51 protein-coding genes and 1 riboswitch (1 of these 52 only partly in view) are annotated in these 47,648 nt (G+C 60.0%); of the genes, 23 read left to right on the forward strand and 28 right to left on the reverse strand.

Going from position 1 to position 47,648, the window contains the following annotated elements:
* Positions 1 to 709: the 3' portion of an NYN domain-containing protein gene (locus tag AEAC466_RS36250; RefSeq protein ID WP_023458788.1), read on the forward strand. 23 nt of this gene lie to the left of the window's left edge; only the last 709 of its 732 coding nucleotides appear in the window; the start codon falls outside the window, past its left edge; the stop codon is at positions 707 to 709.
* A complete protein-coding gene (locus tag AEAC466_RS36255) occupies positions 702 to 1,136 on the forward strand; it encodes a hypothetical protein (protein ID WP_023458789.1) in 435 nt (144 codons plus the stop codon). The genes AEAC466_RS36250 and AEAC466_RS36255 overlap by 8 nt, the downstream gene beginning before the upstream one ends.
* Here the strand turns inward: AEAC466_RS36255 and AEAC466_RS43815 are convergent.
* Entirely contained in the window at positions 1,128 to 1,757 is a 630-nt protein-coding gene (locus AEAC466_RS43815; protein WP_023458790.1) for a hypothetical protein, read from the reverse strand. The two genes, AEAC466_RS36255 and AEAC466_RS43815, sit on opposite strands and share 9 nt — an antisense overlap.
* Before the next feature lie 57 nt (positions 1,758 to 1,814).
* Positions 1,815 to 1,903: riboswitch (glycine riboswitch) on the forward strand.
* 106 nt (positions 1,904 to 2,009) lie between these two features.
* Here AEAC466_RS43815 and gcvT point away from each other — a divergent pair.
* The 8 genes from gcvT to AEAC466_RS36290 all read left to right on the forward strand — a co-directional run bounded on the left by gcvT (position 2,010) and on the right by AEAC466_RS36290 (position 9,205).
* Positions 2,010 to 3,143: a glycine cleavage system aminomethyltransferase GcvT gene (gene gcvT / locus AEAC466_RS36260; protein WP_023458791.1), complete on the forward strand. Its 1,134-nt coding sequence runs from the start codon at positions 2,010 to 2,012 to the stop codon at positions 3,141 to 3,143.
* 4 nt (positions 3,144 to 3,147) lie between these two features.
* Positions 3,148 to 3,513: a glycine cleavage system protein GcvH gene (gene gcvH, locus AEAC466_RS36265; protein WP_023458792.1), complete on the forward strand. Its 366-nt coding sequence runs from the start codon at positions 3,148 to 3,150 to the stop codon at positions 3,511 to 3,513.
* A 69-nt stretch (positions 3,514 to 3,582) separates the two neighbouring features.
* Positions 3,583 to 4,923 carry an aminomethyl-transferring glycine dehydrogenase subunit GcvPA gene (gene gcvPA, locus AEAC466_RS36270; protein ID WP_031239017.1) on the forward strand — a complete coding sequence of 447 codons (1,341 nt, stop codon included), beginning with the start codon at positions 3,583 to 3,585 and terminating at the stop codon, positions 4,921 to 4,923.
* 17 nt (positions 4,924 to 4,940) lie between these two features.
* Positions 4,941 to 6,473 carry an aminomethyl-transferring glycine dehydrogenase subunit GcvPB gene (gcvPB, locus tag AEAC466_RS36275; RefSeq protein ID WP_031239018.1) on the forward strand — a complete coding sequence of 511 codons (1,533 nt, stop codon included), beginning with the start codon at positions 4,941 to 4,943 and terminating at the stop codon, positions 6,471 to 6,473.
* A 58-nt stretch (positions 6,474 to 6,531) separates the two neighbouring features.
* Positions 6,532 to 6,963, forward strand: coding sequence for a hypothetical protein (locus tag AEAC466_RS36280; protein WP_023458795.1), 432 nt, complete (start codon positions 6,532 to 6,534; stop codon positions 6,961 to 6,963).
* A 273-nt stretch (positions 6,964 to 7,236) separates the two neighbouring features.
* Positions 7,237 to 7,689: a hypothetical protein gene (locus tag AEAC466_RS43820; RefSeq protein WP_023458796.1), complete on the forward strand. Its 453-nt coding sequence runs from the start codon at positions 7,237 to 7,239 to the stop codon at positions 7,687 to 7,689.
* Between the two features lie 99 nt (positions 7,690 to 7,788).
* Entirely contained in the window at positions 7,789 to 8,190 is a 402-nt protein-coding gene (locus AEAC466_RS36285; protein ID WP_023458797.1) for a hypothetical protein, read from the forward strand.
* A 49-nt stretch (positions 8,191 to 8,239) separates the two neighbouring features.
* Entirely contained in the window at positions 8,240 to 9,205 is a 966-nt protein-coding gene (locus AEAC466_RS36290) for a cation diffusion facilitator family transporter (protein ID WP_023458798.1), read from the forward strand.
* 51 nt (positions 9,206 to 9,256) lie between these two features.
* Here the strand turns inward: AEAC466_RS36290 and AEAC466_RS36295 are convergent, their stop codons facing one another.
* From AEAC466_RS36295 to AEAC466_RS36335, 10 genes are all read right to left on the reverse strand, one after another.
* Positions 9,257 to 9,748 (reverse strand): F0F1 ATP synthase subunit B family protein, encoded by a 492-nt coding sequence (locus AEAC466_RS36295; RefSeq protein WP_023458799.1) that lies wholly within the window; start codon positions 9,746 to 9,748, stop codon positions 9,257 to 9,259.
* Between the two features lie 4 nt (positions 9,749 to 9,752).
* Positions 9,753 to 10,427: a F0F1 ATP synthase subunit B family protein gene (locus tag AEAC466_RS36300; RefSeq protein ID WP_023458800.1), complete on the reverse strand. Its 675-nt coding sequence runs from the start codon at positions 10,425 to 10,427 to the stop codon at positions 9,753 to 9,755.
* Positions 10,428 to 10,490: 63 nt separating this feature from the next.
* Positions 10,491 to 10,748 carry a F0F1 ATP synthase subunit C gene (locus AEAC466_RS36305; protein WP_023458801.1) on the reverse strand — a complete coding sequence of 86 codons (258 nt, stop codon included), beginning with the start codon at positions 10,746 to 10,748 and terminating at the stop codon, positions 10,491 to 10,493.
* 47 nt (positions 10,749 to 10,795) lie between these two features.
* A complete protein-coding gene (locus tag AEAC466_RS36310; protein WP_023458802.1) occupies positions 10,796 to 11,557 on the reverse strand; it encodes a F0F1 ATP synthase subunit A in 762 nt (253 codons plus the stop codon).
* 61 nt (positions 11,558 to 11,618) lie between these two features.
* Entirely contained in the window at positions 11,619 to 11,915 is a 297-nt protein-coding gene (locus AEAC466_RS36315) for an AtpZ/AtpI family protein (RefSeq protein ID WP_035430013.1), read from the reverse strand.
* 289 nt (positions 11,916 to 12,204) lie between these two features.
* On the reverse strand, positions 12,205 to 15,678 hold the full coding sequence (gene smc / locus AEAC466_RS36320) for a chromosome segregation protein SMC (protein WP_023458804.1): 3,474 nt from the start codon (positions 15,676 to 15,678) through the stop codon (positions 12,205 to 12,207).
* A 137-nt stretch (positions 15,679 to 15,815) separates the two neighbouring features.
* On the reverse strand, positions 15,816 to 16,532 hold the full coding sequence (locus AEAC466_RS0122555; protein WP_052025140.1) for a thioredoxin domain-containing protein: 717 nt from the start codon (positions 16,530 to 16,532) through the stop codon (positions 15,816 to 15,818).
* A 1-nt stretch (position 16,533) separates the two neighbouring features.
* A complete protein-coding gene (locus AEAC466_RS36325; RefSeq protein WP_023458806.1) occupies positions 16,534 to 17,154 on the reverse strand; it encodes a DsbA family protein in 621 nt (206 codons plus the stop codon).
* A gap of 9 nt (positions 17,155 to 17,163) precedes the next feature.
* Positions 17,164 to 17,811, reverse strand: coding sequence for a DsbA family protein (locus tag AEAC466_RS36330; RefSeq protein ID WP_023458807.1), 648 nt, complete (start codon positions 17,809 to 17,811; stop codon positions 17,164 to 17,166).
* Between the two features lie 112 nt (positions 17,812 to 17,923).
* Entirely contained in the window at positions 17,924 to 18,475 is a 552-nt protein-coding gene (locus tag AEAC466_RS36335) for a DciA family protein (RefSeq protein ID WP_023458808.1), read from the reverse strand.
* Between AEAC466_RS36335 and AEAC466_RS36340 the strand changes: the two genes are divergently transcribed.
* On the forward strand, positions 18,474 to 19,541 hold the full coding sequence (locus AEAC466_RS36340) for an A/G-specific adenine glycosylase (RefSeq protein ID WP_023458809.1): 1,068 nt from the start codon (positions 18,474 to 18,476) through the stop codon (positions 19,539 to 19,541). The genes AEAC466_RS36335 and AEAC466_RS36340 overlap by 2 nt on opposite strands.
* Before the next feature lie 79 nt (positions 19,542 to 19,620).
* Entirely contained in the window at positions 19,621 to 19,992 is a 372-nt protein-coding gene (locus AEAC466_RS36345; protein WP_155913696.1) for a hypothetical protein, read from the forward strand.
* Between the two features lie 79 nt (positions 19,993 to 20,071).
* On the opposite strand, the gene AEAC466_RS36350 is transcribed toward AEAC466_RS36345, so the two are convergent.
* The 8 genes from AEAC466_RS36350 to ygfZ all read right to left on the reverse strand — a co-directional run bounded on the left by AEAC466_RS36350 (position 20,072) and on the right by ygfZ (position 26,181).
* The gene (locus tag AEAC466_RS36350) at positions 20,072 to 21,151 is read right to left on the reverse strand and encodes a site-specific DNA-methyltransferase (protein ID WP_023458811.1); all 1,080 of its coding nucleotides are present in this window, start codon (positions 21,149 to 21,151) and stop codon (positions 20,072 to 20,074) included.
* 230 nt (positions 21,152 to 21,381) lie between these two features.
* Complete coding sequence (locus AEAC466_RS36355; RefSeq protein ID WP_023458812.1) at positions 21,382 to 21,996, reverse strand: ribonuclease HII; 615 nt, start codon at positions 21,994 to 21,996, stop codon at positions 21,382 to 21,384.
* An 81-nt stretch (positions 21,997 to 22,077) separates the two neighbouring features.
* Positions 22,078 to 22,809, reverse strand: coding sequence for a DUF805 domain-containing protein (locus tag AEAC466_RS43825; protein WP_023458813.1), 732 nt, complete (start codon positions 22,807 to 22,809; stop codon positions 22,078 to 22,080).
* Positions 22,810 to 22,895: 86 nt separating this feature from the next.
* Positions 22,896 to 23,489, reverse strand: coding sequence for a DUF805 domain-containing protein (locus AEAC466_RS43830; protein WP_052025141.1), 594 nt, complete (start codon positions 23,487 to 23,489; stop codon positions 22,896 to 22,898).
* A 26-nt stretch (positions 23,490 to 23,515) separates the two neighbouring features.
* A complete protein-coding gene (locus AEAC466_RS36360) occupies positions 23,516 to 24,091 on the reverse strand; it encodes a DUF805 domain-containing protein (protein ID WP_081714654.1) in 576 nt (191 codons plus the stop codon).
* A gap of 19 nt (positions 24,092 to 24,110) precedes the next feature.
* Positions 24,111 to 24,635 carry a DUF805 domain-containing protein gene (locus tag AEAC466_RS43835; protein WP_023458816.1) on the reverse strand — a complete coding sequence of 175 codons (525 nt, stop codon included), beginning with the start codon at positions 24,633 to 24,635 and terminating at the stop codon, positions 24,111 to 24,113.
* A gap of 30 nt (positions 24,636 to 24,665) precedes the next feature.
* On the reverse strand, positions 24,666 to 25,250 hold the full coding sequence (locus AEAC466_RS36365; protein ID WP_023458817.1) for a DNA-3-methyladenine glycosylase I: 585 nt from the start codon (positions 25,248 to 25,250) through the stop codon (positions 24,666 to 24,668).
* A gap of 73 nt (positions 25,251 to 25,323) precedes the next feature.
* Positions 25,324 to 26,181, reverse strand: a complete 858-nt coding sequence (gene ygfZ / locus AEAC466_RS36370; protein WP_023458818.1) for a CAF17-like 4Fe-4S cluster assembly/insertion protein YgfZ — start codon at positions 26,179 to 26,181, stop codon at positions 25,324 to 25,326.
* A 94-nt stretch (positions 26,182 to 26,275) separates the two neighbouring features.
* Between ygfZ and AEAC466_RS36375 the strand changes: the two genes are divergently transcribed.
* Positions 26,276 to 27,262, forward strand: coding sequence for a glycosyltransferase family 9 protein (locus AEAC466_RS36375; RefSeq protein ID WP_023458819.1), 987 nt, complete (start codon positions 26,276 to 26,278; stop codon positions 27,260 to 27,262).
* A gap of 180 nt (positions 27,263 to 27,442) precedes the next feature.
* Positions 27,443 to 28,771, forward strand: coding sequence for a dihydroorotase (locus AEAC466_RS36380; RefSeq protein ID WP_023458820.1), 1,329 nt, complete (start codon positions 27,443 to 27,445; stop codon positions 28,769 to 28,771).
* A gap of 7 nt (positions 28,772 to 28,778) precedes the next feature.
* Here the strand turns inward: AEAC466_RS36380 and AEAC466_RS36385 are convergent, their stop codons facing one another.
* On the reverse strand, positions 28,779 to 29,570 hold the full coding sequence (locus AEAC466_RS36385) for a hypothetical protein (protein WP_155913698.1): 792 nt from the start codon (positions 29,568 to 29,570) through the stop codon (positions 28,779 to 28,781).
* A 103-nt stretch (positions 29,571 to 29,673) separates the two neighbouring features.
* Entirely contained in the window at positions 29,674 to 31,122 is a 1,449-nt protein-coding gene (locus AEAC466_RS36390) for a hypothetical protein (protein WP_023458822.1), read from the reverse strand.
* A 202-nt stretch (positions 31,123 to 31,324) separates the two neighbouring features.
* Between AEAC466_RS36390 and AEAC466_RS36395 the strand changes: the two genes are divergently transcribed.
* The 6 genes from AEAC466_RS36395 to AEAC466_RS36420 all read left to right on the forward strand — a co-directional run bounded on the left by AEAC466_RS36395 (position 31,325) and on the right by AEAC466_RS36420 (position 37,504).
* A complete protein-coding gene (locus tag AEAC466_RS36395; RefSeq protein WP_023458823.1) occupies positions 31,325 to 32,080 on the forward strand; it encodes an enoyl-CoA hydratase-related protein in 756 nt (251 codons plus the stop codon).
* A 208-nt stretch (positions 32,081 to 32,288) separates the two neighbouring features.
* Positions 32,289 to 32,807, forward strand: a complete 519-nt coding sequence (locus AEAC466_RS36400; RefSeq protein ID WP_023458824.1) for a GNAT family N-acetyltransferase — start codon at positions 32,289 to 32,291, stop codon at positions 32,805 to 32,807.
* Positions 32,808 to 32,839: 32 nt separating this feature from the next.
* Entirely contained in the window at positions 32,840 to 34,057 is a 1,218-nt protein-coding gene (locus tag AEAC466_RS36405) for a CCA tRNA nucleotidyltransferase (protein ID WP_023458825.1), read from the forward strand.
* A 33-nt stretch (positions 34,058 to 34,090) separates the two neighbouring features.
* Positions 34,091 to 34,813: a type 1 glutamine amidotransferase gene (locus AEAC466_RS36410; protein ID WP_023458826.1), complete on the forward strand. Its 723-nt coding sequence runs from the start codon at positions 34,091 to 34,093 to the stop codon at positions 34,811 to 34,813.
* A gap of 56 nt (positions 34,814 to 34,869) precedes the next feature.
* Positions 34,870 to 35,112, forward strand: coding sequence for a YdeI/OmpD-associated family protein (locus AEAC466_RS36415; protein ID WP_023458827.1), 243 nt, complete (start codon positions 34,870 to 34,872; stop codon positions 35,110 to 35,112).
* Positions 35,113 to 35,524: 412 nt separating this feature from the next.
* A complete protein-coding gene (locus AEAC466_RS36420; RefSeq protein ID WP_081714655.1) occupies positions 35,525 to 37,504 on the forward strand; it encodes a potassium transporter Kup in 1,980 nt (659 codons plus the stop codon).
* A 98-nt stretch (positions 37,505 to 37,602) separates the two neighbouring features.
* On the opposite strand, the gene hemF is transcribed toward AEAC466_RS36420, so the two are convergent.
* Positions 37,603 to 38,514, reverse strand: a complete 912-nt coding sequence (gene hemF, locus AEAC466_RS36425) for an oxygen-dependent coproporphyrinogen oxidase (RefSeq protein WP_023458829.1) — start codon at positions 38,512 to 38,514, stop codon at positions 37,603 to 37,605.
* Between the two features lie 95 nt (positions 38,515 to 38,609).
* Positions 38,610 to 39,077 (reverse strand): tRNA (cytidine(34)-2'-O)-methyltransferase, encoded by a 468-nt coding sequence (locus AEAC466_RS36430; protein WP_023458830.1) that lies wholly within the window; start codon positions 39,075 to 39,077, stop codon positions 38,610 to 38,612.
* Positions 39,078 to 39,419: 342 nt separating this feature from the next.
* Here AEAC466_RS36430 and petA point away from each other — a divergent pair, with 342 nt between their 5' ends.
* From petA to AEAC466_RS36445, 3 genes are read left to right on the forward strand one after another with little or no spacing between them, the layout of a single operon-like run.
* The gene (gene petA / locus AEAC466_RS36435) at positions 39,420 to 39,959 is read left to right on the forward strand and encodes a ubiquinol-cytochrome c reductase iron-sulfur subunit (RefSeq protein ID WP_023458831.1); all 540 of its coding nucleotides are present in this window, start codon (positions 39,420 to 39,422) and stop codon (positions 39,957 to 39,959) included.
* Positions 39,960 to 39,961: 2 nt separating this feature from the next.
* On the forward strand, positions 39,962 to 41,254 hold the full coding sequence (locus tag AEAC466_RS36440) for a cytochrome b (protein ID WP_023458832.1): 1,293 nt from the start codon (positions 39,962 to 39,964) through the stop codon (positions 41,252 to 41,254).
* Positions 41,255 to 41,259: 5 nt separating this feature from the next.
* A complete protein-coding gene (locus AEAC466_RS36445; RefSeq protein WP_023458833.1) occupies positions 41,260 to 42,123 on the forward strand; it encodes a cytochrome c1 in 864 nt (287 codons plus the stop codon).
* A 216-nt stretch (positions 42,124 to 42,339) separates the two neighbouring features.
* Here AEAC466_RS36445 and ychF read toward each other — a convergent pair whose 3' ends face one another.
* From ychF to AEAC466_RS44770, 5 genes are all read right to left on the reverse strand, one after another.
* Positions 42,340 to 43,452: a redox-regulated ATPase YchF gene (ychF, locus tag AEAC466_RS36450; RefSeq protein ID WP_023458834.1), complete on the reverse strand. Its 1,113-nt coding sequence runs from the start codon at positions 43,450 to 43,452 to the stop codon at positions 42,340 to 42,342.
* A gap of 57 nt (positions 43,453 to 43,509) precedes the next feature.
* Entirely contained in the window at positions 43,510 to 44,817 is a 1,308-nt protein-coding gene (locus AEAC466_RS36455) for a glycosyltransferase (RefSeq protein WP_155913700.1), read from the reverse strand.
* Positions 44,818 to 44,897: 80 nt separating this feature from the next.
* Positions 44,898 to 45,530, reverse strand: coding sequence for an aminoacyl-tRNA hydrolase (gene pth, locus AEAC466_RS36460; protein WP_023458836.1), 633 nt, complete (start codon positions 45,528 to 45,530; stop codon positions 44,898 to 44,900).
* A 76-nt stretch (positions 45,531 to 45,606) separates the two neighbouring features.
* Positions 45,607 to 46,209 carry a 50S ribosomal protein L25/general stress protein Ctc gene (locus tag AEAC466_RS36465; protein ID WP_023458837.1) on the reverse strand — a complete coding sequence of 201 codons (603 nt, stop codon included), beginning with the start codon at positions 46,207 to 46,209 and terminating at the stop codon, positions 45,607 to 45,609.
* 241 nt (positions 46,210 to 46,450) lie between these two features.
* Positions 46,451 to 47,648 (reverse strand): hypothetical protein (locus AEAC466_RS44770; protein WP_023458838.1); only part of this gene is annotated, 1,198 nt, incomplete at its 5' end.

Genomic DNA, 47,648 nt, shown 5'->3' on the forward strand with positions numbered 1-47,648 from the left:
TTCGGAAGGCGGCTTTGTCTGGCCGTTTTTCCGCAAGCGCGCCGCCTTCTATTATGACGGCTTCAATCTCTATCACGCCGTCGATGCCTATAAACGTCCCTATCTGAAATGGCTGAACCTGAAAGCGCTCGGCCGCGCCATCGCGCCCCCGTCCGAAGTGGTCAAACGGGTCGTCTGGTGTTCCGCCTTTTCCCCGACCCACAGATCCAAGCTCAAGCGCCACGAAGACTATATGAAGGCTTTGAAAGGGCAGGGGGTCATCTGCCGGATGGGCCACTTTGTCCACGCCATGGACGGCTGCAATGCGTGCGGCCATAAATGGCAGGTCGCGGTCGAAAAACAGGGCGATGTCAATCTGGCCCTGTCCATCGCCGCCGACGCTGAGGATGACCTGTTCGACGTCTGCTACCTGGTCACGGCGGATGGTGACCACGCGGCGACGGCGCGATACCTCAAGGAGCGCTTCCCGAAGAAGACGCTGGTTCTGGTGACACCGCCCGGCCGCTATCATAACCGTCAGATTGAGCGCATCGCCGACCGTTGCATCGACATAACCCCGGCGCATCTCGAAGCGTCTCTGCTGCCCCAAATGGCGAAGTACAAGACGCGTTTCCTGGGCAAGGGTGAGATGGTGCCGCGTCCGGAGCTTTACGATCCGCCGCAAATGCGCGAAAAGGGGCATTTGAAGCTGATCGTCAACAATGGCTAAATCGTTCGATACCCGTCTGCATGACCTCCTGGCCACCCGCCTGACACCCGAAGGCCTGGCCGCTTTCGAAGCGCGCGGCGATGACGCGTGGCTGATCGGCGACCTCGACGACGATGCTGTCACCGACTTCTATATCGACGACATGATGACCTTGCTGGCTTTGTACGGCGTCAAACCGCCCGCGGAACAAAAGGTCAGCCCATTCTGGTGGCTGTGGCCCGACAAATGTCTGGTCTATCGCGATTTCACCGTGGGCGAACTGAAAGCGCTGGTCGAAACCAAGACCTGGCCGGCCGATAGCTTCACCTACGAAGACGTGCCGGTCATACAGAAGATCACCAGCCTGACCGTCATGCTGGTCTTCGCGGCGCTGGTCATAGGCATCGTGGCGCTGCTCATCTTCTGGGTGGTGCGTTGGTTATCGTGAATCTTCACGGATAGGCGATTGGTCTTTTAACTCAAGGCGAACAATGAGGGGATCACTGCAATCCTGTTCGCTTGGAGCGCAAACATAGCCAATTCTGACGGGGATTCCTGAGTGAATATAGCCGCCTTTTACCTCGGACTGTCTGTATCCCGCCGTCATGGTATAGTCGGAGTAGCTGAAATGAACTCCCTTTACTCTAAATGTTTCGTCGGCATGGCCTTCTGCCGGCATTGGCACGAAATCATCAACCTGCCCTTCAACGACGTGATAGTCGTTGTCTCGTAGCGCATTACTGACCCGAAGCCAATCAAGGCCCAACCCTGTGCCCGCCATCAGAGTCCAAAGGACCGCAAATATAAAGAAGAGCCACGAAAATATCCTGTGACGTGGCGGTGTGCTGTCTACCCTCTTATTTGACCGTCGGGTCACCAAGATCATCACGAGACCGAGCGCCATAAAAAAAACGCCTGTGCCGAGAAAGCCCAATCGCCCGGCATCGAACTCCGAAGCAATATAGACAAGCTTGTAATCTGACATGCCATTCCCCCAGATGAGCCCCAGCCACTTATAGCAAATTTTCGGAGATAGCGACATCGGATCGCCCGAAACGGAAGCAAACATATTCAGCCTTCCAAACTCAGATCGCCTTGACTCTTAACGCCGCCTGCCGCACAAGCGAAAAGACTCGCGGGAGAGAGTGCAGACTCGCACCGCCGAAGGCGCAACCGCCCCGGAAACGCTCAGGCAAAATGGACCGCTCGTCACATTAAACGCTGGAAAGTAGGGCCTGACAGGCCCTCGCCGAAGGAGCAAATCTCTCAGGCCAAAAGGGACAGCGGGGGCAGAACGTATTCAAACCGTCTGCGAGCCCCCATGTCCGATTCCGAGCTACTCAAGAATACCCCGCTTTATGCCCAGCACACGGCGCTTGGCGGCCAGATGGTGCCGTTCGCCGGCTACAACATGCCCGTCAAATACGACGGCGTGCTGGCCGAACACAAATGGACCCGCGCCGAGGCAGGCCTCTTCGACGTGTCCCATATGGGTCAGGCGCGCCTGCATGGCGAAGGCGCCACCGCCGTGCTGGAGGCCCTGACACCCGGCGATTTCGGCACCCTGGCGCAAGGCCGTCAGAAATATTCGCTGTTGCTCGCTGAAGACGGCGGCATCCTTGACGACTGGATGGTATCGCGCCCGGAAGCCGAAGGCTATTTCCTGGTCGTCAATGCCGCCTGCAAGGATCAGGATTTCGATATCATCGCCGACTTCATCGCCAATGACGAAGCGGGCGCCGATGTCGAATTCGAAGTCCTGACCGACCGCGCCCTTCTGGCCCTGCAAGGCCCCAAGGCGAAGGATGTCATGAAAGACCTGTGTCCCGCGGCCTGCGAGATGTATTTCATGGACTGCGGCACGTTCCAACTTCTGGGCGAAGTCGCCTATATTTCCCGCTCCGGCTATACCGGCGAGGACGGCTTCGAGATCAGCTTCCCCGCCGACCGCGTCGGCGATCTGTGGGCCGAACTCCTGTCCAACCCCATCGTCAAGCCGATCGGCCTGGGCGCGCGTGACAGCCTGCGCCTCGAAGCCGGTATGCCGCTGTATGGCCATGAGATGGACGCCGGATACACCCTGGCCGAGGCCAATCTCGGGTTCGCCATGAATAAGTCGCGCCTGACGCGCGGCGACATCCGGGGCATCGACCGCCTCAAGGCCCAGCTTGACGGCGGCCTGGCGCGCGTTCGCGTGGCCTTGCGCGTGCTGGAAGGCCCGCCCGCCCGTGAAGGCGCCAAGATCCTGTCTGCCGATGGCGCCGAAATCGGTGTCGTGACGTCGGGCGTGCCGTCGCCGTCGCTCGGCTATTCCATCGCCATGGGCTTTGTGCCGCCGTCGTCTTCGGCCGTCGGCACCGCCCTCAAACTCGAAACGCGCGGCAAGTCATACGCCGCCGAAGTCGTCGCCCTGCCGTTCGTTGCGAACGGCTACCACCGCAAGCCTAAGGGTTAAGAAAATGAAGTTCACCAAGGATCACGAATGGGTCGAAATCACCGGTAACGAAGCCTTTGTCGGCATTACCGCCTACGCCGCCGAAGCGCTTGGCGATGTTGTCTTTGTCGAAATCCCCGATGTCGGCAAGACCCTGAAAAAGGGTGACAGCTTCGCCGTGGTCGAAAGCGTCAAGGCCGCGTCCGACGTCTACGCCCCCGTGTCGGGGGAAGTCATCGAGGCCAATACCGACCTGTCGGGTGCGCCTGAAACCATCAATGCCGTTCCCGAAGCCGGTGGCTGGATCGCCAAGATCAAGCTCAGCGACGTCTCCGAACTGGACGCCCTGATGGATCGCGCCGCCTACGAAGATTACCTCTCGACCCTGTAAACCGGCGCCCGACGCCTCCGGCCCTCGCTCCGTGTCCGGGGCGAGGGGACCAAGAGTAGGATTAAGCCTATGAGATATCTCCCCTTGAGCAGCGGCGACCGCGCCGCCATGCTGGAAAAGATCGGCGTGGACAGCGTCGATGCCCTGTTCGTCGATGTGCCCCCGTCGGCGCGCCGCACCGGAACGGTTGACCTGCCCAAGGTCGCGGGCGAACTGGAAGTCGAGGCGCAACTGACCGCCTTCGCCGACCAAAACCTGTCGCCGGCCAAGGTGCCGTTTTTCGTCGGGGCCGGCGCCTATCGCCACCACATTCCCGCGACCGTGGACCACATCATCCAGCGCTCGGAGTTTCTCACCAGCTATACGCCGTACCAGCCGGAAATCGCGCAGGGCACGCTTCAGGTTCTGTTCGAGTTCCAGAGCCAGGTCGCGCGCCTCACCGGTATGCCGGTCGCCAACGCCTCGCTGTACGACGGCTCGACCGCCGCGGCCGAAAGCGTGCTGATGGCGACGCGCGTCACCAAGCGCAACAAGGCGGTCCTGTCGGGCGGTCTGCATCCCCATTACCGCGAAACCGTGGAAACCCTGGCGCATGCCGTCGGCATCGAAACCGAAGCCTGCGCCGTTGCCGTCGATGACGAAGCCGACGTGCTGAAACATATCGACGCCAATACGGCCTGCGTCGTCGTCCAGACACCGAACGTCTTCGGCACCGCCACCGATGTCAGCGAAATTGCCAAGGCCGCCCAGGCCGCCGGCGCGCTGCTGATCGTGGTCGTCACCGAAGTCATGTCGCTCGGCCTGTTGAAATCGCCGGGCGAAATGGGCGCCGATGTCGTGGCCGTCGAAGGCCAGTCGATAGGTGTGCCTTTGTCCTACGGCGGCCCCTATGTCGGCCTGTTCGCCGCCAAGGAAAAGTATCTGCGCCAACTGCCCGGCCGTCTGTGCGGTGAAACGGTGGATGCCGATGGCGAACGTGGCTTCGTCCTGACCCTGTCCACTCGCGAACAGCATATCCGCCGTGACAAGGCGACCTCGAATATCTGCACCAATTCCGGCCTGTGCGCATTGGCCTTCTCGATCCACATGAGCCTGTTGGGCCAGGAAGGTCTCAAGCGCGTCGCCAAGATCAACTACGCCAAGGCGCACAAGGCGAAGGATGAACTGGCGGCTGCCGGATTCGACGTCGTCACGCCGCGCTTCTTCAACGAATTTACCGTCAAGCTGCCTGTTGCCGCCCTCCCGGTGGTGGAGGCCCTGGCGGCGAAGAACGTGTTGGGTGGCGTGCCGTTCGCCCGTCTTCAGGACGCGCCGGGTTTTGAAAATCACCTGATCGTCGCCGTCACCGAAACCGTATCCGATAGCGATATCGCCACCCTTGTCTCCGCTTTGAAGGAGGTCGCCCGATGAACGCCGAATCGCCCAAGATGAACACTGTGGGGCGGCCTTCCGCGCCGGAACTCGCCGTCGAAACCACCTCGTTCAAGAGCCTGCTTGGCGGCCGTGGCCTGCTTCAATCGGAAAAGCTGATCTTCGAAAAAGACGACTATAGCCGCACGGGGGTCGATTTCGCCGATATCGAGATTGATGCCGCCGATCTGGACGGCCTGCTGCGGGACGACCTGTCCCTGCCGGGCCTGACTGAGCCGGAAGCCATGCGCCATTACGTGCGCCTGTCGCAAAAGAACCACGCCATCGACCTGGCCCTCTATCCGCTCGGGTCGTGCACCATGAAGCACAATCCGCGCCTCAATGAAAAGATGGCTCGTCTGCCCGGTCTGGGCGACATCCACCCGCTCCAGCCGGTATCGACCGTCCAGGGCGCGCTGGCGCTGATCGATAGCCTGTCGCACTGGCTGAAGACCCTGACTGGCATGCCGGCCGTCGCCGTTACGCCCAAGGCGGGCGCCCACGGCGAACTGTGCGGTCTGCTGGCCATCAAGGCGGCGCACGAAGCCAAGGGGCAGGGGCATCGCCGCACCGTCCTGGTGCCGACATCGGCCCACGGCACCAACCCCGCGACCGCCGCCTTTGTCGGCTATACGGTCAAGGAAGTGGCGCAAACGGCCGATGGCCGCGTCGATGTGGCTGACCTGGCGTCCAAGCTTGGGCCCGATGTCGCCGCTATCATGGTCACCAACCCGAACACCTGCGGCCTGTTCGAACGCGATGTCGTTGAGATCGCCCGGCTGACCCACGAAGCGGGGGCCTATTTTTACTGCGACGGCGCCAACTTCAACGCCATTGTAGGCCGCGTCCGCCCCGGTGACCTCGGCGTCGACGCCATGCACATCAACCTGCACAAGACCTTTTCGACGCCCCATGGCGGCGGTGGCCCCGGCGCGGGCCCCGTGGTTCTGTCCGAAGCTCTGGCCCCGTATGCGCCAAAGCCGTGGGTCGTTGCGGGTGGTGCCGGCTTCCAAATGCTGGAACACGATGAGGCATCGTCTTCGGCCAATTTCGGCCGTATGTGCGCCTTCCACGGTCAGATGGGCATGTTCATCCGCGCCCTGACCTACATGCTCAGCCATGGTGCCGACGGCCTGAAGCAGGTGGCCGAGGACGCGGTCCTCAACGCCAATTACATCAAGGCGTCGTTGCAGGACGTGATGAGCGTGCCGTTCCCGGACGGTCCGTGCATGCACGAAGCCCTGTTCGACGATCGCTGGCTGGAAGGCACCGACGTGACCACGCTCGACTTCGCCAAGGCCATGATAGACGAAGGCTTCCACCCGATGACCATGTACTTCCCGTTGGTCGTTCACGGCGCCATGCTGATCGAACCGACCGAGACCGAATCGAAGGACGAACTGGATGGCTTCATCGCGGTCTTGTGCGCCCTTGCCGGTGCGGCAAAGGCGGGCGACGTGGCGCGCTTCAAGGGGGCGCCATACCTGGCTCCGGCCAAGCGGCTGGACGAAACCCGTGCCGCGCGGGCGCCGCGCCTTAGCTATAGCTAACTTGGCCTATAGCTAATTCGCGATAACCACTTTTTATGGCGCCATAGGCGAAGATGGGATGGACTTCCACTGCGGTCCATCCCATCTCTATGTCATGACGGTGTTTTTCAAACTGCTGATGACGGTGTCGGGCGTCCTGCTTATGGTGCTTGGTGTTGTCATCGCGCCTTTGCCGGGGCCGTTCGGCGTGCCGGTCATGCTATTGGGACTGATTCTGCTGCTCAGGAGTTCGACCTGGGTGAAGCGGCAGTTCATGCGCCAGGTTCATGCCCATCCCAAATTGTTGCGCCCCTTGCGCGCCATGCTGCGTCCCGGCGCCAAGGTCATAGCCATGATGTGGCTGCACACCCTGCGAATCGAACGTCGTCTGCTGCCGCAAAATCGCCGTTTCATGTACCGCTTCCGGCATGAACTCAAAACGATTCTGGCGGGTCGCCGCAAGAGGCCGCCAAAGCCCGCTCACGGCTCTGGAAAACTCCTGTCATACTAAGTGATGGCCCGCGCGCGCTTGCGATCAAGCGCCACATCGTATCCTGACATTTCCTTGTCTATAAGGGGTTTAAGGCATGTGTCGGCGGGTTTTCGGCGCATGTGTACGGGTTGGTTTTCCGTTGGGGAAATTAATTTTCGTCCACATTCATCTGATATTCAGCACACGCCTTTACATTGCCCTATTGTCTCTCCATATGGGGCGTATCGCGGTGATTTGCTGCGGTGCAAAATTCAGAGTTTTGGGGACGAGACAAGGCGTCCGGTAAAGATTATGTCCAGCGAACGTGGCGGTATTCCGCCGGAAAATTCAGTGGTTCAGCACAAGCCCGAAGGCGGCCGCAACTGGCGTGCCTATGCGCGCTCGGCCAAGCGCGGCCTCAAGCGCTTTTCCAAGAAGGTGCTGGGCTGGATTTTGATCGTTCTGGGCTTTATCTGCATGGCAGCCGGCTTCCTGCTGATCATCGTGCCCGGTCACTATTTCCTTGTCGTCGTTGGTCTTATCCTTGTCCTGCGCAACGCCTTCTGGGCGCGCCGCCAGTTCATCCACCTCAAGCGCCGCCACCCCAACTGGGTCATGCCGCTGCGCAAGCTGCTCCGCCGTAACCCGCAGGTCGTCTCGGTCTTCTGGCAGCAGGTTCTCAAGTTCGAGCGGATGATCCTGCGCGGGAAGGGGCAATTGGTTGGCATGCGCCGCCGATTTCTCCGCAAGCCGCGCACGGTCTAAACGCAATAGATAATCAAGCCCTCCGGTCCAGCCGGAGGGCTTTTTTGTATTTCGCATTGTCCATGCTACCTTGCGCGCGATAACAGGGCAGGGCAGGCGATGGCCAACGAAAAACTGCACATTTTGCTGCATCTCCTGGCGACAACCTCGCCATTGGACATTTTCGCCGATCTGACGTTTGTCGCTAAGGTGGCAGTGTTTGTCGTCGCCATCGCCGCGATCTGCGGGACTGTCGTTTTCATTCGTCGCGATATCGGCATTTATTCCAAAGCATTGGCGACGTGCGGGCGAACGGGATTGGCGGCGAGTGCTTTTGGGGCCGTTTACTCGGGCGTGAATGCCTATCTCGGTCTTGTCGGAAGCTCCAACCCCTATCAATTCAATGAGGTCGCGCAGGCGATCATTATCGTTGCATATGTATTGGTCCCCGGACTTATCGTCTGGTTTTTCGCGCGTCTGAGCAATGTTGGCGTGCGCCGCGCTTCACCGACACCTGATTGATTTCTTATGCGCGGAGCGTCCACCGTCTCGTCGATAGAACGGAGGCGGGATGGCCGCGAACTCAAATACGGTGGTTTATGCGGCGCTGGCGGGCAACCTGCTGGTGGCGGTGACGAAAGGTATCGCCGCGGCGCTGACCGGGTCTTCGGCCATGTTGTCCGAGGCGGTCCATAGCCTCGTCGATACCGGCAATGAAGTCCTGCTGCTTTATGGCATGCACCAGTCCCGTCGCAAGGCGGACGCAGCGCACCCGCTTGGATATGGCCGGGAAATCTATTTCTGGAGCTTTATTGTCGCCCTCCTGATCTTTGCGGTGGGGGCAGGGGTGTCCGTCTACGAGGGTATAACCCATATCCAGGCCCCTGAGCCAATCGACAGGCCATGGATCAACTATGTCGTTCTAGGGCTGTCCTTGGTCTTTGAGGGCGGCTCCTGGTGGGTTGCCCTGAAGGCGTTTCGCGAGACCAAGGGCGATCAGAGCTATGTGACGGCTATTACAAACAGCAAGGACCCGCCGAAGTTCATGGTTCTGTTGGAAGACACGGCGGCCCTGATCGGCATCGTCATCGCCTTTATCGGCACCTGGGCCTCGGTAACTTTCCATGAGCCGCGCTTCGATGGCGTGGCCTCCATCTTGATTGGATGCGTCCTGGCATCGGTGGCGGTGTTCCTGGCGCGTGAAAGCAAGGGTTTGCTGATAGGCGAAAGGGCCGATCCGGCAACCCACGACGGCATCGTGCGCATTGCCGAAGCCATGCCGGGGGTATTGCGCGTCAATGGCTTGCTGACCACCCAGATGTCGCCCTCCGAAATTATCGGCGCCATGAGCCTGGAATTCGATGACAGTCTAAGCCTTACGGAGCTTGAGCGACTGGTCAGTCGTATGGAAGCCGAGGTCAGGGCCAGCTATCCGCAGATCACCTCTTTGTTCATTAAGCCGCAATCGCCCCAGATCTATGACGCGGCTCGCAAACGGATGGCTGCGCAAGACCAACTCGGCGATCCATCGCTATAACAAAAAAAGCCCGGAGCGAACTCCGGGCCTTATTTCAGGATGGTGAGCCGTTTAGTTGAAACGGCCTTCCAGTTGACCAATGGCCTTGTCGACCAGGGTATCGGTCGTCGTCTTGGCGACGCGATCGAGCAGAACCCGCTCAGCCAGGTTCGCAGCCAGATCGGCAGCGGCCGCCTTGACTTCGGCGGCAGCGCTGGACTCGGCCTGGGCGATCTTGCGTTCGGCCAGTTCCTCACGACGCTTGATCGTTTCTTCCAGCTTGGTACGGGCTTCGGCGGCCATGCGGACGGCTTCTTCCTCGGCGAACGCGATGATTTCGCGGGCCTTAGCTTCGGCTTGCTGGCGCTGAGCCTTGATGCTGTTGAGCAGGTCAGTCGCTTCCTGGCGGATGCGAACGGCTTCGTCCAGTTCAGCACGAACGGCTTCGCCGCTGGCGCCCCACGATGACCAGATCTTGCCCGGCACGCCGGCGAAGATCAGGATCAGGACGAATACGCCCAGGGCAATACGGACCCAGAATTCGGCGTCTTGCAAAAGTTCCATCGTCCTAGACCTTTCCCAGCGCGGACTTGAGCGCAGCAGCGGTCGCCGCCTTGCCCGTCAGCTTTTCGACCAGAAGCGACGCGGTTTCCGATGCGATGTCGGCAACGTGGCCCATGGCTTCGTCACGCGCGGAGCGGATGCGGGCTTCAGCTTCGGCCAAACGCTTGCCGAGCTTTTCGTCCTCGGCAGCGGTCGCCGCGGCGACCTCGGCGTTGGAGCGGGCGACAGCCTCGGCCGCCAGCTTGCGCGCGGCAGCGTGGGCTTCGGCGGTTTCGGCAGCAGCCTGCTTGGCCTGGGCTTCGGCTTCATCGCGATTGGCGCGCGCATTGGCCAGATCCTCGGCGATGGTGGCGCCACGGGTGTCGATCACCTTGCGGATGCGCGGCACGAAGACCTTCGACATCAGCAGCAGGAAGACGGCGAAGATGAACACGAGCCAGACGATCTGACCGGCCCAGTGATCGGTATTCAACTGCGGCAGACCGCCTTCGCTGGCCTCATGATGTTCGCCGGCGGCCACCGTTTCGGTGGTCGTGGCGTGAACGTCATGCGTCACGGCCTCGTTCGTGCCCGGCACCAGGGTCGCGACCGTGGTCACGCTGGGGTTTGCCGAGAAGGAAGCGCCGGATGCGTCCGTACCTTCAGTCGTAATGGCCTCCGGAGAGGTAGCGGCTGTCATAATATATCCTTGAGAACTTAGTACCGGCGCGGGGAATTCCGCGCCGGGGGTCAGTTTTCGAGATTACAGGCTCGGATTGCCGAAGAGGATCAGCAGCGCGATAACGAAGGCGAAGATGCCGAGGGCTTCGGTCAGCGCCATGCCGATGAAGAGGTTGGTCTGCTGCGTCTTGGCAGCCGACGGGTTACGCAGGGCGCCGACATAGTAGTTGCCGAACAGGATGCCGAGGCCGATACCGGCGCCGATCATGCCGAGGGTGGCCAGGCCGGCGCCGATGTACTTGAGGCCGCCAGCGATAAGGGTTGCGGATGCAGTGTCCATGGGGTGTAAACTCCGAGTTTGGATAGGGACTGATTGAAGTAGAAAACTTAGTGGTGACCGATATTGACCACGTCACTGAGATAAACGCAGGTCAAAACCGCGAACACGAAGGCTTGCAGGTAAGCGACCAGGAATTCGAGAGTCGTCAGGGCGACGATGGTGGACAGCGACAGGGCGCCGATGGCGTAACCGCCGATGCCCATGGCCAGACCAGTGATGATGAAGCCGGCGAACACCTTCATGACGATGTGACCGCCCAGCATGTTGCCGAACAACCGGAGCGTCAGGGTGACAGGGCGCATGACGAAGGCGATGACTTCGATCGGCACCAGGACCACAAGGATGTACCACGGTACGCCCGACGGCACGAACATCTTGAAGAAGCCCAGGCCGTTGCGGATGAAGCCGACGCCGAGGACCAGGAGGATGGTCATGGCGGCCAGGGTCAGGGTGACGGCAATCTGCGAGGTGGCCGTGAAATAGGTGAACATGCCGACGAGGTTACAGCTCAGGATGAACAGGAACAGGGTCAGCACGTAGGGCAGGAACTTCCGGCCTTCGTGACCGATGATCGAATCGGTCAGATCGTCCATCAGGCCGAAAATGCTTTCGGCGACGACCTGGCCGCGACCAGGAATGATGCTGGCGCGGGCAGTGGTCATGGCGAAGAAAAGCAGCGTCGCGCCGACGGCGATCAGCATGGCCAGGACCGAATTGGTCAGCGACAGGTCGACATGGATGCCGCCCACTTCGAAGACGGGCCCCTGGACGATGGTCTCAATCTTAAACTGGTGTAACGGATCGGCCATAAGCCCCAAAACCTCTTTAGACAATTTCAGCCCCACCGGGGCGAACCAAATTCTTACAAAGCTACTTCGTATCCCGGCCAGACCGGACGACCGCATAGACCGCCACAATCATGCCCAAAATACCGCCGATGATAATCCCCCACGGACGCGTGTGGAGATATTCATCGCTGAGCCAGCCCAGTCCAAGACCGCCGAGAATACCCCCGATCAGTTCGCCGAGGGCTTGGTAGCCCTTATTGGCGCCGACTTCACCGCTGTAATCCGGCGTTTCACGCTTGCGCGCTTCGATCGCCTTCAGCCGCTTGTCGAGGTCGTTCAGTTCATCCTGATCCGACTTATCGGGTGGTTCATCTGTCACGTTCAGCACCTGGCAGGCGGAATAACGGGTTGCTATTCCGGCTTCGAACGGCGCGGAACCTACTCAGTTGAGTCTCAAAGGTCAAGCAATTGGGACCGATAAAACGCATGCCTTTGAAAATAATCCGCAAACAGCGCTGTCATGAGATTTCATGCTTGTGTGTAGTGTAGCGCATCTTGGTGTTATAAAATCACTTTTCGGGTATAGCTAAGAATAAAATCGTGCAAATTGCCGCTAATTGTTCGGATAGATTAGCGTGCGCTGCGGCATCATTCAACGCAGCGGCGGTTTATGCCACGTTTTCGGCGACCAGGGCTTCCGCCTGCGACAGATCGACGCTGACCAGCTGCGATACGCCGCGCTCCGACATGGTGACACCGAACAGGCGGTCCATGCGTGACATGGTAACCGGGTTATGGGTGATGGCGATGAACCGCGTCTTTGTACGCCCGCGCATTTCGGCCAGCAGGCGGCAATAGCGATCGACATTGGCGTCATCAAGCGGCGCATCGACTTCGTCCAGCACGCAGACCGGCGCCGGATTGGCCAGGAAGACGCCGAAAATCAACGCGGTAGCCGTCAGCGCCTGTTCGCCGCCGGACATCAGGCTCATGGTCGACAGGCGTTTGCCGGGTGGGCAGGCGAAGATTTCGAGGCCCGCTTCGAGCGGATCATCCGATTCGACCAGCCGCAATTCGGCCGATCCGCCATCGAAAAGGGTGACGAACAGGGTCTTGAAGTGTTCATTGATGATCTCGAAAGCGGCCAGAAGCCGTTCGCGGCCTTCGGCATTCAACTCGTCGATCCCGTCGCGCAGTTTGGCGATGGCGGTGGTCAGGTCCGAGCGCTCGCGGCTGAGTGTATCGAGACGGCCTTCGTATTCGGTGGCTTCCTCTTCGGCGCGCAGATTGACCGCGCCCAACTGGTCGCGTTCGCGCTCCAGGCCGGACAAAAGTGATTCGGCTCCCGACGCGTCGGTGGGGGTGGCGATGGCCTCTTCCTTCAATCGTTTGCCCAGATCGTCCGGTGATCCGCCGGTCTGGTCGAGAATCATCGCCTCGATTTCGCCGGCCTTGCCCTGAATGGCTTCCAGGCGGGCCGTGGCACCGGCGCGTTCTTCACGGGCGGCAGACGCTTCCTGCTCCAGGATGCGGACATTGATGTCGGCGTCGCGGCGCTCCGCTTCGGCGGCGTTCAGCTTGTCGCGTGCTTCGTTGAGACGCTTTTCGGCGGTTTGCAGCGAATCGATTAGCGCGATGCGTTTGCTTTCGAACTTACGCGGTGCGGACTGGGCAGTCTCCAACGCGACGCGCGCGGTCTCCTGATCCCTTTCCAGCTTCAGCAGCCGCGCAGCGGAGTCCTGGGTGCGGCGCGACCATTCGGTCAGTTCGCGCGTCAAGGTCCGTTCGCGGCCTTCGCGCGCCTGGCGGTCGCGGATATCCTGATCCAGATCGGCGCGCGCCTTCATGACCGCCTGGCGGTAGGTGTCGGCCTCGGCGCGGGCAGCGTTCATGCGCGCCTTCATGCCCTCTGTGTCCAGGGCATCGGACTGCGCGGCGACCAATGTGTCATAGGCGGCCTTGGCTTCGGCCTGTTCGCCGGTGAGACGGGCGAGGGTGGCCTCCAGCCCTTCGAGACGCGCTTCGAACTGGGTCTGGGCGCGCAGGCGTTCATCCAAGGCCGTCTGGCGCGAACGAACGGCGCGTTCCAGATCGGGTAGGCGATTGCGGGCCGTCCGCAGGGCGTCTTCGTGGCTACGCTGGGCGTTCGCCGCATCGGCCTGGGCGCTCTGGGCGGCGACAAGCCGGGGTTTCAGCCCATCGATTTCCGTTTCCAGCTCATCGTGACGTGTGCGTTGGGCCAAGCGTACCGCGGCAGGCTTCGGTGCCTTGGCGCGCACGATCAGCCCGTCCCACCGCCACAGGTCGCCTTCGCGCGAAACGAGCCGCCCCCCAATCGGCAGCAGGCTTTGCAAGCGGTCTCCATCATCGCGCGAGACAATGCCAACCGTCGATAAGCGCAGGCTGAGGGCATCGGGCGCACGAACGTGATCGCTTAGCGGTGTCACGCCCAGCGCGGCCATGTCGATGCGCTGGGCGCGGCTTTCGAAGTCTTCGCTCCAGAAGGCCAGTGCGCTTTGCACATCCTTCTTCGACAGGCTGAGATTGAGATCGTCGCCCAAGGCGGCGGCCAGGGCCAGTTCATAGCCCTTGTCCGGGCGCACCTGGTCGAGGACAGGGACGCCGTCCTTGCGATTGCCCGCCAATATCTGCGACAGGCCGCGCGCCTCGGCGGTCAGCCGGCCAAGCTGGTCTTCGATGTCGCGGGCAGTTTTGCGCGCCTGGGCCTCGGCATTGATCAGGGCCACACGACCGGCATCTAGGTCTTCGACGGCCTTGCGGCCGGCGTCGAGATCGGCCTGCGCCTGCATAGCTTGCGCTTTCAGACCCTCGACGGCGCCGTAGTCGAAGGTGCCCAAGGCCTTGCGGTCGTTCTGAGCGGTCTGGAGTTGAGTGTTCAGGCGGTCGAAGCGCGACTTGGCCTCGGTTAGGCGGGCGGCCTCCAGCCTGGCGCGCTCGACCACAGCCGCCTGTTCGGCAGCCACGATTTCGATGGCGTGATCTGCCTTGCCCCGTTCGGCTTCGGCCGCTTCGACCGCGGCTTTCAGTTCCGGTTCGCGTGACGGTGCGGCGGCGATCTCTTCCTGTACACGGGCCAATCCCGATTGCAGCCGTTCGACCTGCACCGATCCATCCGAAGACAGATCGACTTCGCGCTGAAAGTCGGCCCTGAGGCGGGCAATGTCGCCTTTCAGCCGTTCGATCTCCGAGGCCGCCTGCTTTTCCTCGAGGTCGAGCCGCTCCTTTTCGATATTCAAGCGGTGATTAACCGTGGCGGCGACGGCCTCTTCCTCGCGCAGCGGCGGGATGAGTTCGGCAGCCTTGAGCGCGGCGGTCTGACCGACGGACGCGGCGCGGGTTGTGGCTTCGACGCGGGCCGACTGGGCCTGCATGTCGCTGACCGCGCCTTCAAGGAGGGCGCGGACCTCAAGCCATTTGGCGTGCAGAATTGCCTTTTGCAGGGCGCGGATTTCGGCGGAAATCTTCTTGTACTTGTCGGCCTGGCGGGCCTCACGCTTCAGGCGCGACAGGGCCGAATCCAGTTCGCGGGCGATGTCGTCCAGCCGCGACAGGTTCTGTTCCGCCGCCGACAGGCGCAGTTCAGCTTCGTGACGGCGGGTGTGCAGCCCGGAAACACCACCGGCTTCTTCGAGCACGCGCCGCCGGTTTTGCGGCTTGGCGGCGATCAGTTCGGAAATCTGGCCCTGGCGGACCAAGGCCGGTGAGTTGGCGCCGGTCGAGGCATCGGCAAACAAGAGCTGCACGTCGCGGGCGCGCACCTCCTTGCCATTGATGCGGTAGGACGAGCCTGCGCCGCGATCGATGCGGCGGGCGACGTCGAGCACCGGCTGGTCGGTAAACGGCTGGGGGGCCAGACGTTCGGCATTGTCGATTGTCAGAGTGACTTCGGCCCAGTTGCGCGACGGGCGCTTATCCGATCCGGCGAAGATGACGTCGTCCATGCCGGCGCCACGCATGGCCTTGGCCGAGGTCGCGCCCATCACCCAGCGCAGGGCTTCCAGCAGGTTCGACTTGCCGCACCCGTTCGGGCCGACAATGCCGGTCAGGCCCGGGTCGATGCGAAACTCGGTCGCATCGACGAAGGACTTGAAACCCGAAAGCTTGATCTTCTGAAACTGCAAAGGTGGGCCCAATTCGCCTTTTTGGCGCGCAATGACGATTCTTCCACCTTCATAGCACGAAGGCGGGCGTCAAGACACTTTGCGGGAAAGGGCGACGATTTCTGTGGACAGGGCCGGGCAGGGGCGCGGAGGTGAAGCTATTTCGACGCGTCGGCGATGGCGGCTTCGATATCCTTCATTTCATAGGTGCTGACACGTTTGCCGTTGACGAAGAAGGTTGGCGTGCCGCGCACGCCGTCCGCCGCCATGTGGGCGCGCATATTATTCATGAAGCCGCTGAAGCCCGGACCATCCATGATGCAGGCATCAATAGCCGCCTTTGACATGCCGGTCTTGGCTGTTACGTCGGCGAAGACAGTACCGATCTGGTGGCTGCTGTAATAGGTATCCTGACCGTTGAAGAAGGCATGGACGACCGTGAAATAGGGCGTGGCGTCGGCGGGCGTCTTGCTCTGGGCGACGGCGCAGCGACCGACCAGAAAGGCCGACAGGGCGTATTGCTGGGGCTCGGTCAGGACCTCACGAAAAATGTAGCGGACCTTTCCAGTCGCCAGATATTTCTGCTCGAAGGTCGCCCAGTTTTCCTTGTTCCAGTCTGCGCAGTGGGGGCAGGAGGCGGAGGCATATTCGATAACCGTCACCGGAGCGTTGGCATTGCCCAGGCTCATATCGGGCAAGAGGCCAGGCGCGGTCGCCGGAATGACGGCGGCGGGGATGGCAGGCTTTTTCATAACCGCCTGCTTCACAACCGCCTGGGCGGCTGGTTTTGCCGCCGGTTTATGGGTTGGCGTCGCCGCCAAAGCCTGTCCTGCCATAAGCCCAAAGGCGATGATCGCCATCCCCAAACGCTTCATATTATTTGCCTTCCAGCAGCGGTTTGAAGGCCTCGTCGAAATCGGCGATCGTGCCGGTCTTGCGTTCGAACTTCTTGCCATTGATGAAGAAGGTCGGCGTGCCTTCGACGTCGTCTTCCTTCAGGTACTTGTCGACATTGTTCTGAATGCGCTCAAGCCCCTTGGGATCGGTGACGCATTTATTGAATTCCTTTTCCGTCATGCCGACAGACTTGGCGATGCGCTGGAGAACCGGCAAGGCATTGGTGGTGGTGCCGTCGCCGAACATCTCCTGTTGGGAGCGCATGATGGCGTCGTTGACCTTGAAATAGTTGGCCTTGCCCGAACAGCGGGCCAGCAGGATACCGGCTGCCGAGATGTCGCGCGGTTCGGTGAGGAATTCGCGGTAGACATAGCGGATTTTACCCGGCGTGATGTACTTGGCCATCAGTTCAGGCATGACGTCCTTGTTGAACTCGGCGCAATGCGCGCAGGTCACCGAGGCGTATTCGATCAGGGTCACCTTGGCATTGTCCGGCCCCAGGCTCATATCGCCGTCACCGACAGGCGAGACCTTGCTTCCGCACCCGGCCATGAGCAGCAGAGCGCCGACACCGGCGATTTTCAGTAACGTATTCAACATGGGAGGTCCTTACTTGCCGGCCAGCAGGGGTTTGAAGGCGGCGTCGAAATCGGCGATCGTGCCTTCTTTCAACGTCAGCTTCTTGCCGTTGGCGAAGAAGGTCGGCGTGCCGGTGATGCCATCCTTGGTGAGGTATTGTTCATTGATGTCGCTCAGGCGCTTGAGCGCGGCTTGATCGGTGATGCACTTGTCGAAATCGGCTTCGGACAGGCCAACGGACTGGGCGATATTGAGCAGGACCGGGCGGGCGTTCTGGTCGTTTTCACCGGTGACATACATCTGCTTCTGGCCGGCCATGACGGCGTCGATGACCTTGAAATACTTGTCCTTGCCGGCGCATTCGGCCAGGCGGTGCCCGGCGGCCGCAACCGTCGGCGCGCCGGTCATCATGGGCCGGTAGACGTAGCGGACCTTGCCCGTGTCGATATATTTGGCCTTCAACTGCGGCATCACTGTTTCATTGATGTGGGCGCAGATGGGGCAGGCGACCGAGGCATATTCGATCAGGGTGATGGGCGCATTGGCCTGGCCCATCGACATTTCATCGGCGCCGACCGTGCTGGTCGATGCGGTTTTGCTGCACCCCGTCAGCAGCGCCAGGCCGAGGACGGTCGCACCGGCAAAGGCGCCGCAGGATTTAACGGAAAGAGTTTGCATAGTTTCGAGCCCCGGAACATGTCTGGTTGCGTCCGAGTCCGACCGGGACTCGCACCTGTAATCTACGGCCTTTTTAAAGCGTTCCTTTGCGCTGTAAATATGGCACGTCGCCTTACTTCATATTTTCGCGTTTGAGCACGGAGCGCCCGAGCTTCAGCAGCGTCTTTTTCAGCTTGTCGTCGGTCACGTCGGCCAGGGATTGTTGCAGGCCCAATTCTTCCTGCGCCGACAAGGGCTTTGGCCGGACGATAGGCGCCCTCGTCTTTGGCTGAGCCATGACACCCTGGATGATGCGTATGCGCTCAATCGTCCTGGCGCCGAGGAACAGGTTGATGCGATCAATGAGTGTCGAGGTATTATGGGTGATCAAGGTGGCGTGGGTCGAATTGGCGACGCGTATTTCCAGCGCGCCACTGGTCGATTGGCGGCCCTTGACGATGCGGACCGGCTCGCTGAGTTTGGCGAGGTTTTCGCCGACAATTTCGTTCCAGCGGTTTTTCAGCTTGCCCGATCCGTCGTCCATGGCTTCGAAGCGCGATTGCAGGCTTTTCAGAAGGGGCTGAACCTGTTTTTGTACCGCCGGCGGTGCCTTGGGCGTACGCCGAGTGCGAGTCGTGCGTAAGATGCGCACCGATTCTTCCAGGGATGGCAGTTCGCGTTTCATGTTGACGATTATACTGAAGGACACGGCGCTTGTCGCGCGTTTAAGGGCCGGTCTTCTCGATTGGTACGATCGTCATGGCCGAAAGCTGAAATGGCGCGAAGGCAGCCGGGATGCCTACCGCGTCTGGCTGTCCGAAGTCATGTTGCAACAGACGACCGTGCCGCACGCCACGCCCTATTATGAAAAGTTTCTTAAGTCGTGGCCTAGCGTGCGTGACCTGGCGGCGGCCGAGGACGGCACGGTGATGGCCGAATGGGCGGGGCTTGGCTATTACGCCCGGGCGCGCAAGCTGCTGGAATGTGCCCGGACCGTGGTGCGCGACTATGACGGCGTCTTTCCCGCCAGCGAAACGGAACTGCTAAAACTGCCGGGCTTCGGGCCCTACACGGCGGCGGCGGTCGCGGCCATCGCCTTCGGTCTGCCTGCCAATGTGGTGGACGGCAATATCGAGCGGATCATGACGCGACTCTATGCCATCGAAACGCCGTTGCCGGCGGGCAAGGCCTTGGTACGAGAAGCGGCGGCGCAGTGGGTGGATGAGGCGCGCGCCGGCGATTGGCCGCAAGCCCTGATGGACATGGCCAATCTGATTTGTCGGCCGAAATCTCCGGCCTGTGGCGAATGCCCGCTAAGCCTGGCCTGCACGGCGAAGGCGCGTGGCGACCAGGAGCGGTTTCCGGTCAAGCTGGCCAAGGCGCCAAAACCACGACGTCATGGTGTCGCCTATGTCATGCTGAATGGTGACCGGGTGATCGTCGAGCGCAGGCCGGACAAGGGATTGCTGGGCGGCATGTTGGGCCTGCCACACGCCGACTGGCGGGCCGATCCGTATGGCGCGCCGGACCCGGGCTGGCATCTGGCCGGCAGCTACGAACACGTTTTTACCCACTTTGCCCTGACGCAACAGGTGTGGGTAAAGGCTGTGTCCGAGGCTGAGGCGGCCGTTCTGTTGCGCGATAATAATGCCTGGCAGTGGATGCCCGTCGGCGAAAAAGCCCTGCCAACGGTGTTTGCCAAGGCGCTGAAACTGAAAGACGCCAGCGCGGAGCTGGATCTGTTTAGATAAAAGATCGCCCTGCTTAATTTTGACAAAAATGTCAAAACTCAGTAGTCTACTGACAAAATAAACGGGCAGGGAACCGGTTATGCGTCGCTTCGTGAAGCTAGGGGCGTTATGCCTATTGTGCGCTGGCGGCTCGCCCGCTTTGGCGGCGGACTATGTCGATCTGTCCGACCTGATTTTCTATTATCGGCCCGAACAGACGCGCTATCGCCCCGACCACATAGACGCCACGGACGTGGATCGGGGGCAAAGCATCACGCTTGTTTGCTCCATCACGCGTTACGGCCATCTGGCCGACTGCGAGCCCGCAGGCGAAGTGGATGCCGAAGCCGGCTTTGTCCGTGCTGCCATTCGCAATGTCGAAAGCTGGATCGTCGCCGACTACACCCGGTCCGGCACCCCGACCGAGGGCCGCCAGGTCTGCGTCACCGTACGTTTTGACCTGGCTGTCTGATGCGCACGACCCTGGAAATGCGCATAAAAAATGAGCACGGACGCCGGTCCGTGCTCATGGTGTTGGGATGTTTTTGACCTCAGTGTCCTTGGCGGATACGCGAACGCAGATCGTCGATCGGCTTTAAGCCGGCGTCCGATTTGAAGCGCCAATAGGTCCATCCGTTGCAGGCGGGGCTTTGTTCCATCATCGCGCCCATCTTGTGGATGGAGCCGGACAGGTCGCCATGTACCAGGGAGCCATCGGCTCGAACGCGGGCGGTCTTCTGGCCCTTGGGGCAATACAGCGTATCGCCGGGGTGGATAAGGCCGGCTTCGACCAGGGCGCCGAACGGCACGCGCGGTTCGGCCTTCTTGGAGCCCATGACGGCCAGATCGGATTCCTTGGCCGGGACAACGCGGGCAATGCGTTCAGCCGCCAGCTTTTGATAGGTCGGATCGCGTTCGATGCCGACGAAATGGCGCCCGAGCCGCTTGGCGGCGGCGCCGGTCGTGCCTGTCCCGAAGAAGGGATCGAGTACGACATGGCCGGGCTTGGAGCAGGCCAGCAGGACGCGGTAGAGCAGGGCTTCCGGCTTTTGCGTCGGGTGCGCCTTGTTGCCGTTCTCGTCCTTCAGGCGCTCATCGCCCGTGCACAGAGGAATGGTCCAGTCGGAGCGCATCTGGGTGTCTTCGTTGAACGCTTTCAGGGCGTCGTAATTGAAAGTGTAGCGCTTTTGGCCCTTGGCCTTGGTCGCCCAGATCAGGGTTTCGTGTGCGTTGGTGAAGCGCGTGCCCTTGAAATTCGGCATCGGGTTGTTCTTGCGCCAGATGACATCGTTCATCACCCAGAAGCCCATGTCCTGCATGGCGACGCCGAGACGGAAGATGTTGTGATAGGAGCCGATGACCCAGATGGCGCCGTCATCCTTGAGGACCCGGCGGCATTCGCGCATCCATTCGCGCGTGAACTTGTCATAGGCTTCGAACGAGGCGAACTGGTCCCAATCGTCATCGACGGCGTCGACCTTGGAATTGTCCGGACGCAGCAGGTCGCCGCCAAGCTGGAGGTTATAGGGCGGATCGGCGAAAACGAGATCGACGCTGTTGTCGGGCAGCGATTTCAGCACCTCAATGCACTCACCGGGATAGATGGTGTCGAGCTTGAGCGGCGCCTGCATGACAGGGGTAGACTGGAGAGCGGTCGATTTGCGCAAGACGTAGATCCTTCTGACACGGGTATCGGGCCCGTTTGGGGCCGCAGGGCAGGTAAGTCCCTGAATCCGTTCACTAGAATCAGTACGCAGTTAATGGCTGGTTAAATTAACCATGTTGAAGAATCGGCCGGATTCACTTTTTTGCGGGTGAGTCCGAAAAGACTCACTTTTGCCCCATCCGGCCGTGTTTTGGGTTATTCTGCGGGGATGCCGGGCGCACGCGATAGGTCGCGGATGGTGGCCCAACTGGTGCGATGAATGGGCGAGGGGCCATGCAGACGCAGCGCTTCGATATGGGCGCCGGCCTGGTAGCCCTTGTGCTTTTTGAAGCCATAGACCGGATAGACGATATCCATTTCGATCATGATACGGTCGCGCGCAGTCTTGGCCAGGATCGACGCCGCAGCAATCGAAAGGGACCGCGCGTCGCCACCAATAACGGCGGTGGAGGGAATCGCCAGCTTCGGGCAGCGATTGCCATCGATCAAGGCGTGCTCGGCACAAGGGACCAGCGCTTCGACCGCACGTTTCATGCCTTCCATGGTGGCGGCCAGAATATTCAGGCAGTCGATTTCTTCGACCGACATGGTGATTACCGACCAGCAGACGGCCGCCTCCTTGATCAGCGGCTCCAATTCGAAGCGGCGCTTTTCGGTCAAGGCCTTGGAATCGTCTATGCCGTCGGGGATGCGCGCCGGGTCCAGGATGACCGCAGCGACGCACAAAGGACCGGCGCACGGTCCGCGTCCGGCTTCATCGACGCCGCATATGCGTCCGTTCAGGGTAGTTTCGAAACTAAAATCGGCCATGGTGACTCGCTCATAAACCGCTTTGCGGAAAATGTTGAGAGCCTTTAGCGCCTCACGCGATGCCAGTTCTCTGAAAGTCGTCTAGCGGCGCTTCCCGAAGGTTGGCCGTGCGGCGGTGCTGGACGGGGCCATGGGGCGTGTCGGATAGGCTGGGCTTTCCATGACCGGCGCAACCGTCCGCATCTGAGTCTTGCCCGCGGGACTGAAATCGAACACGGGTGTGTGTGGCACGTTGGCGTCGTCGTGGCTTTCGCGTGCGGCGCGTTCGTGGGCGGGGCCTTCGAATATGCGGGAGATGTCGCTTCCATCGCCTTTTGGATCCGGGCCAAAGCGATTGCTGCCTTGCGTTCCGGGCAATAGGTGGAAGACGAAGGTGACTGTCGCCGCCGCCATCCAGATAAACATGATCACGAACACGGGACTAAGCGCGTGCAAGAGTAATGCGGCCTGGCTCCCCGTGGGCTGAGGTCCCATGCCGCGCATCTGTTGCAAGTTGGCGATCAGCGTTGCGCCGCCTACGGGCAGATAGATCACCAGGGCAACGGTGCCGACGACCGGCGCAAACAAAAACCACCAACCCGTCCGGTCGGTATCGTGAAAGCGTCGAACGGCGACCGCGATGGACGGGATGAGAATTGCGAGCGAAAAAAGGCCCTGAAATAGGGCGATAAACTTGTTCCCGTCGGAGACTCTCAGGACTTCGAAAATAACACCGGCGAAACTTTGAAACGCACACCATTGCCAGTATTCGGCACGCCGCGCGCGGCCATTGAAATCGGCGTACTTGACGAAGGGCTGTAAAAACAGGGGCATTGGGGGATCCTGCGGGATGGGCCAGTACGCGATACTATTGGCCGCATCCTACAGGAAAGCCTTGAAAACAGGCTTAAGCCTTATGGTTAAAACATCACTTCCGGCGTAGCGGGCAGGCCGCGGCCCTTAGGGTCGGCGCCGAAACGATTGGGGCCCGGCGTGCCGTCCGTGACGTAAAAGACGAGCATGACGATCTGGGATATCAGGACGGGCAAAAAGAGACACAGAAACATCGAACCCAACATTTGACCCACGAAATGCATGCTCTGGGCATCGGTCATCTGTCCCCCGGAACCGAGGACCGTGAAAAACTGCGAGCCGAAGATGATGAAGAACAGGATCAAGCCGGCGAAGGCCACGACAATCGGCATGACAAGCCACCAACCTGTACGGTTTATGTCATGCAGCCGGCGGACGCCAACCGCCAGAGTTGGCAGAAGCAGGCCGAGATTGATGAGGCTGAATATCGGCATGATCTGAAGATAACGGCTCATGAACTGTTCCGGATTGTGACTATTCATATCTATGCCGCTCAGCATGAAACTGGTGCTGATCGTCCCCATCACCGCGCCGACAAGGAGACGGAACAGAACCCACAGCCAGAATTCAGAGCGGCGAGAGCGTCCCTGGAAGTCGACATATTTAACCAAGGGCTGAAACATCAGAGGTACGCTGGACATATAAGAGGTCTCCTCAGATTGAAAAGTCAGGTGGGTGAAACGCCGAAACGATTGGGGCCCGGTGTGCCGGGCAGGGCGCAAAAGACGTAGATGACGATCTGTGCCAGGCCGCTGGGGATTACCACCCACGGCAGTATGAGTTCGAATATCGGCCATTCCAGCTTGAGAATGGTCAGGGGATTGGCCATCAGGGCCGGATCGGTTGGCATCTGGCTGACCATATTCATCATCAAACTTATAATTTGCGGCCCATTGACGGCGAACGCGACGCCATAAGCCAACATCGACACGACGACCGGCATGACCAGCCACCACCCTGACCGGCCGGTGTCGTGCAGCCGCCGCACGGCAACCGCCAGGTAGGGAACCAGCATGGCGAGATTGATCAGGCTGTAGAGGGGCGACCAACGCAGATAGGCGAAGAGCGCCTGGTCAGTATCAATACGACCATTGTGGTAGGCTGAGCCTATGACAAATGCGGCCAGAACCGCGAGGAACAGGTACATCAGCAGCAGAAACAGCCAAAATTCGGCGCGGTTGGACCGGCCGGTGAACTCGGCATATCTGAAAAACGGTCGGAACATGGCTGGGGCTTTTGACATTCTGGGCTTCCTAAGCTGCTCAGAAAACGTTGACGTTTCCGCGGCCCTTGGGGTCGGGTCCAAATCGGTTTGGGCCTGGTGTTCCGTCCATCACATTGAAAACAAGTGTCACTATGGCAGCGGCTAAGTAGGCCAGGAGGATCCACATCATGGACAGGATAACCGGCAGAACGGCTGTGATCTGCTGAGGCGTTGGCTTTGGCCCGAGACTGCCGAGAAGCGTCATCTGGCTCATGAAGTTTGCCCCGTTCATCGATAGGTAGACGATCATGGCGACAAGAAAAACAGCCATAGGGAAAAGGACCCACCAGCCAGTCCGGTTGATATCGTGAAAGCGTCGCACGGCAACCGCCAGGGTCGGCAGCAAAATCGCCAGTGAGAAGAGACGGTTCAGCGTAACGGCGATGTCGCCGATCATCATGGCCAGGATGCTGAAAACCAGGCTAGCCATGACCTGAAACAGAAACCATAGCCAGTATTCTGTGCGGCGGGACCGGCCGGTAAACTGCGCATAGCGCTTTAACGGCAAAAACATCTGTTCCATATCGGCCCCCGAAATCAATTCCGCTAAAGGCTAGCCCTTTTTGGCCATGGCCGCAACCTCGCCATGGCGAAAGCAGTCGACGGTATGGTCATTGACCATGCCGACCGCCTGCATGAAGGCATAGACGATCACCGGTCCGCAGAATTTGTAACCCTCGCTTTTGAGCTTTTTGGCCAGGTCGCGTGAGGCCTGGGTTTCGGTCGGAATCTCTCCGTGACGGAAATGATTGGTCACGGGCGTGCGGTCCTGGGATTCCCAGATGAAGTCGGTAAAGGCGATGCCGCGATCGCGCAAGTTGAGCGTCAGCCGGGCGCTATCTATGGCGGCCAGTATCTTGGCGCGTGACCGGATAATGCCCCTATCGTTCATGAGGCGCTCAATGTCCGTATCATCGAAACGGGCCACTTTTTCGGGGTCGAAGCCGGCAAAGGCGGCTCGTAAGGAGTCGCGTTTGCGCAGAATGGTGATCCAGGCGAGACCGGCCTGAAACCCGTCAAGCACCAGCTTCTCCCACAGGGCGCGGGAATCGAATTCCGGCACACCCCATTCGTCATCATGGTAGGCGCAGTAAAGCGGATCGGACTTCGGCCATGAACAGCGCGGCTTATCACACATCTATATAACCTTCTGATAATTCAATAACTTGTCAGTTATTACTCATGTAATATCGGCGATATATTACCTGTGTTTATACACCTGCCGCGTCAATTTCCGGCAGGTGAGGCGCAATCCAGTTCGGGATATGAAGGACCAGTTCCGTGTCATCTGCCGACAAGGCGCCAAACCGCCGGTCGACCCGTATCAGCCCGAGACCGAGGCCGTTTTCGGCCGCCAGCACATGGCCGGCACGGCGTTCGCCGCTCAGAACCTCCGCTCCGGCCCCCGGTGAACGATTCCCCGCATAGCGAAACGGCAATATGCGGTTCTTTATCTGTCCGCGACGCTTCATCCGCGATGTCAACTCCTGCCCGACATAGCATCCTTTGTGAAAATCGATGGCGCCGAGAAGATCGAGATTGGCGTCGATGGGGTAGAGGTCGTCGCGGGCGAAATCGAGGCCCGGATCGCTCAAGCCCTGCGCAAACCGGAAGGTCGTCCAGGCGGTGAGGTCGCTGGCTTCTCCGGTCCAGCCATAGGCCATGCCAAAATTTAAATCAATGATTGATTTTCGCGGGTCCGCCATGAAACCGTCTGGCAGATTGCGACCGAAGGCGACATGGACTGGCAGGTCGAGCGGCGCAATTGTCACCTTGGCGCGAAGCCGGTACATATTCAATTTGGCGACCAGCTCGTCGCGTTCGCATAGGGGGACATCGATGCGCACCTCGTCTGCCGATACCGCGTGCAGCAGGGCGTCGCAGATCATTTTTCCCTGAGGCCGCAGAAAAGCCCCATAGTACGGTTTAAGGAATTCCCCCTTGTTTGCCGCCTCGGCCAAAGGGTCGATATGCGCCGTGCACAGCCCCTTCAGAAATGACGCCCAGTCAGGACCGGAGACGGATATCAGAGCACGGTGCGGCAGGTGAACAATAACAGAGTCAATCATTGATTTTTTCGGTGGCGTTTCAATTGGGGGTGTGTCGGGCGCGTTTGGGTATGGAGCGTTTACGGATGGGGTGGTTACGGATTAAGTATGCAACATGAAGGGTGACTTCCCGATTCTCCTGCTGGCCATTTGCGATCCCGCCAAGGTGCTTGCCCTGAGTGGCGTAATCGCGCGTTTGAAGCACGAAATTCCCCATGCCCGCATTACGCTGGCCACGACCTCCGCTTCAGCGCAGCTGTTTGAAGATGATCAATTTGTCGATGAGATACAAGCCTTCGATGGCGCCTTATTTCACCTCAAGGCACTGGGCGCATTAAGCGAACTCAGCCGGCGGCGCTGGGGGCTGGTTGTCGATATCGGTCCCACCTTGATTTCGCGCATGATGAAGGCCAGGACGCGATTCACCCTCAATCCCAACGACCCCGCAGGCGTCCTGGAGCAGATCAGCACGAAACTGCATCTCCAGCCGGGGGAGGTCGCGCCAGGCCTGCGCGTGTCTGCGCGCCGCGAAGCGCAGGTGCGCAACCTGATTGACAATGGGCGCGGAGAGGCCCCGGTGATCGTCATCGCGCCCGGGGCGGGCTGGCTTGGGCGACGCTGGCCGACCGAGCGTTTCGCGGTTCTGGCCACGCGCCTGATGCGTGAAGACGGCCCGTTTGCCAATCATCGCTTACTGGTCATCGGCGCCGAATCCGAACGCGATACGCTTCAGGCCCTTCGCATGGCAACGCCGCGCGCTCAGGTGCTGGAGGTCGGGGACAGCCACAGCCTGCTGACCGCCTATGCGGCGCTGAAATATGCGGCGGTGTTTATCGGCAATGACGAGGTGTGGTTCCATCTGGCCGCCGCCGCCGGTGCGCCGACCTTCGGCCTATTCGGACCGTCGGACGAATCGACGGCACCGATCGGGCGCAACGTTCACGTCATTCGCGGGCCACGCAGCCTGGTGGAGATACAGGCCGTGGACCCGAAGTTGAAACAAACCGTGTGTCATATGCTCGATCTCACCATCGAACGCGTTGCGGCTGTGGTCGAACGCGAAGCCGGTGGCGCCATCCCTGCAACCGATGCGGCCATGTAAATTGCCTTCACGTAATGGTGCGCGGCCTTGCCCAGACGCTGCGGCAAGACTAAAACCGTAACCGCCTGGACGGAACGGTTACGGCGGCATTTTTTGCTTTTTATCGCCGGATCGCCGTGAAAAGTGCTGACACCTTATCCGCAAGCGCTCTACTGTCCGCCCGACTGAAAGGAAACTCCCGTGGCTAAAAATTTCGACCTGGTTATCCGTAACGCGGACATCATCAATCATGCGGGCCGGGGGCGCGGCGACATCGGCATTGTGAACGGAAAGTTTGCCGGTTTCGGTGACCTGTCCCACGCGTCTGCCGGCGAAATCTTCGACGCGACTGGCCTTCTCGCCATGCCGGGCGTCATAGACACCCAGGTACATTTTCGCGAACCGGGCCTGGAATGGAAGGAAGACCTGGAAACCGGATCTCAGGCCGCCGTCATGGGCGGTGTGGTCGCGGTGTTTGAAATGCCGAATACCAACCCCACCACCACGGATGCCGAGGCATTTGCCGACAAGCTGAAGCGGGCGCACCACCGTATGCACTGCGACCATGCCTTCTATGTCGGCGGTACCCACGAAAATGTCCATGAACTGGGGGAACTGGAGCGTTTGAAGGGCTGCTGCGGCGTCAAGGTCTTCATGGGGGCCTCCACCGGCACTCTGCTTATTGCCGACGATGAGGGCGTGGCCAAGGTTCTGGCCAATGTCAATCGTCGCGCCACCTTCCACAGCGAAGACGAATACCGCCTGGCCGAGCGGCGCCCTTTGGCGCGCGAAGGCGACTGGACCAGCCATGATTTCGTCCGCGACGCGCAATCGGCCATCCAGTCGACGGAACGTCTGGTCCGCCTGGCGCGCGAAGCGGGCAAGCGCATTCACGTCCTGCACGTCACCACGCGCGAAGAGATCGAATTTCTCGTCGGCCATAAGGACATCGCCACGGTCGAAATTACCCCTCAGCATCTGACGCTGGAAGCGCCGGAGGCCTATGAGCGCCTGAAGGGACTGGCCCAGATGAACCCGCCGATCCGCGACCGCTATCATGTCGAAGGTCTGTGGCACGGCATTACGGGCGGTATCGCCGATGTGCTGGGGTCCGATCACGCTCCGCATACGCTCGAAGAAAAAGCCAAACCCTATCCGGCCTCGCCGTCCGGTATGCCGGGTGTGCAGACCCTGTTGCCGGTCATGTTGACCCACGTTGCCAATGGCCGTCTGTCGCTTGAACGCCTGGTGGACCTGACCTCGGCCGGCGCGCAGCGCGTTTTCGGCGTGGCCGGGAAGGGCCGTATGGCCGAAGGCTATGACGGCGACGTCACCCTGGTCGACCTCAACCATAAGCGTGTCCTGCGCCATGCCGACATGCGCACGCGCTCCGGCTGGACGCCGTTCGACGGCATGGAAGTGACCGGCTGGCCCAAGGCCACGGTCATTCGCGGCAAGGTGGTCATGCGCGACGACGAAATCGTTGGCCCGTCGCAAGGCGAAGCCTGCCGGTTTATGGAAAGCCTATAAGGCTAACCTATCGCGACTTTGGTGTCGTCGAGCTTGGTGCGCAGGCGGCCAGTACGGCGGCCCGGTGCGCGTCGTCATCCCGGTGGTCCGGCGCGTCGGTGACGCGCGAGACGTAGATATCCGGCGACAAGGCCTTTTCCGGCGGCCCGGCCCACTGTCCCGCCATGTCGAGCGCCAGGCCAGGCAGGCATATGATCGGTTGTGCCTTGGTCCACTGGGCAAAGAGGTCGGCCAAAACCGCCGATCCGTCCGGACGGCGGTGCAACAGCCAGACCGTTCCATTGGCGATAATGACATCGCCCTGCGCCCCGGTCAGGTGATTGTCCGCGCCTTCCAACCCGTAGGCGGTGACGTAGGTTGTCCGGCCGGCGGTCTTCAAACCGATGCGCAGGCCATCGAACTTTCCGACGTCGAAATTGCCCGCGCCAGCCTGACTGTTCACCAGCACGGCGCGGTCATTGCCGACCTTGCGCCATAACGCCTCGCTGTAACTGCCTTCAGCCGGCTGAGTCACGGCCAGCAGCGGCAGGTTCTTAGACTCATCGGCGGGGAGGGGCATCCACTTGCCATTGCGCCATATCTGGCAAAGGTCGGCGGTGGCGCAGTCGCCGGCGCGCGCTTGGACGCTTATGTCGTCTTTGCCGGGGTACAGGGCAAGTACGGCCTTGGGGAGGGGCGCGGCCACCACAACAAAACTGCTGTCCTTTGGCTTCGGGTGGAGCCAGGCATTGATCCGGTCACAACCGGCGAGCGGCAGGGAAAGACATATCGCCGCCGTCAGTAATACGCGCCTTTTCATCACCATCTCCAAGCATTTACCCGGTGTCTATCTCAGCAAATAGACATGAAAAAGGCCCGCGTGGCGAAAACCACGCGGGCCGGATATCAACCTCGACGCCAAATTAGTCGGCGGAGGCGTAGGTGCCGTTGTCCTTGATCTCGCACTGGAGCGGGTCCTTGTGCGCCTTGGCGATCTTGCAGGGTACGGTATCGATCAGCTTTTTGCGGTCTGGCGATAACGCGCCGATATAGCCACGCTTATTTTTGCAGGCGACTTCGATCAGGACGGCGTTTTCATTGCTGTCGGACTGACCGATATAGCGGACTTCGCCGACGTCGCAATCCTTGCCGGGCTGAGCGACCTTGATGAGCTTGTCGATCTGGGCGTTCAGAACCTCAGTCGTCGTGAGAGTGCATCCCTTGCGGACGCTGGTGGCCTCAACGAAGCAATCGGACAACTTCAATGACGATGTGCTGCCTGGCTGGGGGACAAAACCGATCAGGCCCCACGGCTGTTGCTGACACTTGAACTCGATATAGTCACGCTTGGTCTGCTCCTGGGTGCCGACAACATTGTAGTCTTCAACAGTGCAGGGGAAGCCGCCCTTGGTGAGTTGAGTCGAATATTCACCCTTCGCATCGGCCATGGCTGCACCCGTATCGGTGAACTTGCATCCGCCCAAACCTGCAGCCGCGGCGCAGGGGACGATACGGTCCACCGTATTGTCAGTCTTCGTGGCGACAATAAAGCCTGCCTTGTTGGCGCAGCCGAATTCATAATAGTACCCATCGCCGGCGGTGTTGACGCCAACAAAGCGCGCATTGTTCACCTGACAATCCGCATCAGCGACCTTGGCCACGGCCTTCAACGGCTCCATCATCTGGTCCTTGGTCGTGTACTGGCAAGCCGAGTTCGAACCTTCCAGAAGTATGCAGCTTTTGAATTCTGTCGGCGCGGTCTGGCCGAGTTGGGCGTAGTCGACAATACCCCCGGCACGGCCGGTACAGCCGACTTCATAACGGTCGATTAGGGCACCTGAACTGGTGGAGCCAATGACGCGGGCATTGTTGATTTCGCAGCCGGGAATGTAAGGCTGGACAACCGTTTGCAGCCACTTGTAGTGCGGCTTGTTTTCCGGCAGCACGCACAAAATGGATTCTTTGCGGGTTTCCTGCAGCTTGGCAGCCAGTGAACACGTAAACGCCTGACCGACTTCAGTCGGCGACACGCTGGTGATGATGAAGCCTGGGCCGGTCTTGCACGCGACTTCGTAAAGCTGGCCCTTGACCTTGGCGCCGTCCTTTTCGAATTCCGTGCCGCCAACCAAGTACGCATCGACCGGCTCGCAGTTGATCTTACCAAGCGCGATGATCGGCCCGATTTCGGTCATGCTTTTGGCCTGGACCGCCGGATCGATCTTGAATTCGCCCGTAGCGGCGACCGGTTCGGCCTTTTTCGGTGCAGCGTAGGCGGCATTGGCGCCGACGCTGGCGATCACCGCCAGGCTCAAAGCGATAGCGACGGTTTTGGCCCGTTCGGCTACGCGCGTCATTTTGGGGAATAGGTTCATGTGGGCGACTCTCCGCGGCTCAACCTGTAAGTAGCCGCGATGTGCTACGCGGCGAATTAAATTTCAATAGGTTTATTTCTGAGATGTGGCGAATGCAAGGCAAACCGGGCCGCCACATCCGCGCCGCCCGTCCGCTTTCTCACGGCTGTGGTTGCCGTTTGCGTCAACTTCCGCTACACCAACCTAAAACAGGGAGCCCGCCATGAGCGACGTCATCACCACAACCGACACCGGCGTCATGACGCTGCGGTTAAACCGGCCAAACAAGAAGAACGCCCTCACCAAGGCCATGTACACGGCCCTGACCAATGGCCTGACTCTGGCCGCTGCCGATGACGACATTCGCGCCGTGATCATCTGTGCCGAAGGCGCCGATTTTTGCGCCGGCAACGATATTTTCGATTTCGCTCAGGACCTGGCGCTTTTTCAGGACGAAACTGCTGATCATGATGATATGCCAGTCTTTCGCTTTCTCAAGGCAATCACCTTCTTCGAAAAGCCGCTGATCGCCGCTGTTCAGGGGCAGGCGGTCGGGGTCGGCGTGACCCTTCTTTTACATTGCGACCTGGTTGTGGCGGCGGACGATGCGCGTTTGTCCCTGCCGTTCCTTAAGCTTGGCCTCGTACCGGAAGCCGGCTCTACCCTTTTGCTGCCGGCTCGCATCGGTCATCAACGGGCCTTTGCCTGGATGGCGCTGGGCGAAGTCATCGGCGCGGAGACGGCGAAGGACCTTGGGATTGTCAACGCGGTTGTTGCGCGCGACGCGCTCGATGATGTCGCACGCCAGATGTCGGAAAAGCTCATCCGGCTGTCGCCGTCGTCCTTGCGTCACACAAAGGCGTTCATGCGTGATCCTGAGGCGCTGTGGCAGGTTATCCGCCAGGAGGGCGCGGTCTTCCGTAAGCAATTGATCAGTCCGCAAGCCCAGGCGGCCTTTGCGGCGTTTCTTGCCCGTTAAAGTGTTTGGCTCGTCAAAGTGTTTGGCCCGCTGAATTTATGCGTAATTTGACATAAATTGATGTATTAATTGCGCGGGGTGCGGCGTATTAACTCCGTATTTTTATTGACCGCGCCATGCGCTGGTCTTATTTCGCCGCCAGTGTTCACAGGCTGTTCGCCGCTTTCGGCGCACGGCTTAAAGGAACGATACCTCAAGGGGCAGGCATTTGGCTCTGGACGCACTGGCTTTGGATTTTAAGATTTCCCTGGAAACGCCGGACCTGGACGCCCGGATCATCGCCATGACCGACCGCGCGTTTGGACCGGGCCGCTATGTCAAAACCGCCGAGCGGTTGCGCGAAGACTCCGAGATCATTCAGGACCTGAGTTTCGTGGCCTTTCAAGGGGAGCGTCTTGTCGGATCGGTGCGCATGTGGCCGATTTTTGTTCATGATTTCGATGCCAACACCTATGAACCCCTGTCTTTTCTCGGACCGATCGTCGTTGAAGAAGACCAGCGCGGAAAAGGTATCGGCAAGCAACTGATCGCTGCCTGCGTCGATGCGGCCTTCGCCAAGGGATTGCGCGCCGTGCTGCTGGTCGGATCGCAATCCTATTTCAAGCCGTTCGGCTTCGAAAAAGCCCGCAACATTACCTTGCCCGGTCCGGTCGATCCCAATCGCCTTCTCATTCGCTACGGCCAACCGGACGTCACCGTGTCGGGCAAGGTGTGCAAGGTCATTTGATATCGGGCGGCGAACGGCCTAACTTTCGAATCATGACCACTATTCCCCTGTCCGAAGACATGCAGTCGGCCGCGACGCGCGCCGTTTTTTCCGCGCTTGAGGCCAGGGGCGGTTCGGGCTGCGTCCGGTTCGTCGGTGGGTGCGTCCGTAATGCCTTGATGGGGAAGTCGATCAGCGATCTCGACCTCTCAACGCAACTGACGCCCGACGAAACCGAAGCAGCGCTCACCGCCGCCGGCATCCGCCACGTGCCGACCGGAAAGGCGTTCGGCACGATTACCGCCGTCGTCGAAGGGGAACCCTACGAAATCACCTCCTTGCGCGAAGACGTCGAAACCGACGGGCGCCGCGCCGTTGTGAGCTTCACCACTGACTGGGCCAAGGATGCTCTACGGCGCGATTTCAATCTCAACGCCCTCTATGCCGATATTGACGGGACGGTCTACGATCCGACGGGGCTGGGCATTGGTGACGCCAGGGACGGACGCGTGCGCTTCATCGGCGTGGCCGAGGACCGCATCCGCGAAGACTATCTACGTATCCTGCGCTTCTTCCGCTTTTCCGCCGGTTATGCGCGCGACATCGATGCCGGTTCGCTGGCGGCTTGCGTGGCCCTGAAAGCGGGAATTGACGGTTTGTCCGGTGAACGGATCCAGCAGGAGGTGCTAAAGACCCTGAAGCTGGCTAATCCCTTGATCGCGTTTGCCGCGATGCAGGCCCACGACGTCATGCCTCATGTCATTCCCGGATGGCAGGGCCGGGGCAGCGAGCTGCCGGAATTTGCGGCGGTCTGCGGCCTGACCGACGATGTAGATATTCGGCTTATCGGCCTGATAGACGGTGGTGTCGGCCTGTCAGCGGCGGCGCTTCACGCCGTGCAGACGCGCATCAAGCTGTCTCAACGGCTGTACAATCGCCTGCGTGATGCCGGAAAGGCGCTCGATGCCCTGGCCGACAATGCGCCCTTCGCCCGCCTTATGTATTTGCATGGCCGTCAGGCTACCGAAGATGCGGTCTATCTGGCGGCAGCGCATCAGGCCAAGGCGCCGTCAGCCGTTGCCTATGTCATGAACATGTTGGCGGGGCTGGATATTCCGGTATTCCCCGTCAAGGCGGCGGACTTGATGACACGCGGCGTTCCCGCCGGACCAGAGCTGGGCCATGCGCTTAAGCAATTGGAAACCGATTGGGTTAACAATGATTTTTCACAAAGCGTGATTGATCGGGCTCTTGACGCACTTGCGAAATAGCCCAGATTAAAGTCGTGTTTCGGGGCCGAGAGTATGATGCGTACAGACGATTATATCGCCATTCTTGAGACCGGCATTCCTCCGGCGGGACTGGATGCCACCTATGGCAGTTATGCTGACATGTTTTCGACGCTTCTGGCCAGCGAAGGCCGCGCGTTTCGGGTGTTCAGAACCCTGGCCGGCGAATTGCCGCCACACGGTGCGCATCTGAAAGGTGTTGTTATTACCGGCTCTCCGGCCGGCGTTTACGAAGGCGATCCGTGGATTATCGCCCTGATGGACTGGCTGCGCGTGCTCGACACCCAAACCCCTGTCGTTGGCATCTGTTTCGGTCACCAGGTGATGGCTCAGGCCTGGGGCGGTCACGTCGAAAAATCGCCCAAGGGATGGGGCGTAGGCCTGCACGAATACAATGTTCAGGCGCACGATCTATGGCAGACCCTGGCTGGGAAGGGCGCCCAAACCATCGCCTGCGCCGTGACCCATCAGGATCAGGTGGTAAAGCTGCCGGACAATGCCATCGTTCTGGCCGGTTCAGAATTCACGCCGCATGGCGCGATCTACTATACCGGCCGAAAAGGCTTGTCCTTCCAGTGCCATCCGGAATTCTGCGAAGACTTTGCCTCTGATTTGCTGATCAGCCGTCGCGGCATCCGAATCGATGCTGCCCTGGTCGATCACGCCGTGGAAACCCTGAAACGGCCCAGCCACCGGTACGACCTGCTGGGCGCGATTTCAAAATTTCTGACGGTATAATTACTGACTTTTGATCGGGGATCGTGTTTGCTGATCGCCAGCAAAAAGGATTCCGCATGCCCACAGACGGCCGCCCCCTGAGCCGCGATATCCATCCCATGCCCGACGACATCCGGCGGCTGCTGAAGGACCGTGGCCTGTACGACAAATACGAAGCGCGCCCGCCATATCAGCAGAACGACTATATTGGCTGGATAGACCGCGCGAAGCGTGACGAAACGCGGCAAAAGCGCATCGACCAGATGCTCGACGAACTGGAGGCTGGCGGTCTGTATATGAAGATGCGCTGGACCGGCTAGCAGCGCAAGGCGGTAAAACGGGATATCTGTTGCGGGGCGAACGGGAGGCTCCGCCACGCGTCTATACAAAAAATATACAGAAATTATACGCCACCTATATGTGATCCCCTCTAGATAGAGCAAAATGTCAAATCGGTATCTTTTCGGACCTGAGACCGTTTTGCGGCGTCACCCGGATCGCTCACATCTTCCTGCAATCATACAGTTGAAATCAACCTTGCATCGTCCCAATGGCCGTTCTCTCTCGCCGGGTACGCGCCTTGGTGGCGCCCGCCATACCCAATGCACTGGCTCGAGTATTAACCTGTTGACTCTATCCTGCCGACGGACGGTATCGTGATATGGCCGTCCTGCTTTGTTTTTGCGTACACATGTGCTGCCTGCCCAGCCGCTTTCGGCACGGAGACCACTTATGACCACTGAAGGCTCTTCGAATTGCGCCAGTGCGGACTCACCGGTGCCGGGCGTCGTATTGGGTGACAGCAAGGGAGGCGACGCCGAAGCCGAGGCGATTAGCAGCCATGGTCATGGCAATGCCGGCTTCTGGGGCCTTGCGGTTGGCGCCATCGGGGTCGTTTTTGGCGATATCGGCACCAGCCCGCTCTACGCCATGAAGGAGGCGCTGCGACATACCCGTGCAGGCACCGACCCACACCTGGCGACGTTTGGTGTCATTTCCCTGGTTTTCTGGACGCTTTTGCTGTTGGTGACGGTTAAATATGTCATCTTTCTGATGCGCGCCGACAACAAAGGCGAAGGCGGCACCCTGGCGCTCATGGCGCTGGCGCAAAAGGCGCTCGGCAAGTATTCGCCCGCCATCTTTTTCCTCGGCATCTGCGGTGCGGCCCTCTTTTATGGCGACAGCCTGATCACGCCGGCCTTGTCGGTCATGTCGGCGATCGAAGGGTTCAAGGACGCGCCCAATGTCGGCCATAGTCTCGATCATCTGGTTGTGCCGGTATCTATGGTCATCCTGATCGGACTGTTTCTGGTTCAGGCCAAGGGAACCGAAAAGGTCGCCCGCTTCTTCGGGCCGATCATGTTGCTATGGTTTGTGGTCATCGCGGCGCTTGGCATTTTCTATATCGTTCAGCGGCCCGATATACTGACATCACTCAGCCCGCACTATGGTATCCAGTTCCTGCTTGCCAATGGTTTTACCGGCTTCGTCATCCTGGGCTCGGTCTTCCTTGTCGTGACCGGCGCTGAGGCGCTCTATGCCGACATGGGCCATTTCGGCAAGAAGCCCATTAACACAGCCTGGCTCTGGGTCGTCTTTCCCGCGCTGATTCTCAACTATCTGGGCCAGGGCGCAATGACGCTGGAAGACCCGTCCGCCGGCGCCAATCCGTTCTGGCGCATGGTGCCGGACATGTTCTACTGGCCGGTGCTGATACTGGCGGCCATGGCTACCGTCATTGCTTCGCAAGCTGTCATTACCGGCGCTTTTTCAATGACCCAGCAGGCCGTCCAGCTTGGCCTTCTGCCGCGTATCGATATCCAGCGGACCAGTGAGACCCAGGCGGGACAAATCTATGTGCCGCAGGTCAATACCATGCTGATGATCGGCGTTTTGGTGCTGATCTTTGTGTTCCAGAGCTCCGACAATCTGACCTCGGCCTACGGTATCGCCGTCACGGGCACGATGTTTATCAGTACGATCATGGCCTATGTCATTATCCGCAAGACGTGGCGCTGGTCGCGTCTGCAAACCCTGGCTCTGCTTGTGCCGCTTGGCGTGATCGAGGCGGTCTTCATGGCCTCCAACCTCACCAAGTTCTTCACCGGTGCGTGGATGCCGCTGGCCTTTGGCGGCTGTTTGATCATCCTCATGCTGACCTGGACGACCGGCACCAAGACCCTGACCGACAAGGCGCGCCGAGACAGTGTTCTGCTTATCGACCTGATCGAGATGCTGAAGAAGCGTCCGCCGCACCGCGTGGCCGGAACCGCCATCTTCCTGACCTCCGACGACGAAGCCGCGCCGGTGGCCCTGATGCATAACCTCAAGCACAATAAGGTATTGCACGAAAAGAATATCATCCTGACTGTCAAGACGGTCGGCGTGCCGCGCGTGGCCGAAGGCAACCGCGTCTCCATCGAGATCATCAACGAAGACTTCAAGAAGGTGACCCTGATCTACGGCTTCATGGAAAGTCCGAACCTGCCACGTGCCCTGGGTCTGTGCCGCAAACTGGGGCTCAAGTTCGACATCATGGCCACCAGCTTCTTCGTCGGCAAACGCTCGGTCGTCCCGTCGGCCAATTCCGGTATGCCGTTGTGGCAGGATAAGCTGTTCATCTTCCTGATGAAGAATGCTGCCAATCCAACCGAATTTTTCCATATACCGCCGGGCCGCGTCGTCGAACTGGGCACCCAGGTCACGGTCTAGATCTAGAGCCTCATGCCGAAAAGTGGCCCCCACCTTTCGGCATGAGGCGTTACAAAAAATGAGAGCCATGAGGCGTCGTCAGACCCTAACGGTCTCCGTTACGGCCACTTCACCACAGGCGGCATGGAGGACATGATCGACGGTACATAACCGCCGGTTTTCAATCCGAAAATCGTGCCGCGATCATAGAGCAGATTGAATTCGACATAGCGGCCGCGCTGAATGAGTTGCGCCTCGCGCTCGTTCTCCGTCCACGGTTGCGCCATCCGGCCGCGCACGATGGTGGGATAGATGTCCAGAAAAGCCTTGCCGACGGCCTGAGTGAAGGCAAAATCGGCATCATGGTCATGGCTGTTCAAATGGTCGTAGAAGATGCCGCCAATGCCGCGCGGCTCGTTGCGGTGGGGCAGATGGAAGTATTCGTCGCACCAGGCCTTGAACTTGTCGTAATAGGCCGGATCGGCGGCGTCGCAGGCGGCCTTGAAGGCGGCATGGAAGGCGATGGCGTCCGGCGCGTCCTGGCGGCGATCGGCGGCCATCAGCGGCGTCAGGTCCGCGCCGCCACCAAACCAGCTTTGCGTCGTGGTAATGAAGCGGGTGTTCATATGGACCGCCGGCACGTGCGGATTGGTCATATGCGCGATCAACGAAATACCCGTGGCATGAAAGCGCGGGTCTTCGGCGGCGCCAGGGATGGATTTGGCGAACTCCGGCGAAAAGCTGCCGTGAACCGTCGAAATATGGACGCCGACCTTTTCGAACAGCCGACCCTTCATGATCGACATTTCTCCGCCACCGCCGCCATTCGGACTGGCGGTGTCCGCCCGGTCCCAGGGGGTGCGCTCGAAACGTCCCGGCGCGCCGGTATAGCCCGTAGCTTCGTCCTCCAACTGCTCGAAAGCGGCGCAGATGGAATCACGCAGGCTGCGGAACCATGCGGCGGCGTCGCTCTGACGCTGGAAAAGAACCTGATGGGCAGGCGTGTCGGTGGAGAGGAGCGGTTGGGTCATGAAAAAACTCCTGGCGTTAAGATAGTCCCTTAGCGGAAAGGCGGGGCCATTGCATAGGGCGTTCGTGTGCGCGTCCTGAAGACGCCGGATTGCCGTCAGCGGACCGGAAACCCGTCCGTTTGGCGCAAGGCCTCTCCCAATGCCATGGCGGCGGCGTTGATGACATTAATCGAGCGGGCGTCGCGGCTTATCGGCAGAAACAGGCGCGCATCGGCTCGGGCATGGACCTCGTCGGGCGCGCCGGCGCTTTCGCGGCCCATCAACAGGATGTCGTCGGGCTGAAACTGAAAGCCGTAGGCCGGTTGCGCGGAGCGGGTGGTGAACAGAATGAGGCGTGAGCCAGGCAAGGTTTCACCGACAAAGCCAAGATAGGCCTCCCACGACATGTGGTGCGACACTTTGGCGCAGCGGCCGTAATCCATGGCCGCGCGCTTTATGGCCTTGTCGTTCAAGGGGAAGCCGCAGGGCTCTATGACATCGAGCGGCGTTTCGAACGCCGCACTCAGGCGGATGGCGGCGCCGAGATTTTGCGGTATATCAGGTTGGTAGAGGGCCAGGCGCAACGGGTTTCAGCCTTTCAAATCGGCAGGAGAGGGCGCGTTTTGCCAAGTTCGATAGGAGATTGTCCAGCCTAAAGCGTTTACTTGCAAGCTATTCGCAGGAAGTTGGACAAAAAAAGGAAACAGCGTGGCGAAAATTTGGCGAGAAAAAGTGCCTTGCCAGTTTGTATCCGTCACGGAATTGTGGTTATAGACGCATTTGGCAATCAGCCCGTGCGCCGAGTCCGTTGCAGAGGATTACTTTGTTAACGGAATCAGTCATGAGTACTTAAGAAAAATACTAGAGTGAATCGGGCCTTGGCACGATAAGCTAGGGACGGATTACGATTTCGAAGAGGTGGCAAGGTGAGCGAACCTGTAACAGACGCCGGACAAGATCCGAACCGTCGCGACTTTATCTACATTGCGGCGGGTGCGGGCGCCGTCGGTGCTGCGGCGATGGTCGCTGTTCCGCTGATCGGCCAGATGAATCCGGCCGCCGACACTCTGGCTCTGGCGTCAATCGAATATGACCTGTCCAAGGTCGAAGAGGGGATGCAGGCCGTCGTTAAGTGGCGCGGCAAGCCACTTTTCGTTCGCTACCGCACCCCGAAAGAAATCGCCGCCGCCCGCGCCGATGACAAGAACCTCAGCCAATTCCGCGATCCGCAGACCGATGCCGAGCGCGTCAAGGCGGGCCACGAACAATATCTGGTGCTGATCGGGGTCTGTACGCACCTGGGCTGTGTGCCAAACTTCGGCCTGGGCGAATATGGTGGCTGGTTCTGCCCCTGTCACGGCTCGGTTTACGATACATCGGGCCGCATCCGTCAGGGACCGGCGCCGAAGAATCTCGAAGTTCCGGAATACACCTTCCTTTCCGACACCAAGATCAAGGTGGGTTAAACATGAGCGATCATTCCTCAACCTACGAGCCGAAGACCGGTATAGAAAAGTGGCTGGACTCGCGTCTGCCCATCGTCCGTCTGGCCTATGACAGCTTTGTCGACTACCCAACCCCGAAAAATCTGAACTACTGGTGGACCTTCGGCGGCATCCTGTCGCTCTGCCTCGGCGTCCAGATTTTGACCGGCATCATTCTGGCGATGCATTACACCGCCAACGCCGCCCTGGCCTTCGACAGCGTCGAGCGCATCATGCGCGACGTCAACTATGGCTGGCTGATCCGCTACGTCCACGCCAACGGCGCGTCGATGTTCTTCTTCGCCGTCTACATCCACATGTTCCGTGGCCTCTACTACGGCTCATACAAGGCGCCGCGCGAAGTCCTGTGGCTGCTCGGCTGCATCATCTACTTCCTGATGATCGCCACCGCCTTCATGGGCTACGTCCTGCCGTGGGGCCAGATGTCCTACTATGGCGCGGTTGTTATCACCAACCTGATCGGCGCTATTCCGGTCGTCGGTCCGTCGATCCTGACCTGGCTGCAAGGCGGCTTTGCAGTTGATAACCCGACGCTGAACCGTTTCTTCTCGCTCCATTATCTGCTGCCATTCGTCATTGCCGGTGTCGTCGTCCTGCACATCTGGGCGCTGCACGTGACCGGTCAGAACAATCCGACCGGCGTGGAGATCAAGTCGAAGGAAGACACCCTGCCGTTTACGCCGTACGCCACGGTGAAGGATGGCCTGGCCATGATCTTCTTCCTGATCATGTTCTCGGTCTTCGTCTTCTACGCGCCTGACGCACTCGGCCACGCCGACAACTATGTGCCGGCCAACCCGCTGCAAACTCCGTCGCACATCGTACCCGAATGGTACATGCTGCCGTTCTACGCCATCCTGCGCGCCATCCCGGACAAGCTGATGGGCGTCCTGGCCATGTTCACCGCCATTGCGCTTATCTTCGCCCTGCCGTGGCTGGATACGTCCAAGGTCAAGTCCATGCGCTATCGCCCGGTCATGCGCTGGTTCTTCGTCCTGTTCGTCATCGCTTGTATCGGCCTCGGCTGGTGCGGTGGCCAACTGCCCGACGATCTGGTCTTCTCGGTCACCACTGACACGCACGGCAATCCGCTGGGCCTGAAGGTTGTGTGGCTGTCGCAGATCCTGGCTCTCTACTATTTTGCCTTCTTCCTGATCATCATGCCATGGATCGGCCTGAAGGAAGATCCATTGCCTGTGCCGGCGTCTATCTCCGAAGCCGTCCTGGCCGCCCATACCGCCAAGAAGAAGGGCTAAGTCACATGTCTGCCTTTATGACGAAAACCCTCAAACTGGTTGCAGGCCTTGCCGTCGCCTTCTCTTTGACGGTAGGCACCCAGGCATTCAGTGCCAGCCAGCACAAAGAACCGGAAGACCACCACTTCTCGTTCGAAGGTCCGTTCGGTACGTTCGACCAGGCTCAGCTGCAACGCGGCTATAAGGTCTATCGCGAAGTCTGCGCCGCCTGTCACTCCATGCACCTGATGTCGTTCCGTAACCTCGGTCAGAAGGGCGGCCCCTTCTACGATCCGAAGTATAAGAACCCGAACGACAACCCGATTGTGAAGCAGATCGCGTCTGAGTTCGACGTCGCCGATATCGATCCGGATACGGGCGATGAAGTCACCCGCAAGGGCACAACCTCCGATCGCTTCCCGTCGCCGTTCAAGAACGAAGAAGCGGCCAAGGCGTCCAATTCCGGCGCCATTCCGCCGGACCTGTCGGTCATCACCAAGGCTCGCGAAGGCGGCGCCAACTATGTCGCCTCCCTGCTGGCCGGCTTCGCGCCGCCGCCTGCTGGCCTGAAGATCGCCGACACCCAGCACTATAACCCGTATGTCCACGGCTCTTTGGCGACGCAATGGTCGGGCGACCCGCATAAGGTGCCGGAGGGTGGCGTTCTGGCCATGCCGCCGCCCCTAGTCGACGACAAGGTCACTTATGATGACGGCACCAAGGCGACCCTTCGCCAGGAATCGGCCGATGTTGCGGCCTTCCTGGAATGGGCCTCCGATCCCCATGCCACCGAACGCAAGCAGATGGGCTTTGCCGTCATTCTGTTCCTGCTTCTGATGGCGGGCGTGACCTATGCGGCCTATCGTCAAGTCTGGCGCGGCAAACATTAGAAATCACGATCTGATGGTCTGCAAATAATCATCTGTCTGTGAGCCGGTGCTCACGTACTCGAGTACGCTCCGCTCCGGTTCTCGACAGCTAATCATTTTCGACACATCAGATCGCGATTTCGCTAAATCTAAAAACTAAAAAGCCCGCCGGTTATGCCGGCGGGCTTTGTCGTGCAGGTGTGTGGTAAAAAGGCGCCCTTTCAGGCGCCTTCTGATTTAGACATTGAAGCGGAAGTTCAGGATATCCCCGTCCTTGACGAGATATTCCTTGCCTTCCTGACGGAACTTGCCGTTTTCCTTGCAGCCCGCTTCGCCATTGAACTTGACGAAATCGTCAAAGGCCATGGTTTCGGCGCGGATAAAGCCCTTTTCGAAATCCGTGTGGATGACGCCGGCGGCCTGTGGTGCTGTATCGCCGGCATGGATGGTCCAGGCGCGCGCTTCCTTGGGGCCCACCGTGAAGTAAGATTGCAGGCCCAGCAACGTGTAGGCCTCACGGATCAGGCGGTTCAGGCCGGGTTCGGCCAAGCCAAGGGTTTCGAGGAATTCCTTGCGCTCATCGGCGTCGAGCAGGGCGATTTCGGACTCGATCTGGGCCGATATGACGACGGAATTGGCGTGGTCGGCCTTGGCGCGTTCGGCCACCTTGGCGGACAATTCGTTGCCCGTTTCGGCCGATTCTTCATCGACATTGCAGACATAGAGCGCCGGCTTGCTGGTCAGCAATTGCAGCATCTCCCAGGCCTTGGTGTCTTCTTTCGAAATCTTGCCCTTCTCAAAGGCAATGCGCGCCGGGCGACCATCGCGCAACTCTGCCAGAGCGGCGTGGATGAGGGAGACGGTGAGGGCGGCTTCCTTGTCACCGCCCGACTTGGCGCGTTTTTCAAGGTTGGGCAGTCGCTTTTCCAGCGATTCCAGGTCGGCCAGCATCAACTCGGTTTCGATGATCTCCAGGTCAGAGATCGGGTCGATGCGGCCTTCCACGTGGGTGATGTCGGTATCGACGAAGCAGCGCGCGACGAAGGCGATGGCGTCGCAGTCGCGGATATTGGCCAGGAACTGATTGCCCAGGCCTTCGCCCTTCGACGCACCGCGCACCAGACCGGCGATATCGACGAAGTTGATGCGGGCCGGGATGATTTCCTTCGATCCGACAATTTTGGCCAGGACCTCAAGACGCGGTTCTGGCACGGCAACGTCGCCGGTATTCGGCTCAATGGTGCAGAACGGATAGTTGGCGGCCTGGGCCGACGCGGTCTGGGTCAGGGCGTTGAACAGGGTGGACTTGCCGACATTGGGCAGACCGACGATAGCGACTTTAAGGGCCATGGAAAACTTAGCTTTTCAGGAAATGAACGATTTGGCGTCTCCCTAAAGCATTTTGACCTATGCCGCCAGCGTATTTACGTTCCGGGCATTCAGCAGCACGTCCGCGGCGCGTTCGGCGCCATCCTCCGCAGCGATCAGCGGGGCTACGGCCTGCGCGGCGGCGGCAATCTTATCGGAGTAGAGCACCTGACGCAGACGCATCACAGCGCGTTCGACCGTGAAATCGTCGAAATCGAGTCGCAGGCCTGTTCCAAGCAAGGTGACGCGGCGGGCATTGTCGAACTGGTCGCCGAACACCGGTGTGACCAATTGCGGACGGCCAGCGCGCAGGGCCTGAGCAGTGGAGCCAATGCCGCCATGGTGGACAATGAGTTCGCAGCGGGGCAGAAGCAGAGAGTGCGGCGCGTACGGCACCACGCATATATTCAGGCCGAATTCTTCTTTCAGAAGTGGGCTTTCCGGCCCGGACAAAATAACGGCGCGCCGGTTGAGCCGCTTAGCGGCGGCAATGGCGGTCCGATAATAGGCCTCGCCGCCATAGACCATGGCCGTCCCCAGGGAAAAGACGAGAGGGGCCGGGCCTTCATTTAGAAAGGTCAGCAAACGTTCAGGCATGACGGGCGCATGGCCGTTTTCACTGTCGTAGAACGGGAAGCCAGCTAAATAGGTTCGTGGTGGAAAATCCGGTTGCGGCTGCGCCAACAGGGGCGAGTAAAGGGCCAGGGTCCGGTGATCGGACACGATGCCGCCCAAACCGACGCGCGGATGCAGGCCATATTTGCGATAAACCCGGCGGACCTGACTTTGGCTAGCTGCCATGATTTGCTCACCGGCCGCCATGATAAGCCGGTTGTAGGCGCGTCCCAGTTCGCCAGAGGGCTCGAATATGAAGGGGGCCTGCCTGACCTTGGGCGGATCGTAGCTCGACATCATGACGGTCGGTTGTAAGGCAACAGTTGTAAACGGCTTGCCCGCCAGAAGGGCTGCAATGTGTGCGCCATAGGCAAATGGCGAACCCAGAACGGCATCGGCTTCGGCGACGTAAGGCGCGATATCGCGAATCGATCGCTCCAGATAAGGCGCGATCAGGCGCTTGATCATGAAGCCGTGGTCATTGGACAAACGCCGGATGATTTCCGCCGGATTTACCCGCAGATCGCGGACATAGTCTTCGCGGCTGGGGCCAAAGGCGACAAATGCCAAACCGGCGGCCTCTACCTTCGCGGCATAGTCTGGGTGCGTGGCCAGCGTCACGCGGCATCCGCGCGCCTTAAGCGCCTGACCGAGGGCAATAAAGGGATGCAGGTCGCCGAACGAGCCATGCGTGGCCATAACGATGGTCTGAACAGAAGTAGGAGATGGCACGTCTAATCCTCAGAATACGCCCGCCCGCGCATTGGCATTTCGCGCCGCACACCATCAAATTTCGATGTGGAACAGTAAGATCAGCCGTCTTTCTGGTTATTCAGTTGCCGCATGTCGAATTTCGGTGCGGGCGCCAGGCGCATGACCTCACCCTGATACCGTTCGGCAGCATCGGGCGCACCGGAGAGCAGAAGGGGCAGGGCGCGTGCGCAGGCGCCGTTCAGGGCATCAAGCCAGGCCTGATCCGCCTTGGCGAAGTCGCCCAGCACCCAGCCTAGAACGGCCTCCTTGGCACCGGGGTGGCCGATTCCCATCCTGCCGCGCACAAAGTTCGGGCCGATTGCCGCCATGATGGAGCGCAGCCCGTTATGACCGGCATGGCCGCCGCCCATCTTGATACGCAGGCGGCCGGGCGCCAGATCCAGTTCGTCATGAAACACGATAACGCGCTCTGGCTTGATCTTGTAGAATTGCATCGCCTTTTGCACGCTGTTGCCTGACAGGTTCATAAAGGTCTGGGGCTTGAGGGCCAGCACCTTTTCGACGCCCTTGGCGGTCTCGATCTGGCCGTCCGAGGTGATGCCGTCGAAATTCTTCTTTTCCGGACCGAAGGCGGCGCCGCGGATCAGCTCATCGATCATCATGAAGCCGATATTGTGGCGGTTTTTCGCGTATTGGCTACCCGGGTTGCCAAGGCCAACGATCAGATACACAGCGGAACTCCGGAAAAGAAAAAGGCCCCGTCCTTTAACAAGAACGAGGCCTTTATCAAACTGATTTCGAAGCGGTTTAGGCTTCGGTCGCGGCGGCGTCCGCGTCTTCGCTCTTCGACGCGCCAGAGGCGGTGACCGAGGCGACGACTTCCGTGTCGGCGACATGCGCCTTCACATCAGACGGCAGCTTAAGGTCGGAGACGTGGACGCTCTGACCGATTTCGAGGCCGCTGAGGTCGACAATGATGTCTTCCGGAATGTGGTCGGCCGGAACCAGGATTTCCAGTTCGTGGATGACAACGTTCAGGGCGCCGCCCTTCTTGAGGCCAGGCGACAGTTCGTGATTCTGGAAGTGAACCGGAACCGAAATCTTGACTTCGGCATGTTCGTCAACGCGATACAGGTCGAAGTGGATCGGCGTGTCGGTGACCGGATGGAATTCGATCGACTTGGCGATGACCTTCTGGGTCTCGCTGCCGTACTTCAGCGTGACGAGGTGGCCGTTCAGCTTGCCGGTATAGAGCGCCTTCTTGAAAGCGTTCAGGTTGACGGCGATCGGCACGGGGGCCTTGTCGCCGCCGTACAGGATGCCCGGCACCTTGCCGGCATTACGCGTTGCGCGGGCGCCGCCCGAACCGGTGCGATCACGGACTTCAACGTCCAAAACGATATCGGCCATGAGCCTCTTCCTCAAACAAAATGGCCGCGCAACCGGACCGGGCACGGCGAGAATGGATTTCTATGCGCCCCATCTTCAGACAATGCGGCTATAAAGAGCGGTGCTGATACACGACTCTTCCTGGTGACGCAACCGTTCCGTCGGGCAAAAAGCGCATATTTGCGTCCAAAAAACAGGGCATGACGCGGATTTGCCTCATGCCCTGTTCAATTTTATTGCGGAAGCGCGACTCGCGCTTGCCCTACGTCTTCTTGGCGGTTCCAGTCTTTTTCTTGCCGGAGGCCTTCTTACCCGACGCCTTCTTGACCGGCGCGGGCTTTAGGTAAGGTTTCGGATCGGCATAGGCCGATGTGCCGTCCGCCTTGAAGCCAATTCGCTTCACGGGCTCGAAACTCAGGGCGTTGCTCGACATTTGCCCCAGGCATTGGCCGGTGTCCATGAGAACATGTTGGCCCAGACAGAAGATATCTTCATAGTGCGGCTTCGCCACAGCCAGACATTGATAGAGGTTGAGCTTCGACATCGCCAGGCACTTCTGGCCTTCGCCGTCGTTCATCAGGCTGGTCAATGCGGGAGCACGTGTCGCCCCCCCTTCACCCAGTATGGCGATGGCCGCGATCGTCAGGGCGCGGTTCACCGCCTGGGTATAAGGCTGATTGAACAGGTCGGGCCGGTCGAAAACGGTCTGGGGCTGTTTGGCGGCGGCCGATGTCGTTGCGGCCTCCGTGGCGATCGGTGTGGATACCGTGGCCTGCGGCTGGGCAGGCTGCCCGGTGCCGGGGGTGAACGTGACGCCATCACCGCCGACGGCGTAGCTGCCGGTCGACTGGCCTGTCGTGGCGCGGGTGGTCAGGCCCGAACCGGTGAGGGCGGCGGTCAGAAGCTGCGCGCTGGCGTCAGACTGTACGCTGGCCAGGGTGACCGCGCTCGACTTGGCCTTGGCCAAACGGCCTTCGCGGTCTGAGACGAATTCACGCGACCACTTTTGGGTCTGGATGTCGTAGGCCGATTGCTTGACCGCGGCGCCGGCCTTGTAGACCAACTGACCATCGCTGGACATAGCCAGTATTACGCGACGGGCGGCCGCGTCCGCGCCCGGCAATACGGCGACATAGGCCGGATCGGACAGTAGGCGATTGACCATGTCGGCGCGTACAGCATTGTCGGTGGCGTAGTTGCGCAGGGAGGCACGGAAGGCCGGTTCCTGCATGGCGACAATGGCGGCGAAGGCGACCGCGCCATTGGCCAACTGGTTGGGCTCATAGGCTTCGGCGGCAGCGAGTTTGGCCTGAATATCGGCGCCATCGGCGAACTGGTTCTTAATCGCGCTCGCCTTTTGGACATAATCGACATAGACGGCGGCCGCGTCCGAGATCTCTGTTGCCAGGGCGACGGGCGGTCCGGCGGGGGCCGGTGCGGGCGCGGGCGGCGGCGGTGGC

The organism is Asticcacaulis sp. AC466 (genome assembly GCF_000495815.1).
Lineage (GTDB): Bacteria > Pseudomonadota > Alphaproteobacteria > Caulobacterales > Caulobacteraceae > Asticcacaulis.

Bases quoted from the DNA above. Each gene is read 5' to 3' on its own strand.
- AEAC466_RS36255 (WP_023458789.1), top strand. From the start codon at position 702: ATGGCTAAATCGTTCGATACCCGTCTGCATGACCTCCTGGCCACCCGC.
- AEAC466_RS43815 (WP_023458790.1), bottom strand. From the start codon at position 1,757: ATGTTTGCTTCCGTTTCGGGCGATCCGATGTCGCTATCTCCGAAAATT.
- gcvT (WP_023458791.1), top strand. From the start codon at position 2,010: ATGTCCGATTCCGAGCTACTCAAGAATACCCCGCTTTATGCCCAGCAC.
- gcvH (WP_023458792.1), top strand. From the start codon at position 3,148: ATGAAGTTCACCAAGGATCACGAATGGGTCGAAATCACCGGTAACGAA.
- gcvPA (WP_031239017.1), top strand. From the start codon at position 3,583: ATGAGATATCTCCCCTTGAGCAGCGGCGACCGCGCCGCCATGCTGGAA.
- gcvPB (WP_031239018.1), top strand. From the start codon at position 4,941: ATGAACACTGTGGGGCGGCCTTCCGCGCCGGAACTCGCCGTCGAAACC.
- AEAC466_RS36280 (WP_023458795.1), top strand. From the start codon at position 6,532: ATGGACTTCCACTGCGGTCCATCCCATCTCTATGTCATGACGGTGTTT.
- AEAC466_RS43820 (WP_023458796.1), top strand. From the start codon at position 7,237: ATGTCCAGCGAACGTGGCGGTATTCCGCCGGAAAATTCAGTGGTTCAG.
- AEAC466_RS36285 (WP_023458797.1), top strand. From the start codon at position 7,789: ATGGCCAACGAAAAACTGCACATTTTGCTGCATCTCCTGGCGACAACC.
- AEAC466_RS36290 (WP_023458798.1), top strand. From the start codon at position 8,240: ATGGCCGCGAACTCAAATACGGTGGTTTATGCGGCGCTGGCGGGCAAC.
- AEAC466_RS36295 (WP_023458799.1), bottom strand. From the start codon at position 9,748: ATGGAACTTTTGCAAGACGCCGAATTCTGGGTCCGTATTGCCCTGGGC.
- AEAC466_RS36300 (WP_023458800.1), bottom strand. From the start codon at position 10,427: ATGACAGCCGCTACCTCTCCGGAGGCCATTACGACTGAAGGTACGGAC.
- AEAC466_RS36305 (WP_023458801.1), bottom strand. From the start codon at position 10,748: ATGGACACTGCATCCGCAACCCTTATCGCTGGCGGCCTCAAGTACATC.
- AEAC466_RS36310 (WP_023458802.1), bottom strand. From the start codon at position 11,557: ATGGCCGATCCGTTACACCAGTTTAAGATTGAGACCATCGTCCAGGGG.
- AEAC466_RS0122555 (WP_052025140.1), bottom strand. From the start codon at position 16,532: ATGAAGCGTTTGGGGATGGCGATCATCGCCTTTGGGCTTATGGCAGGA.
- AEAC466_RS36325 (WP_023458806.1), bottom strand. From the start codon at position 17,154: ATGTTGAATACGTTACTGAAAATCGCCGGTGTCGGCGCTCTGCTGCTC.
- AEAC466_RS36330 (WP_023458807.1), bottom strand. From the start codon at position 17,811: ATGCAAACTCTTTCCGTTAAATCCTGCGGCGCCTTTGCCGGTGCGACC.
- AEAC466_RS36340 (WP_023458809.1), top strand. From the start codon at position 18,474: ATGTTGACGATTATACTGAAGGACACGGCGCTTGTCGCGCGTTTAAGG.
- AEAC466_RS36335 (WP_023458808.1), bottom strand. From the start codon at position 18,475: ATGAAACGCGAACTGCCATCCCTGGAAGAATCGGTGCGCATCTTACGC.
- AEAC466_RS36345 (WP_155913696.1), top strand. From the start codon at position 19,621: ATGCGTCGCTTCGTGAAGCTAGGGGCGTTATGCCTATTGTGCGCTGGC.
- AEAC466_RS36350 (WP_023458811.1), bottom strand. From the start codon at position 21,151: ATGCAGGCGCCGCTCAAGCTCGACACCATCTATCCCGGTGAGTGCATT.
- AEAC466_RS36355 (WP_023458812.1), bottom strand. From the start codon at position 21,996: ATGGCCGATTTTAGTTTCGAAACTACCCTGAACGGACGCATATGCGGC.
- AEAC466_RS43825 (WP_023458813.1), bottom strand. From the start codon at position 22,809: ATGCCCCTGTTTTTACAGCCCTTCGTCAAGTACGCCGATTTCAATGGC.
- AEAC466_RS43830 (WP_052025141.1), bottom strand. From the start codon at position 23,489: ATGTCCAGCGTACCTCTGATGTTTCAGCCCTTGGTTAAATATGTCGAC.
- AEAC466_RS36360 (WP_081714654.1), bottom strand. From the start codon at position 24,091: ATGTCAAAAGCCCCAGCCATGTTCCGACCGTTTTTCAGATATGCCGAG.
- AEAC466_RS43835 (WP_023458816.1), bottom strand. From the start codon at position 24,635: ATGGAACAGATGTTTTTGCCGTTAAAGCGCTATGCGCAGTTTACCGGC.
- AEAC466_RS36365 (WP_023458817.1), bottom strand. From the start codon at position 25,250: ATGTGTGATAAGCCGCGCTGTTCATGGCCGAAGTCCGATCCGCTTTAC.
- ygfZ (WP_023458818.1), bottom strand. From the start codon at position 26,181: ATGATTGACTCTGTTATTGTTCACCTGCCGCACCGTGCTCTGATATCC.
- AEAC466_RS36375 (WP_023458819.1), top strand. From the start codon at position 26,276: ATGAAGGGTGACTTCCCGATTCTCCTGCTGGCCATTTGCGATCCCGCC.
- AEAC466_RS36385 (WP_155913698.1), bottom strand. From the start codon at position 29,570: ATGAAAAGGCGCGTATTACTGACGGCGGCGATATGTCTTTCCCTGCCG.
- AEAC466_RS36390 (WP_023458822.1), bottom strand. From the start codon at position 31,122: ATGAACCTATTCCCCAAAATGACGCGCGTAGCCGAACGGGCCAAAACC.
- AEAC466_RS36395 (WP_023458823.1), top strand. From the start codon at position 31,325: ATGAGCGACGTCATCACCACAACCGACACCGGCGTCATGACGCTGCGG.
- AEAC466_RS36405 (WP_023458825.1), top strand. From the start codon at position 32,840: ATGACCACTATTCCCCTGTCCGAAGACATGCAGTCGGCCGCGACGCGC.
- AEAC466_RS36410 (WP_023458826.1), top strand. From the start codon at position 34,091: ATGATGCGTACAGACGATTATATCGCCATTCTTGAGACCGGCATTCCT.
- AEAC466_RS36415 (WP_023458827.1), top strand. From the start codon at position 34,870: ATGCCCACAGACGGCCGCCCCCTGAGCCGCGATATCCATCCCATGCCC.
- AEAC466_RS36420 (WP_081714655.1), top strand. From the start codon at position 35,525: ATGACCACTGAAGGCTCTTCGAATTGCGCCAGTGCGGACTCACCGGTG.
- hemF (WP_023458829.1), bottom strand. From the start codon at position 38,514: ATGACCCAACCGCTCCTCTCCACCGACACGCCTGCCCATCAGGTTCTT.
- AEAC466_RS36440 (WP_023458832.1), top strand. From the start codon at position 39,962: ATGAGCGATCATTCCTCAACCTACGAGCCGAAGACCGGTATAGAAAAG.
- AEAC466_RS36445 (WP_023458833.1), top strand. From the start codon at position 41,260: ATGTCTGCCTTTATGACGAAAACCCTCAAACTGGTTGCAGGCCTTGCC.
- ychF (WP_023458834.1), bottom strand. From the start codon at position 43,452: ATGGCCCTTAAAGTCGCTATCGTCGGTCTGCCCAATGTCGGCAAGTCC.
- AEAC466_RS36465 (WP_023458837.1), bottom strand. From the start codon at position 46,209: ATGGCCGATATCGTTTTGGACGTTGAAGTCCGTGATCGCACCGGTTCG.